Genomic DNA, 57,671 nt, shown 5'->3' with positions numbered 1-57,671 from the left:
CAGCCTGGATGCCGGCCCACACCAGAGCGCAGCCGGCCACCACGAAGAAGGCGCCGGAGGCTATGTCGATCCACGGGCCGGCGGCCAGGAGGCGGCGGCGAATCGCGCGGGTGGAAATAACCGTCGAGAGAAAGACGAAGAGCAGATAGCTCGACAGCGCTAGGCTCAGCACCAGTGCCACCGATACCCCCACCGGCGGGTGCGGCGGCAGCAGCGGGGCGACCATAGCGGCGAGGAAGAGCACGATCTTCGGGTTGGACAAGTTGGTAGCCAAACCCGTGCGGAAGACCTTGCCCACCGACCCCAAGCGTGCGGCCGCCTCCTCCTCATCGACGGGCGGCTGCTTGCGCAGCTCCAGCCCGGAGCGAATGGAGAGCACGCCCATAAACACCAGGAAACAGCCACCGATCACCTGAATCAACGAGAGGACACCGGGGAAGGCGGTGAGCAGGGCGGCCGCACCGAACACGGTCAGCGTGCACCAGAACAGCACGCCTACCTGGATGCCCGTCGCCGCCGCAATGGCGTGGCGGCGCGAGCGCGTGGCATAGCGCGTCACTAGGACGATGTCCGGGCCGGGTGCTGCCGCACCGACGAGATTCATCAGGAGGATGGCCGCAAACGCGGACCAGCTCATGACAGGCGCTCGAGAAGGTCCTCGCGGCCGAACATGCGGGCCGAGTCGAGGGCATTAGGCTGGCCGGCGGAGGGGTCGGCGCCGGCGTCGAGAAGCGCGTCGATCACCGCGTCTTCTTTCTTAAAAATCGCTCCGGCCAATGGCGACTGGCCACGGTCGTTGAGGAGGTTGACGTCGGCCCCCGCCGCGGCGAGCTGGCGTACCAGCTCCGCATGGCCGTGGTAGGCGGCAAGCATAATGAAGGACTGCCCGTCCTGGTTCACCGTGTCCACGTTGACGCCCTGCTTGATGTACTCGAGCAGCGTGGCATCGCCGTTGCGGGCAAAGTCAAAAAGCTTGGTGGCAAAGTTCTGGATGTCATCCATGGAGGGTTAGTCTAGCGCGCCAGCTCCGCCACCCGTTTAACGGCCGCCTCGATGGCGAAGTCCTCGTCCCCGCCCTGGCCCTTGACCGCAGCATCCAGCTCCGCCATGAGGATCACGGCCTTGGTGATATTCTCACCCGACCAGCGCCGCGCCACCGGTTGGGTGAGTTTTACCGCGTAGGGCGCCATGCCGGTCTGGGAAGCCAGCGAGTACTGATCCCCGCGCGCGGAGTAAAGCCGCGCGATATTGCCCACCTTATTCGCCAGCGCCGAGGCGATGGCCACGGGGCTCGCCCCTAACTGCAGCGCCCGACGGCACGTGGAGACCGCCGCCTCCACGCGGCCAGCCACAGCAGCATCCGCGATATCCCAATTGGCCACCTCAGCCACGCCCACGTAGTACGCGTGCACCGCCTCGCGGGTTACCTTGCCTCCTGTGTCGAAGACCAGCTGCGAGATGGCGGAGGCGAGTTCGCGGAGGTCGGAGCCGACGCCGTCGAGAAGCGCCTGCACCACATCCGGGGTCGGTCGCACCCCGTGCGAGGCGAACTCGCGGGTGGCCCACTGCGCGAGCTCGTTCGGGTAGAGGGAAAAGACCTCATGCACCTCGGCCGTCTTGCGCAGCGCCGCGATGAGCTCCGGCGGCTTCTTCTTTTTCTTCAGCGTCTTCGCCGTCACCGAGTAGATCAAAATGAGCGTGATGCCGGGCATCGGGTTGGCGCAGGCGTCGAGGAGGATCTTCGTGACCTCCTTGCCGGCCCGCTCCACATCACTGATGACGATGACGCGGTCCTCCCCAAACAGGGAGGGGCTGGTCGCTTCCAGGATTTCGCCTTCGCTCACCTCGGAGGCCTTGAGCTTGGTTACTTCGCCGTGTTGGATACTCAGGCGGGCGCGCTCGGCTAGGAATTCATCATCGCCGAGGATGAGGTGCACGGGGGCTGAAGACATGCCTGTCATCTTAGCAACGCCGCGATGATCCACCCGCCGAGCAGCAGCACCGCGATAGGGCCGGCGGCCACGGTGGTCACGGGCATCGAGGAGGCGACAAAGTGGATCCAATCCGCCAAGGGCTCAATGAGGATCACAAGCGGCCTGCCCAGCCCCACCTGCGCCAGGGCGGCGGCGATAAGCCCCACGACGGTGATGACCGGCACGACCGGAGCCACCAGCACGTTGGCGATGACAGAGACCACCGAGACCCGCCCGGACATCAGCGCGATGAGCGGCATGGTCACGATATCCGCGGCGATGGCCACGGCGAAGGCGCGGGCGACAATACCTGTGCCCAGCACGCGCAACAGCAGCGGGGTCAGCGCCACGATGCCGGCGGTCGCCGCCACGGAGAGCGCGAACCCAAAGCTGACCGCTAGGTCGCTGTCCGCCGCGAGCAGGAACAGCACGCCGAGGGAGAGCGCATGGAGCGGTTCCATCTTCGAGGAGTGGAGCACCGCCACCAAACCGGCCAGCCCAGCGACGGTGGCGCGCTGGACGGAGGGCTCCCACCCCACCAGCGCCACGAATAACGCCAACGCGCTTGCCGACGCCCCCACCCTCGCCCGCGGCCCCGGCACCACCAACGCGGCCGCGGTGCACACGATGGCGACGTTAGAGCCCGACACAGCACTCAAGTGCGACAGCCCGGTGTCGATGTAAAGCTGCTTGTCCTCGGGGCTTTGCAGGCTGGTATCGCCCAGCACCATGCCAGGGATAAGGCCGTTATCGCACACGGCGCGGAAGTTCTCCGCCACCGCGGCGGTCCAGCTATGGGCGTGCGCGGTGAGTTCGCCGCTGAAGACGGTCTGCCCTACCCCTACCCGGTCAGACGGACCGGGGTGACCGTGCACCGTGACAAGGGAGCCGCTGAAGGCCTCCGGTTTTTCCTTGAGGAAGACCGGCAGCTGCGCCGGGTAGCCGGGCACGCGCAAGCGCACCATCCACCCGGAGGCGGTCTGGGTGGGGTCGGCGGCAAGTTTTCCCGTCACCTCCGAACCAAAATGAAAGCCCGCCGCGCGCACCGAGCGCACATGCGCAAGGGTGGCAAAGATGGCCCCACTTGCCGCGCACAAGATGCCCTGGCCACGCCACTGCCCGCGCGCTAAAGCGAAGAGCACGAGCCCACCCAGCAGCCAGGGGTAGCCGAAAAGTACTGCGAGCGTGGCCAACCATGCGACCACCGCGGCGGGTACGAGCCGCAGTTCCCTCACGGCCGAACCTTGTCCTTGAGCTTCGCGAACTTCGCCGGTCCGATGCCGGAGACGTCCATGAGTTGCTCCACGGTGGTAAAGCTCCCGACTTCCTCGCGGTGCGCGATGATCGCCGCAGCCGTGGCCGGCCCGACCCCGGGAAGCTCAGTGAGCTCCTCCACGGTGGCGGAGTTGAGGGAGATAGTGTCTTCGGCCGCAGCGCCTAGGGCAGCGGGAGGAGCGCCGACGGTGATCTGTTCGCCGTCGTTAAGCTTCTGCGCCAGGTTGAGGTTGTCGGTGGGCACGCGCGGGCGTGCCACCTCAAGGGCGTCGTTGATGCGCGCGCCCGGTGCCAAGGTCACCAGGCCCGGCTGCTCGACGTCGCCCACGACGGAGACCACGATGTCGGCCGCCACCTCGCTGCTCGGCGCGGCCACCTCATAAGGGTTCTCCGCGCTGCGGCTCAGCCCCAGCCAGGCGAGGAGCGCGACGCCGGCTAAACCTGCTACGACAAGCGCCAGCCAGGGTGGCACGCGCACGCGCGGAAAGTCGACGTTGAGCAGTTCTTCTTCCCCGGTGGGGCGGGTGAGGTCGCGGAGACGATCAGCAATGGCGTTCATGCCCGCGACGCTACGCAGCGCCCACACCCCCGTCGAGGGCTTAAGCCGCAGCCTGTGGATAACTTGTTGAAGACATCAACAACGTCTTTAGCTCGGCTCCGCCGTCAGCTAAAGACCGCGGAGACGCCGATGGCTCCGGGGCCGACGTGGACCGCGAGGACGTCGGTAAGCGGCACCAGCATGAAGGATGAATCCGGCAACGCCAAGCGCAGCAGGTCCTCCAGCCGGCGGGCCGAGACCTTGTCTTCGTTGTACTGGACCACGATGAACGCCGGCTTGCCCTCCGCGCGGGAGGCCACCAGATCCACGAGCTTGGTAAAGGCCTTGGTTTGGGTGCGGGTCTTGCCCACCATCTCCAGCTTGCCGCCCTCAATCGCCATGATTGGCTTGGTGGCCAGCAGCGCGGTCGACAGCATCGCCGTGGCCGCGGACATGCGCCCAGAACGGCGCAGCTCCTCCGTCGAGCTGAGATAGACCAAGGTGTGCCCGCGCTCGAGGGTGTTGATGGCGGCGGCATAGCACTCGTCGAGTGAGGCGCCTTCCTGGGCAAGCTTCGCTGCGGCCATGGCAGCGGCACCCATGACCATGCCCGCGGTGCCGGAATCGATGACGCGCACGGTGTCGGGGAAAACGCCGGAGGCAGTCACCGCCGCCGACCACGTCGAGGACAGTTCCTTCGACAGGTGGATGGCTAGCACCCCGTCATCGCCGGAGCGCTCCATCTGACGGCCGTATAAAGCGGCCAATTCGAGGGCAGTCAGACCCGAGGTGGACAGCTCCGCGCCATCCTTGCCGTGGCTTTCCATGACGTGCAGGTCCACGACGCAGATGTCGAGCTCCTCGACGATATCCGCCGGCAACCCCGCGGCGGAATCGGTGACGACGCGAATCACTAGACGTCCGCCCCGGCGCCACCAACAACGGCGCCGCCCATGTTCCAGCCGTCGAAGTACCACTGGGCGCGGCTGACGTTCTCCGGGGTGAATTCCAGCGGGGAGAGCGGACGAGCGGCATCGAACTCGGGCCGCGCGGTCAGCTGCGACCAGTGAGTGTTCTTCAAACCAGAGAGAATCCCGTACTGGTGGTGCTCAAGGCCCAATAGGTGGCAGGTCAGCGCGGAAATGGCGCCGCCGTGCGCGACGACAAGCACCGCGCCTTCATCCCAGTCGGAGTGCTCCTGCATGAGCTCATCAATGACCGGGCGGGCTCGGTTGGCCACATCGACGCGGCTTTCGCCCTGCGGCGGCGCCCAGGTGGGGTCGTGGCGCCACAGCGCACGCGCCCCGGGGTACTGCTCATCCACCTCGGCGGAGGTCATCCCCTGCCACTCCCCCAGGTGGGTTTCACGCAGGCGCTTATCGACGGTTACCGCAAGCCCCAAGTGACGGGCGATGATTTCAGCGGTTTCGCGGGCACGGATGAGGTCCGAGGCGACAACCGCGGTGATGCCTTTATCCTCGAGCAGGTCAGCGGCAGCGCGCGCTTGGGAGTACCCTACGTCCGACAGCTCGGTGTCCAGGTGCCCCTGCATCCGTCCGGTGGCGTTGTAGGTGGTTTGCCCGTGGCGGATGAGGAGGAGACGGCGGGTCATAATTCGTCATCTTCCGGCTCTGGCTGGGCCAGGGGAATCTCATCGATCGAGTCCACGTCGCGCGGGTTGACTTCATCAGACCACTCGCCGGGGCGTTCCGGGGTGTCCAGACCGGGGATGTCGAGAAGCGGGCAGTCGTGGTAGAGGCGATCCAGGCCGTAAAACTCGCGCTGATCGTTGCGCTGGACGTGGACCACGATGGGGCCGTAATCGAGCAAGACCCAGCGGTTCTCGCGATTGCCTTCGCGGCGCTTGGGCTCAAAGCCCTGCTTGGTCAGCTCGTCCTCGACTTCCTCGACGATGGACGCCACTTGGCGCTCGGTATCGGCGGAAGCCAAGACGAAGACCTCGGTAATCGCCAGCACGTCGGAAACGTCAATAGCGGCAATGTTGGTGGCCAGCTTTTCATCCGCAGCCAAGGCGGCGGTTTCCGCCATCTGGCGTGCTTCATCAGTAATCGACATGACAATCCCTACACAAGTACTTTTCTCTTAAGAACTCTAGTCTTACACGACAAGGCGCATTTTCCTAGTCGAATTCCCCCCGCCTCTGCGCGGATACTACAGCGGTTTTTCCGGGTGCGGGCTGTAGAGGTGATTCTTGGCGATGTATTGCACCACCCCATCCGGCACCAGGTACCACACCGGCTGGCCCTGCTCGGCGCGGGCGCGGCAATCGGTGGAGGAAATGGCCATGGCGGGAATCTCGATCAGCTCGATGTCGTCTTGGGAGCCCTCCGGCAACATGTCCTTGCGTAGCTCGTAGCCGGGGCGGGTCACGCCGACGAAGTGCGCCATCTCCAGCATCTCTTCCCAGTTCCGCCAGCTCATGATGGAAGCGACAGAATCCGCACCGGTAATGAAGTAGAGCTCGGCATCGGGGAAAAGCTCGCGCAAGTCCCGCAGCGTATCGATGGTGTAGGTGGGGCCCTCGCGGTCAATGTCTACGCGGGAGACGGTAAAGCGCGGGTTTGAAGCGGTGGCCACCATGGTCATCAGGTAGCGATGCTCGGCGGCGGTGACCTGCTTATCTGCCTTCTGCCAGGGCTGGCCGGTGGGCACAAAGACCACCGTATCGAGGCGGAAACGGTGGGCTACCTCGCTAGCAGCGACGAGGTGGCCGTTGTGGATCGGATCGAAGGTGCCACCCATGATGCCGATGCGTTGTGGACTAGTCATGGCTGGTGAGTATACCGGCCACAGCATCAATGACCTGCACGTCCTGCTCGGTAGGCTCCCCCAGGAAGTAGGAGGCATGGCGCTTGGCCTTCGTGGCTAACGCTCGGTTGGCGGCTTCCGGGGAGAAGTCGCAGACGAAGTCACCGTCCAAGCAATAATCGACGGAGCGGTGCTCCGGTAGCCCGGCGCGGTTCTGAACCCACGGCACCTGGTGGAGCGGATTGCCGAACGTCAGCACTGCATGCAGGCGCCCGGTATCAGCGAGGTAGCTTTGGGCGCTTGTCGCGACGAGCGCGCCCTGCGAGTAGCCGGCGGCCACCCAGCGCGGGTGGCAGCCGGTGGTGGATTCATAGTCTTCGACCACCTTCGGGGCGTTGCGGACACCGGTGCGCAGACTATCGGCGGCTCCCAGTGTCACCGAGTATGCCAACTCCCCGATGGGGTGCTCCTGGAGGATCTCCACGGTTCGCTGCACGAGTTCACGCGGGCCGAGGTCCTCACCCTCCTGCGCCAAGGGTGGCAGGTTCATGGCGGCGGGATAGGATTCCGGGTCGAGCGCTAGCACATAGACGCCATCCATAGCGCCCGGGTGGCGCTGCTCAACCTGGTGGAACAGCGCAGCAAAGTTACGTCCCTCAAAGCCCGTGGACTCTGGCGCATGCACGGAGTAGCGCTGCGGGCCCACGTATTCGCCTTGCTCCTCGTTCTGGTCCGAGCCGCGCGCGACAAGCACCGCGGTGTCGGGGCAGGTGTCGATACCGCCCGCCGAGGCCGCAGGAACGTTCAGGAGAAACGCTGCTGCGCCAAGCGCGGCACACATGCTAAGAGAAAGAGGCTTCACCCTTTCCTGTTTAGCGGAAACGAACGCTGTCTACCATGCGGCCGATGGAATCGTAGACCTGGTTATCCCACTCGTGGTAGGTGAAGAAGTACTGGCCGTGGGAGCCGCCAGTGGGCTTAGCGGCGTAGAGGGTATGGGCGGAGAGATCGCACACGGCATCGAGGGGCAGGCAGTAGTCCACGCGGCTGACGTTGGCGCGCATCTGCGGGAAGTGGCCCATCGGGCCGCCTGCGCCCTGGGTCGCACCGACAACGGCCGGATCCCCGGCGCGGGTCAGCGGGTTGCCAAAGGTCACGACACCGGCGAGCTGGCCGCGGTGGGCTAGCTCCAGCTCGTGGTTGGACAGGACCATAGCACCTTGGGAGTAGCCGGACAGGATGTACTGCGGGTGGCAGCCGGTAGCGGCCTCGTAGTTGTTGATGGCGCTGGTCACGCCGCGCTTGCCGGTCTGTACGGAGTACATGAACTGGTTGATGGCGGAGACCGCGGTGTTGATGACCGGGTTGGCGTACTGTGCGGCTAGGCGCACCAAGTCGGCCGCGGTGGTGGGAAGCGACTCGTTCGGCACGGAATACTCCGGGTACGTCGCCGGATAGTATTGCGGCTCCAGCCCCAGCACGTAGACATCCTTCATCAGCGAGTTGCCACCGTGTGTTGCCTGATAGCGCGCTTCAGCGCCGTGCAACATAGCGCGAATGGATTCGCCTTCCCACCCATTGGAGGCTCGGCCACCCTGGTTGGAGTACTGCGTGGGATAGATCTGGCCGTTCTGGCCGGAGCCGCGCGCGGCGACGACGACCACGGCGGGGCACTGTTCGTCGGCATGCGCGGCGGGTGCAGATACGGTGTTCGGGACGATGAGGGCGGCCGCGGCCACGACGGCGGCGGCGACGGAGGAAGCAATGCGGGACAGCATGAGCGGAAGGCACCAATCAGTTCTTTGTTATTACCGCGCTTTAGAGTACCCAGTCCTGTCCCGCCGCGCAGCACGAACCCCACACAAGGCGAACAATCTACTCGAAAAGTTTTCGAGTAGGATGTTTTGCGCAGGTCAGGCTCGAAAAATTCCTTTCGAGTAGCTTTCGAGTAGCTTTCGAGCTCTACTCAGCTCACCCAAAAGGCCCCTCAACAAACCACACTGCCCGCGGATCGCGCGGACCATTACCCCTCCATTTCACAAGCCCCTTGTCACGCATGGCTTGCAATGCACGACGCACAGATGGAATTGACACGCCAAGAGCTTCGGCCACTTCTCCCGTAGACATTGGACGTGCGCTCGTTTCCAACGCTGCCAACGCCCCTTCAGCATGGCGGGGCAAATCCTGCAGCACTTGCTCGTTCAATCGTTGAATTGCCTTCAACGTCAGAACAACGCTGCCACTGGTCTGCACATAAGAGGGATCAGCAAAACCGACGCGGCGCATACCAGCGAACATACGCCGGATGCCCTCGCCCAGTTCTTGGCCTATGCGTAACTCAGCAGTAACGCGTGCAATGAGGGGGTTACGCGCGAAACGTGCTATCGATTCAGGCTTAGCGGGATCAACAAGACCCGGAAAACGTCCGGGGCTAGAAATCTCAATCCGACTGGGGTACACCTCAAATCGAATATGATCACCCGACATACTGTATGAACGGTGCACAACAGCGTTAACTAGGCCTTCCAGCCACACATCATGCGGAATGAGATTCTCGTCCTCAAATAACCCCGCCCCCGACAACCTACGAACCGTCGGCAGCATCCCACCGATTACCTCTTGTGCTGCACGGATCTGATCAGGCAACGGACCATCAAAGCGACGGTCTTCCATCAACTGCTGTTGCTGACCTGGCAGGCGCTCATCTTCTGCGAAGCGAAGTACTCGGATGTGAGCATTCGGGAAAAACTCTTGCGGATTCTTTCCAAACAGCAAGAGCGCGGCGGTCCGCGGACGCCCCTGGCGGTCAATCAGATTCCGCGCGTTGAGTGAATCTACGCCGGAAGACGAACCGATAATGTCAGCGTAATTTTCGACTAAGGACATATCGAGATCTTCTGAGCTAGCATGCGCCGGCACAGTAGCATCGTACTGCTGCTCGCCCTTGGTGTATCGAAGCTCGAGGATGTCATCGGCCTTGAGATGCCTAGACTCGTCTCCCACCCGCAGGTAGCACTCCCCCGACCTCAAATAGTGAACACGTTCGCTGGGCAGGATATGAAAGAGGAACACCTCTACGCCTTCGTCAATTTCGAGCGTTTCAATGCGAACTTTAACGGTCGGATCCGTATGGTCCAACGCGGTCTGCCGCAAATCGTTCCCCTGCCCCGCTGTGGGGCGGCCGTCAAACTCACGATCCGTAATCCCCACGGCAACAATGCCACCCTCAGCGTTAGCCATTCCGACGATTGTCTTTGCCAAATCCTTGGGCTTGATTCGGAACGATTTACGATCGAACCACTGATCTTCGGGCACGCTCAAGAGCAGCTGTGGCTCTTCGTGAAAGTTTCGAGTTACGCTCACAGAGCAACATCCTACTCGAAAAGTTTTCGAGTAGGATGTTTTGCGCAGGTCAGGCTCGAAAAATTCCTTTCGAGCAGCTTTCGAGTAGCTTTCGAGCTGCCTCTAGGGGCGCGTCTGGCCGGTGCCCTGCAGCACCCACTTGGTAGACGTCAGCTCCGGCAGAGCCATCGGGCCGCGCGCGTGCAACTTCTGAGTGGAGATGCCGATTTCCGCGCCCATGCCGTAGACCTCACCGTCAGTAAACGCGGTGGAGGCGTTGAGCATGACGGCCGCAGCATCCACCTCGTTGGCGAAGGTCAGCAGCACGTCAGCGTCCTGGGCGGCGATGGCCTCAGTGTGGCCGGTGGTGTACTCAGCAATGTGCGCGATGGCGCCGTTGACGCCATCGACCACCTTGGCGCAGATATCCATGGAGAGGAATTCTTCGCGCCACTCTTCGTCGGTGGCCTCCACGGCGTCCTTAACGCCGAAGGCTTCGAGCTCCTTCACATCGCCGTGGATGGTGACGCCTGCCTCCTGGAGGGAGGTGATGATGCGGAGCTTGGCAGCGGCGTCAAGCGCGGCGTCGATCAGCACGCCCTCCGTAGCATTGCACACCGAGGTGCGGCGGGTCTTGCCGTTGATCACCATATCGATGGCCTTGTCCAGGTCAGCGGAGGCATCGACGTAGAAGTGGCAATTGCCGGTACCGGTCTCGATGGCGGGGACGGTGGCGTTTTCCACCACAGCGTTGATGAGGCGCGCGCCGCCACGGGGGATGACCAGGTCCACCAAGCCGCGGGCGGTGATGAGATCCTGCACGGAATCGTGGGTCTCACAGGGCAGAAGCTGCACACCTTCGCGCGGCAGATCGAACTCCATAAGGGTGTCCTGGAGGAGCTCCACGAGCTTGGCGTTGGAATTCTTCGCGGACTTGGAACCGCGCAGCAGCGGCACGTTGCCGGACTTTAGGGCCAAGCCGAAGGCATCAACGGTGACGTTGGGGCGGGCCTCGTAGACCATGCCCATCACGCCGAGCGGCACACGGACCTGCTTCATCTGGATGCCGTTATCCATGGTGCGGCCCTGCAGAATCTCCCCTACCGGGTCCTGGAGGGAAGCTACCTGGCGCAGACCGCCGGCAATGCCCTCGATGCGGGCGGCGTCCAGCGACAGGCGGTCGACGAGGGACTCGGACATGCCATTAGCGCGGCCGGCCTCGATATCGAGCTGGTTAGCAGCGAGGATGTCCTCGGTGTGCGCGATGAGGTTCTCGGCGGCGCGGTTCAGGATTTCATTCTTGCGCGGGGTGGGCAGCTGCGCGAACTGCGGCGCCACCGCCTTGGCGGCGCGGGCTTTGGACAGAACTTCTTCACGTTCGGTGTTGCTCATGCCATACCAGCGTACGGAAGGTCTGCCCGCTTGTCAGGGATTCTGTGCCGCTATGGGCGCGGATCGGCCCTTAGTTAGGCCTCGAGCTCGCGGCGGCGCTCCGCCGCGGCACGCAGGCGCTCGGCGCGCTTTTTCTTTTCTCCTTCGGAAAGCTCATCAAAGAGCTCTTCATCCGACTCGCTGAACTTCAACACCCCGCGCGCAGCCCAGGAAGCGAAGAACGCGATGACTGGCGAGATCCAGAAATAGCTCCAGTCAAAGACGAAGAGGCCTAGGAAGAGCGCGATCATCGCCACCGACCAGATGACGGAATCCACTATCTGCACCTTGCGTCCGCGGGAGAGCATATCCTCCAGCTCCGCCTCGTGGCGGGTAGCGGGTGCTGTAACACGTGGGGTGGAAAGCTCCGGCAGGTCCGCAAAGAGCTTTTCGACGTCTCCGCGCGTGCGCGCCGCGGCAGCCTCGCCGGTGCGCTGCTCAAATTCATCGGGGCCTAACGTGCCGTTGACGAAATGCTGGCTCAACTGCTCCAGGGCCGCAGAACGCTCAGCATCACCAACGCGGATATCGGGATTCTCCATTAATAACCTGCCTTCGGGTCAACCAGGGTAGGCAGCTCCTCCCCCGCCGCGAAGGCCTTAGCCACCTTGATGGTGTGCGCGCCAATCTTCTCGCGCACGGAGCGCTGCGTATTAGCAATGTGCGGGGTGATAACCACGCGCTTATCCTGCCACAGCGGGTGATCCTCCGGCAACGGTTCAGGGTCGGTGACGTCGAGTGCCGCACCCGCGATCTCCCCTGCCTCCAGTGCCGCAACGAGGTCCTCGGTGTTGATGAGTGGGCCGCGGCCCACGTTGACCACCACGGCATGCTTCGGCATCTGCTGGAAAGCCTGCGCATCCACCATGTGACGGGTCTCCGGGGTCAGCGGGGCGATAAGGACGAAGTAGTCCGCCTTCGGCCAAACCTTGTCCACCTGGGAAATCGGGTAAGTCTCCTCCGCGCCCTCGACCGGGTTGCCGGAGCGGTTGACCGCGATGATGCGCGGCCCAAAGCCGGAGAGCATGCTGATCAGACGCTTGCCAATGCCACCGGCACCGATAATCGCCACCGTCTTGTCGTCGTAGAGGTAGGACGTGTGCGCCTCCATCTCTGCATAGGAATCGAACGTGCCGTTGACGCGGCGGTGCGCATGCAGCTGCGCCAGGAGCAGCGCGATGGTGGATTCAGCCACCGTGTTGTCATAGACTCCGGCGGCGTTCGACCACGGCACGGTGGTCGCCTTCATGGCATCCAAGACGTGATCCACGCCCGCCGAAGGAATCTGCACAAAACCAATGTTCTCCGGCAGCGGCTCCGGGAAGTCAGTGCCATCGCCGGTGTAGATGAGGAAGGAGGCCTCATCAAGCGGGGCGCGCTCAAACCCCGCGGCATCGAGCACCTCGATGGTTTCCTCCCAGGGGTGTGGTTCGATGGCGTACTTCATGAACATCCTCCTTTTAGTAGCCGGCGTCCGGATCGACGCGCGTGGGCATATCCTCGCCGCGCTCCCATGCGGCGGCGTTGGCATTGAAGATAGCACCCAAGTGGTACTGGGCCACGTGATCCGATGCCGCCATGTGCGGGGTCAGCGTGGCGTTGGGAAGCTCATAGAGCGGGTGGCCATCCGGAAGCGGCTCCGGATCCATGACCTCGAGGCCCGCTCCGGCGATCTCGCCCGTGCGCAGTGCATCCACGAGATCATCAGTCACCACGGTGCTGCCGCGGCCGACGTTGATAAACACCGCCGAGGGCTTCATGGCGCGGAACACAGCGGCGTCAAAGAGAGCTTTCGTGGCGGCCGTCGCCGGCAGGATGCTCACCACGAAATCCGCCTCGCCCCATGCTTCATCGACGCGCTCGATGGGCAGGGTCACGTCCGCGCCGTCCACTGGGCGGCCCGAGCGGTTCACCGCGGTGATGTGCACGCCAAAGGGCCGGAGATAGGCCATGAGCTGCGTGCCGATTCCTCCCGCGCCCACGATGAGCACGCGCGTAGGCCCCTGTTGGTCATAGAGCCAGGCCTGGGATTCATCGAGCTCACGCGCCACCGACCAGGACTTCGCCAGCGCGAAAGCCTTGTGGTGGTGCGCCTGGGAGAGCATGAGCCCCAGCGCGGATTCCGCCACGGGCTTGGCAAAAGCGCCGGCGGAGTTGCACCACGGCAGGCCATCCGGCCGGATGAGCCCGGCCTCGATATGGCGGTTCACCCCGGTGAAGCAGTATTGCACCCACTGGATATTCTCCGGAATCTCCGGGGTCTGCGCCGGGTCCGAGGCGGTGTTCACAAAGACCTCGGCTTCCGCCAAGCTCTCCACGCGCTCGTGCCCGGCTGCGTCGATATCTGCCACGGTCGCTGCCCACACATCGGGGCCCATGAAATAGCGCATTAAATTCGGGACGCGAAATTGGACAGGTAGTCGGCGTGAACAACCGGGCGGCGCATGTCCTCCGGCAGCTCCTCGGTGTGCTTGCCCAGCAGGTTGCGCAGCGTGGCGGAGTCATAGCCCACCTCACCGCGGCCAATGACCTGGCCCTTGGGGCCCATAATGTCCACGATCTCACCGGCGCTGAACTCACCCTTGATATCCGTGATGCCCACGGCCAACAGGGAGTTTCCGCCGCGGACCACGGCTTCCATGGCGCCCTCGTCGAGGCGCAGCGAGCCGCCGGTATCCGCGCAGTAGAGCGCCCAGAACTTCCACGCAGACAGGCGGCGCTCCTCACGGGTGTGGAAGACGGTGCCTACGGAGGCGTCGTCAAGCGCCTGTCCGATGTTATCCGCCGAGGTCAGCAGCACGGGAATGCCGCCGCGGGTGGCCAAGCGCGCAGCAGAGACCTTCGTGGCCATGCCACCGGTGCCGACCTTGCCGCCGTCACCAGCAACAACCGCCTTGAGGTCCTTGCCGGTGCGCACCTCCTCGACGAACTTGGCATCGGGCTCCGCCGGGTTCTTGTCATAAAGGCCGTCCACGTCGGAGAAGAGGAAGAGGGCATCCGCGCCAACCAAGTTGGCCACGAGCGCGGAGAGGCGGTCGTTATCACCGAAGTGCATCTCGGAGGTCGCGACGGTGTCATTCTCATTGACGATGGGTACCGTGCGCATCTGGCGCAGGCGGTCAATGGTGCGCTGGGCGTTGCGGGCGCGATCGCGCTTGCCGACGTCCGACGCGGTCAGCAGCACCTGCCCAATGGTCCGGTTGTAGCGGGCAAAGGATACACCCCACTCGTAGGCGAGGTGGACCTGGCCCACCGCGGCAGCTGCCTGCTTGGTGGCGAGATCGGTGGGGCGCGTGGTCAAGCCCAGCGGGCCCATGCCCGCGGCCACCGCACCGGAGGAGACGATGATGATGTCCGAGACATTCATGCGGGCGCACACGGCGTCAACGATCTTGTCGATCTTCTCGGTCGAGGTCACGAAGTCATCGCGCGTCAACGAGGAGGAGCCGATCTTGATGACGATGCGCTTGGCTTTGGAGATCTCCTCACGCAGGGGTGAGGAGAAACCACTGGATTTTTCCGACAGCGTGGTCGTCTCCGGATAATCCATATCCGGGGTTGGCCCCTCGAAGGGTTCGAGGGGAAGCGGGTAGTCGATCTGGTTGTCGTGTTCGGATGACATACCGGCTCAGTATACCGGGCTAGCCCTGCCAACGATCGCGGTTCGCGGACTCGCGCGTGACCTCTCCATCCGTGCCATAGTCAAACTCGTCGACGAGACCGCGGCGTGCCTGGGAGGCGCGCTTGCGCTCGGCGGCGGAGACACGCTCGGTGCTCATGAGGCGGCCATCCTGTCCGCGGCCAGCATCGGTCGCGCGGCCACCGGCCATGGGCTCGTACTCGAAGGTGATATCCCCGATGGTCACCGGGCAGCCTTCCTGCGCGCCTTGGCGGTGCAGTTCCTCTTCGACACCGGCCTTGGCAAGGCGGTCCGCAAGGTAGCCCACGGCCTCGTCGTTTTCGAAGTCCGTCTGGCGGATCCAGCGGTCGATCTTTTCGCCTTCGACGATGAAGCCGCCCTCCACCTCGGGGTCTGGGGTGACGGTGAAGTCGGCGAACCTGCCCTTCTTTTTCTTGCCCACGGACTTCGGCTGAATAATGGTGTGGTTCTTGTCCGCGGCGACCTTGGGCTGAGCCTTGCGGTGCTCGTTGACCATCTCCATGAGCTTGTACTTCAGCGGGTCGAGGCCCTTGCGCGCGACTGCGGAAATGATGAAGACGGGCCAGCCGTACTTCTCTTCGAGGTCACCCTTGACAAATTCTGCTAGCTCTTCGGCCTCGGGAATGTCCGCCTTGTTGAGGATGATGACGCGCGGGCGCTCGCGCAGATCCCCCAGGCCGGTGTCCTGCTCCAGCAGCTCTTGGTACTTGGCCAGCTCGGTCTCGAGCGCCTCGATATCAGAGAGCGGATCGCGGCCCGGCTCGATGGAGGCGGTATCCACCACGTGGGCCAGGACCGCGGTGCGCTCGATGTGGCGCAGGAAGTCAAGGCCCAAGCCCTTGCCCTCAGCGGCCCCAGGGATCAGGCCCGGAACATCCGCCATGGTGAAGGACTCATGGCCCATGTCCACCACGCCCAGGTTGGGCTGGAGGGTGGTGAAAGGATAATCACCAATCTTCGGCTTGGCCGCCGAGAGAACAGAAATAAGGGAGGACTTGCCCGCGGAGGGGAATCCGACGAGGCCGACGTCCGCCATGGACTTCAGCTCTAGGATGAGATCGCGCGCCTCACCCGGTTCTCCCTGCAGCGCAAAGCCCGGAGCCTTACGAGCAGCCGAGGCCAGTGCTGCGTTACCAAGTCCGCCGAAACCGCCCTCCGCAGCCACGAAGCGGGTTCCCGGGACCGTGAGGTCCGCGAGCATCTCCCCATCCTCGGTATAGACCACGGTGCCTGCCGGCACTTCGAGGATGAGGTCCTTGCCGCGCGCGCCGTTGCGCCAGTCGCCAGCACCGTTGCCGCCACGCTCGGACTTGATGTGCGGGCGGTAGTGAAAGTCCATGAGGGTGTGGATTTGGGTTGAGACCTCCAGCAGGATGTCTCCGCCGTGGCCGCCGTTGCCACCATCGGGCCCGCCGAGCGGCTTAAACTTTTCGCGGTGAACGGAGGCGCAGCCGTGTCCGCCATCGCCTGCCTGCAGGTGCAAAACCACTCGGTCAATGAATCGTGCCATGCCCGCTAGTCTAACGGTTCCTGGCATACCGTCCTAGTTGGGCACTACCGGGGATCTGAAGCCCACGGCCCCTTTAGTCTTCTCCACGCTCCCCCGCCAAGGCGTCCGCGTAAAACGACAAAATCCCGAGCGAAAAGCTCGGGATTAAGCCATGAGGCTCTTAGGCAGTTGCTTCTGCAGCAGCCTCTTCAGCCGGAACAATGTTGACCAGACGACGGCCGCGCTTGACGCCGAACTCAACAGAGCCTGCAGCGAGAGCGAACAGGGTATCGTCGCCGCCGCGACCAACGTTCTCACCCGGGTGGAACTTGGTGCCGCGCTGACGCACGATGATCTCGCCGGCCTTAACCTGCTGACCACCGAAGCGCTTGACGCCGAGACGCTTGGACTCGGAATCGCGACCGTTGCTGGAGCTGGAAGCACCCTTCTTGTGTGCCATGTGGTTTCCCCTCCTTCAGGGATGAATTAGTGCCGGTTAAGGCTTACTTGATACCGGTAATCTTCAGCGTGGTCACCGGCTGACGGTGACCGAGGCGACGCTTGTAACCAGTCTTGTTCTTGTACTTGAGGATGTCGATCTTCGGGCCCTTGCCCTGCTCGACAATTTCAGCGGAGACGGAGACCTTCTCGAGGTCTGCGGCCTTCGACTTGACGGTTGCGCCATCGACGAGCAGAACCGGGGTGAGAGCAACGGAGGAACCCGGCTCACCCTCGATCTTCTCGACCTTGACGAGGTCACCTTCAGCAACCTTGTACTGCTTTCCGCCGGTCTTGACGATCGCGTACATAGAGGGCTACCCCTTATCTAAACTCGGCTCGCTAGCAGCTGGGTGGTGCCGCTAACGAATGGACATTGGACATTGGCGTTTAGAACCACATCCGCGAGAGACGTGCGGAAACCGCAGCGCGTCCCATCGAGCGCATTCATGGTCTAAACAGCGACTGTCAAAGACTACCCCGTGAGGGGGCGAAAAGGCAAAACGCCTTTTCTAGCGCGACCTGCGCCGTGCTACTCGACGCCTCCCGCGCCCGCCCCTGCGCCTTGTCGACGCCGTAGTCTCCTCGCGCTCCTTCGCCTCAGTGCTGTGCTCCGCGCCCCTACCGCGTTCCTTCGGTGCCGGCGCGGATTGGCTCTGCGCCATCTTGCGCACCACTCGGCGGCGACCGCGGCTGCGGGTCGCGCGCACGTTCATGTTCTCGCCCGACTCCGCGGCCTTGCGCTCTGCCTTGGCCTCCTTTTTAGAGGTGGCCAGCGGAGCGTCCTTGGCTGGGGTCTCGTCCTGTGCAAAGTCTTCGCGCTTCGGGCGAATATCCGAACGGGAATTTCCGCGTGTGCGGCGCTTGCGGCGCGGCGAGTTCTCGAAAGCCTCGACGGCTTCCTCGTAGGTTGGCTCCGAGCGCTGTGCGGAGGACTTCTTCTCCGCTTCAGCGTTCTTAGCGTTCCTATCCTGCTTGCCTTGCTGCGCGCGCAAGCCCTCACTCGTCTCCTCGCGCTGTGGCTCCCGGAAGGTACGCGTTGCCCGGCGCGGCTTGCGCGAGCGCTTCTGCTTGGATTTCGGCTTCGATCGCTTCGCTTCCAGGCTTTCCGCTACCGCGTAGCCAATGGACGCGCTATCCGGCGTCTCCGCGTCATCGTCGTCCACGACGACCACGCTGGCCACGAGTTCCTCCAGCGAAGATTCTTCGTCGCGCGCTGCTTCTTCATTGTCAGCACGGGCAGCCTCATGCTCGGAAGCGGCATCGTCGTCCTCGCGATGCATACGGACGGCGGCCGGGTGCTTCTTCGGATCGCGCTGCGGTGCACGGCGTTCCTTACGGCCGCGGCGCTGCGGCTTCGAGTTATCCTCTTCCGTCTCCTCATCAACCGGGTACTCGTGAATGATGATTCCTCGGCCATGGCAGGCCTCGCACTCGGTGGAGAAAGTCTCGATGAGGCCGGTGCCCACGCGCTTGCGCGTCATCTGCACCAAGCCCAGTGAGGTGACCTCAGAAACCTGGTGACGAGTCCGGTCGCGCCCCAACGCTTCCTTGAGGCGGCGCAGCACCAGATCCTGGTTTTCCGGCAAGACCATATCGATGAAGTCCACGACGATCATGCCGCCGATATCGCGCAGGCGCATCTGGCGCACGATCTCCTCGGCCGCCTCGAGGTTATTTCGCGTCACCGTCTCTTCCAGGTTGCCGCCGGAGCCGGTGAACTTGCCCGTGTTGACGTCAATGACCGTCATGGCCTCAGTGCGGTCGATGACGAGGGTGCCGCCAGACGGCAGCCACACCTTGCGGCCCAGGGCCTTCTGCAGCTGCTCATCAATGCGGTAGGCGCTGAAGGCATCCTCGCCATCGTGCTCGCGGGCGTCGTATCGCACCACGCGGTCGGCCAAGTCATGCGCCATGGAATCAACGTAGGCGCTGACCGTGTTGTAGGAACGCTTGCCGTCCACCACCAAGGTGCTGAAGTCCTCGTTGAAAAGGTCACGCACCACCTTGATGAGCAGGTCCGGCTCTTCGTACAGGGTGACCGGCTTGGCGCCCTTCGTTGCCTTTTCGTGCGCGGCGCGGGCGCTAATGTCCTCCCACAATGAGTGGAGGCGGTTGACGTCGGACGCGATGTCCTCCTCCGACACGTTTTCCGCTGCGGTGCGGATGATGGCGCCGCCATCCCCCGGGATGACGCGCTCCAGAATCCCCTTGAGGCGCTTGCGCTCCGGCGCCGGCAGCTTGCGGGAAATGCCCGCGCTGCGCCCGCCCGGCACATACACCAGGAAACGACCGGCCAGGGAAATCTGAGTGGTCAAACGTGCGCCCTTGTGCCCGATGGGATCCTTGGCCACCTGGACCAGGACTTGGTCACCGGACTTCAGCGCGTTTTCCACCTTGCGGCTGCGCCCACCAATGCCCAGGGCGCGCCAGTCGATGTCTCCCGCGTACAGCACGCCGTTTCGGCCCTGTCCGATATCGACGAAGGCGGCCTCCATCGAAGGCAAGACATTTTGCACGCGGCCCAAGTAGATATTGCCAATCTGGGAAGGGTGCGTCTCGGTCGTGACAAAGTGCTCGACCAGGAGATCATCCTCCAGCACACCAACCTGGGTGATGATGCCAGCGCCGTCGGTACGCTGCTTATCGCGCACCACCATGGTGCGCTCTACAGATTCGCGGCGCGCCAAAAACTCCGCTTGGGAGACGATGTGCTGGCGCTCGCGGCCCTTCTCCCGCAGCTCCGCACGGCGGCGACGCTGCGCCTCGATGCGGGTTGAGCCCTTAATCGCCTTCGGCTCGTCGATGTGCTCGACTTCCTCGCGGACTACCCCGCGGCCTTCTGCTCCGCGGCCACGAGAGGTACCGCGGCTGCCGCGACGGCGACCGCGCGGCTGGCTTGCCGGTGCCGAATCTTCCTCGATTTCTTCCTCGCGTTTTTCTGACTTCTGACGCTTGGCCAGCGGAGTGATCTTCGGCGCCATGAAGACCGGCGCGAAGTCGTACACGTCCGGGTCTTCCTCAGCCATCGGGGTGATCAGCGGAGTGAGCTCGTCGTCCTCGTCGCTATCACCGGCCTCGGCGAGCGCCTCGTGCAGCATTTCGGCATCGACCTTGTCGACGATCTGCGAAATCTCGTTATCAACGTTCTTGCGCACGCGCTCGCGCAGCTTTTCTTCTTCCTCGCTCAGCTGCTCCGGCTGCCCGGCCTGTTCAGTATCCTGTGTCGAGTCCTGTGCCTGTGCAGCTTCCTGCGGCTCCCCCGCGCCATCCTGTTGCGCAGCAGACTCTTCCGGTGCGGGTTCCTCTGCCTGCTCCTTCGGCTCAGCCTTCTTGCCTGCCTTGCTCACGCGCTTCGCCGCGCGCTTGGTGCGCTTCTTCTTCACCGTCTTCTCCGGCTTTTCCTCAGCCGGGGCTTCAGTAGTTTCTTCGACAGGTTCTTCGGGGGTCTGCGCAGCATCGGCCGTGACTGCAGCCTGCTCGGCGTCCTCGGCGGCGGCCTGATTGGTGTCCTCAGTGGCTGGCACGAGGGCATCGATAAGCTGACCCACCTCCTCCGGCGTAAGTGTGGATTGTGCGGACTTCTTGATGCCCATCTCCGCGAACTGGGCCACCAATTCCTTGGAGGCCACGCCCACCTGCTTAGCCAAGGCATAAAGGCGAGTCTTAGGCGCGAGCGCCTCGCGGTCAATCCCCGCTACAGCCGCGGCCAACGTCGATTCAGTGCGTGCTTCTTCTGTTTCTGTTTTCTTCTTGGATGCCATCAGTGGCTAATCTCCTGACGTTGTGCTCACCCCGGGCGCAGGTTGCCGCCACACGGCGGTGAGACTTTGAAAAAATTCTCTTCATCTTTATTTAGTTGTCAGTGCCTTCCATTCTGGCACAGAGCTCGACCGAGGCTCACATGTTAGTATCGCCGCTATGTCCGACAGCGCGCCCACAAACACACCGGCAGAGCGGAAAATACCTGTCCACGCGCCACGCACAGTGGCGCAGGCGCGCGCTCGTAACGAGATTGCACTGCGGGATATTGTGACCGTGGCCGTGCCCGCGGGCATCGCCTCCGGCCTTCGCGCCGTTGACCTCCCTTACCCCTACGCGGTCCCGGTCTACGCGGTACTCATCATGGTGATGCTCTACGGAGTCTTCCGCATCATTCGCAGCGAGCCGAGGTTGGTGCAGGCCTCCCAAGAAGAGTACCGGGCGGGCGATTACCCTCTTCTCGCCTATTTTCTACCGGTGCTTGCTATCTTCTCCCCTCTCATCACTGAGGGAATTAAATCCACCGGGATTATCGGCGATGTCTCACCCAACCCTATCCTTATCGCCGCTGGACTTACTGCTTTCTCCATCCCTGCGTTCATCTTCGGTGGCCGCGCTTTCGGTACCACCTCCTACCGAGTGGGCAAGCGACGCATCAAGGCCATCACCGAACAAGGAAGCCTCGAAGGCGTCACTCAAGCGAGCATCGCCGCAGTAGAAACTCACCCGGAAGTCCTCAGCGGGCTAGTCGCCGCCGGTGCAGTCACTGGCAATACCACCTCCATCTCTGAGCTGGGGCGGCTGATCGGCTACGAGGAGGGGCTCGAAGAAGAACTCCGTGAACTCGAAGCGGCCGGCGTGGTGAAACTGCCTGGTCTCATCAAGTGGAGTGGTGAGCGGACCTTTAACATCACTCTGACCGAAGCTGGCGTGCGCAGCATGGACGCTGCACGCACGCGCTAGCGCGGAAGAGTGGCATCTCCCGGGAAGAGTTTCGGGCCAATCCAAAGTATGAAATAGACCAGACCAACGAGGACTGGAATCTCAACAAGAGGACCAATCGTTCCGGCAAGGGCTTGAGCAGACATCGCTCCGAAGGTGCCGATGGATACTGCAATAGCAAGCTCAAAGTTGTTTCCTGCTGCAGTGAACGCCACGCTGGCAGACTGCGCGTAATTCATGCCAACGGCCTTTGCTACGCCCAGCGACAGCACAAACATGCCCACGAAGTAGATAACCAGCGGCACGGCCACGCGCACTACCGTTGCTGGCTGCTCCACAATGTGCTCGCCCTGCAGGGAAAAGAGCAACACAATTGTGTACAGCAGACCAATCATGGCCAGGGGCGATACGGCTGGGAGGAAGCGGTTCTCAAACCATTCCCGTCCTTTTACCTTTTCGCCCCACACGCGAGACAGCGCACCCAACAGGAACGGTATGCCCAAGAAGACGAGTACGGCCTTGACGATGGCCCAGAAGGAAAAGTCAGCGCTCGTCGTGTCCAGGCCCAGCCATCCGGGGAGGACGCGCAGGTAGAACCAACCCAGAACACCAAACATAGCGACCTGGAAGATGGAGTTCAGGGCGACAAGCACAGCCGTTGCCTCGCGGTCAGCGCATGAGAGGTCCGACCACACAAGCACCATGGCGATACAGCGAGCAAGGCCCACGATGATGAGGCCGGTGCGCAGCTCCGGCTGGTCCGCCAAGAACAGCCACGCCAGGGTAAACATAAACGCCGGCCCCACCAGCCAGTTGAGGACGAGCGATACCGCCATGAGGCGGCCATCCGTGGCAATTTCCTTGGTCTTCTCGTAGCGAACCTTGGCCAAGGGTGGGTACATCATGACGAGGAGACCAATGGCGATCGGGATGGAAATCCCGCCGATTTCAACGGCGCCCAAGGCTTGGCCAATCCCGGGAATGAAGTGGCCAATGAGCAGTCCGGCAGCCATCGCCAGAATGATCCACATGGGTAAAAATCGGTCAAGAAAAGACAACTTCGGGCGCTGCGACACAGCCATGTCCCCCCTCCTTCGACGTTAAACAATGGACAATACAAACATGCAATATACAGCACGTATTGATACGCGTCAATATAACGTAGGGTGCAAGGATAACCCCTATACTGATCGCATGGCTTCCTCTTCCACGCCCGAAACCAGCGCGCCCAGCACTGAGTGTTGCTCCTTAAGCACAGGCCCGCTCAGCGACGCCGAGGCGAGGCATTTTTCGCAGCAATTCAAAGTGCTGGCAGACCCTGCCCGCCTGCGTCTTTTGTCCATCCTGTGTGATGAAGGCTGTGGGCCCATGAGCGTCACGGAACTCACCGAGCTCACTGCGCTGAGTCAGCCCACGGTCTCGCACCACCTAGCGCGCCTGCGGGAAGCCGGCTTGCTATCCAGACAGCAATGCGGCCGCACCGTCACCCATCAGGTGCACAAAGACGCTTTTGCGGCCTTGCGCACGCTGCTGTCGTTCGACTAACCGGTACCTGATCGGATCTGCGCTCGAGCACACAGGACGGGTTCGGGTTAAGGGTCAGAAATGACAAAAGCCCGAGCGCTATGCTCGGGCTTCGTTACGCGCTCAGCGCGGTAATCATAGTTAGAGGTTCGGGAACCAGATGGAGATCTCGCGCTCAGCGGACTCCGGGGAGTCGGAACCGTGGACGACGTTCTCGCCAACGGTCAGAGCGAAGTCACCGCGAATGGTACCCGGGGTAGCCTTCTCCACCGGGTGGGTGCCACCGGCCAGCTGACGCCATGCGGCGATGGCGGACTCGCCCTCGACGATGCCAGCAACCAGCGGTGCGGAGGTGATGAAGTCAACGAGCTCGCCGAAGAAAGGCTTGTCCTCGTGCTCGGCGTAGTGCTTCTTTGCGGTCTCCTCGTCGGCGACGCGCAGATCCATGGCGACGAGCTTCAGGCCCTTGCGCTCGATGCGGGAGATAATCTCGCCCACGTGGCCGTTCTTGACGCCGTCCGGCTTGATGAGAATCAGTGTACGTTCAGTCATAGGGCACATAGTACAGAATGGGTGCTCCCGCGTCCTGCCAGTGGGCCAATTATTAAGCGCTACGTAAGACGTTGCACGATTTCCTCCGCGCGCTCATGGCTCGTGCCACGAAACCACAGCTGCACTTGGCGCACGGCCGTGCCGTATTGACCGCTCTCCAGCAGGCCTTTCAGATCCTCGCGCTGCCACTCCTCCAGATCCGCAAACTCCACCGGCTTCTCATCGCGCTGCTGCTTGAGCATGCCGACGACGAGGAAGACGAAGGCCGGGATTAGCAATGCAAGCGGAAGCGCGAAGCCACCAAAGTACAGCTTGGTCACGAGAGCAGCGATGCACAACAGAGCGGACAGGCCGTAAAGAAGAAAGAGCATGCCGGCTAGTCTAGCGCGTTGAGCGTCGACTGCAGCCAGACGCGAGAGTTCATGAGCAGGCGTTTCGCCGCCGCGGTATGGGGAGCCCACAGCTCGAAGGCATGCACGCCGCCGTCTACGACCTCGCATTGCGTGGGCACGCCGGCAGACTTCAGACGCTCGGCGTAGTCCACAATTTCGTCGTAGAAAAGCTCACTGCTCCCCGCATACAGCCACGCCGGCGGTAGGCCGGTCAGATCCGCGCGGCGGCCGGGCACAGCATAGGGCGCGTTCGGGTTTCCGTTGACGTAGAAGCGCCACGCCTGCGCGTTGGAGTCCGCATCCCAGATAGGGTTGCGGTCGGTGGAGGCTGTGCGGTCATCGAGCATCGGGCAAAACAACCACTGGCCCACTGGCTGAACTCCGCCTTCGTCGTAAAGGCGCTGGCACAGTGCTGCGGCGAGCCCTCCCCCGGCGCTCTGCCCGCCGATAACAATCCGATCCGGGCTGATTCTCAGCTCTTCCGCATGCGTGAGGAGCCAGTGGTGGGCCGAGTGGACGTCGTCAAGCGCGGCCGGATAGGGGTTCTCCGGGGCTAAGCGGTAGCGCGGGGCGACGACGGTGACTCCAACCTCCGCGGCGGTCTCCTTGAGGTGTTTGACGTCTTGGCGCGGATGGCCCATGAGCAGCCCTCCGCCGTGGATCCACAGCACCGCGCCGCGCGGGTTCTCCGGGCTATAGATGGTCGCGTGGATTTCGGTGTTCTTCACCCGCCGCGTGCGCACGCCCTGGATATAGGGCGCGGGCCAGAGCGCTGGCACGATGCGCCCGGCGCGGCGGATCAGCGGATTGGTCGGATCCCACAGCGACATGAATGCCGCGCCCGCGCGCAGCTCGGGCCGGATATACACCGCAGCGACCTACTTCTCAGTCAGGTGCTGCGTGGTGAGGTAGCCGCGCTCCATGCGGGCGACGATCACCGAGCGCATATAGGCCGCGAGCGCCCAGAGCAGGGCGAAAATGATGAAGATGGTCGCCACGGACCAGTGGACCATAAAACCGAGCACAATGCCGATGACGTGGAGGACAATCTGCACCCCGACGATCCACGGCTTGTTCATGAAGGGGAAGGATGCCAAGAGCAGCACCATAAAACCGATCACCACGCCATAGTTGAACGGGGTCCACAGGGTGCCGTCATAAAGCTTGTACAGCATCGGCAATGCGAGGACCAGGGTGAGCAGCTCCAACGTCAGGGAGCTCGCCACGACCATGCCGCCGAACTGCTTGAGGGGATCCTTGGCCGGTGCCTGGCCCAAGCCCAGCGGGCCAATCTCGTCCTCGGGGACGGGTTTACGGGGGCTCATGCGGGTTCCTTTCCAAAGAGTGCGCGGGCGTCACCGGCAGTGACGACCGAGCCAGTAATCACGATGCCGGAACCTGATTGCACGTCGGCGTCCTCCGCCAATTCGACGGCCTGGGTGTAGGCGCTGGGCAGGTCAGGCTCAACATACACGCGCTCCTCGCCGAAGATATCGCGGGCCAGCTCCGCGAGTTCATAGGCATCGCGGGCGCGCGGGGAGGTGTTCTGCGTAATCACGACTTCCGTGAGAACCGCCTCTAGGGCGGTGAGGATGCCGGCAGCGTCCTTGTCCGTGAAGATGGACACCACGCCGATGAGGCGCGCGAAATCGAAGTCGCGGTCGAGGGCTGCAGCCAAAGCCTTGGCGCCGTGCGGGTTGTGGCAGGCGTCAAGGAAGGTCGTAGGGCTGGTGCGCACGCGCTCCAAGCGGCCGGGGGAAATGGCCTTGGCAAAGCCGGTGCGCACCGAAGCAAGGTCGAGCGGATGGCCTGCCGACGCCCCGAAGAAGGCCTCCACCGCAGCCAAAGCCACGGCCGCGTTCTTGGCTTGGTGCTCGCCGTGCAGTGGCAGGAAGATGTCTTCGTACATCCCACCCAGGCCCTGGATGGTGAGCTGCTGGCCGCCCACTGCAATGCGGGATTCCAGCGCGGCGAACTCGGAGCCCGCGCGCGCTACGCCGGCGCCGACGTCGACGGTGCGCTGCAGCAGCACGCGCATGGCTTCTGGGTCTTGCTCGGCAATGATGGCGATGTTCTCCCCCGGCGTGAGCACGTCGTCGGCATCGTGCTCACGGGCCTTGATGATGCCGGCCTTTTCACCGGCGATCTCCGTGATGGTGTCACCGAGGTAGTCCGTGTGGTCGAGGCCTACCGGCATGACCACGGCCACCTCAGCATTGACCACGTTGGTGGCATCCCACGTGCCGCCGAGGCCGACCTCGACAACGGCGACGTCGATGGGTGCATCGGCAAAGGCTGCGTAGGAGATGGCAACCAGCACCTCGAAGGTGGACATGGGAATGTCGGAGCGGGAATCTACCATCTCCACATAAGGCTTGATTTCACGCCAGATGCGCACGAAGTCGCGCGGGTGGATGGGGTGGCCGTCGATGCCGATGCGCTCGGTGACCAACTGCAGGTGCGGGCTGGTCACCAGGCCTACGCGGCGGTGGAAGGAGCGTAGCAGCGAATCGATCATGCGGGCGGTCGAGGACTTACCGTTGGTGCCAGCGACGTGAATCACGTGGAAGGAACGCTCCGGGTTGCCCAAGAGATCCATGAGCATCTCGATGCGCTCGAGGCTCGGCTCGATGATGGTCTCTGGGGCTCGGGCGTTGAGCTCCGCGGTGACCTCGGCCAGCTCCGCGAGTTCTTCCGGCGTGGCCTGCTCCGGGGCGGCCTCCTCGTAATCCTCCTCGCCGCCGATGTTGAGAGTCAGGCCGGAGTCGGTGATTTCCACCGGCCCGCCATCGGTGCCCTCCGCGAGGGCATCGACGACCTCAAATTCCTCGCGGTTCTTCTCCTCCGCCACTACTTGAGTCCCTCCAGACGTGCGGTGATGCGCTCGACCTCCTCCTGGGCCACCTGCTGACGCACGCGGATCTTCTCCACGACTGCCTCCGGCGCCTTCGACAGGAAGGCCTCGTTACCCAGCTTCTTGCCGGTCTGGTCCAGTTCCTTCTGGGCCTTGGCCAGATCCTTCTCCAGGCGCTTGCGCTCCGCTTCCACGTCGACGGCACCGGAGGTATCCAAAGTGACCTCAACAGTAGCTTGGGACAGGCGCACCTCGATGGAGGCGGACGCGGTGAAGTCCTCGCCCGGCGTGGTGGTATTAGCCAGGTTGCGGATGAGCCCCTCCTGCTCCTGCAGGTCAGCCGCGGCGAAGTCAAGGCGGCCTGGGACCTTCTGGGAAGGCTTGACGCCCTGGTCGGAGCGGAAGCGGCGCAGCTCGGTGATGAGCTTGTCGGCGTCCTGAATGCGGCGGGCGGCCACCTCGTCCTTTTCCGCGCCACCGTTGGTGTGCTCCTGGGTAGGCCACTGCGCGGTGACGATGGTCTCCCCACCGGTCAGTGCCTTCCACAGAACCTCGGTAACGAAAGGCATGGTCGGGTGCAGCAAGCGCAGAACCAGGTCGAGCACGCGGCCCAGAACGATCTGGGTGGTGCGTCCGGTGGCCTGCTCCTCGGCGCTCGCCGCATCAAAGTCGCGTGGGATCTGCGTCTTAGCAATCTCCAGGTACCAGTCACACAGCTCATCCCACACGAAGTGGTAGAGCAGCTCATTGGCCTTGGCGAACTGGTAGTCATCCAGGTAGGCGTCCACCTTGGCGCGAACCTCCTCGGAACGGTCGAGGATCCAGCGGTCGGCGTCGGTCAGCGCGTCGCGTGCCGGCAGCTCCGCCACACCCGCACCGTTCATGAGCGCGAACTTGGTGGCGTTAAACAGCTTGGTGGCGAAGTTGCGGCCGGCGGCAGCAGCGTCAACAGCCAGCGGCAGATCCACGCCCGGGTTGGCGCCACGGGCCAGGGTGAAACGCAGCGCGTCCGCACCATAGTCGCGCACCCAATCCATCGGGTCGATGCCGTTGCCCAGGGACTTCGACATCTTGCGGCCCTGCTCATCGCGCACGAGACCATGGAGGTAAATATCCGTGAACGGCACCTGCGGGCGGCCATCCTTGCCTTCGCCGAGCAGCTCCGGGGTGTGCGCGCCGGCGAAGGTGCCGAACATCATCATGCGTGCGACCCAGAAGAAGAGGATGTCATAGGCGGTAACGAGCACGTTCGTGGGGAAGAACTTCTCCAAATCGGCGGTCTTTTCCGGCCAGCCCATCGTGGAGAAAGGCCACAGCGCAGAGGAGAACCAGGTATCCAGAACGTCCGGGTCCTGGACGTAGCCTGCCGGCGGCTCCTCGTCGGGGCCGAGGCAGATGATGTCGCGCTGGCCGTCCTCGCCCTCTGGCCCGTACCAAATGGGGATGCGGTGGCCCCACCACAGCTGGCGGGAAATGCACCAGTCGTGCATGTCATCGACCCACTCGAAGTAGCGCGGCTCCAGGGACTTCGGGTGGATGGTGGTATCGCCTTCGCGGACGGCATCGCCGGACATCTTCGCCATCTTCTCCACGGCCACAAACCACTGCAGGCTCAGGCGTAGCTCAATCGGCTCGCCGGAGCGCTCCGAGTGGCCCACGGAGTGGACGTAGGGGCGGATCTCCTTGACGATGCGCCCCTGCTCGCGCAGCGCCTCGCGGATCTCCACGCGGGCCTCTTCGCGGGTCAGGCCGTCAAACTTCGTGCCGGTGTTCGCGATGTGTCCGGTGGTGTCCATGATGGTGGGCATGTCCAGGTCATGGCGCAGGCCCATGGCATAGTCATTCGGATCGTGTGCCGGCGTGATCTTCACTGCACCAGTACCGAATTCCATGTCCACGTAGTCATCGGCAATGATCTTCAGGCTCAGGTCATCGCGGAAGGGGTGCGGCAGCTCCTGGCCCACCAGGTGGGCGTAGCGCTCGTCCTCGGGGTGGACGGCAATGGCGACGTCGCCCAGCATCGTTTCCACACGGGTGGTGGCCACGATGAGGTGCGGTTCATCGTCGTTCAGCGAGCCATAGCGGATGGAGACAAGCTCGCCCTCGACGTCCTTGTAGACGACTTCGATGTCGGAGACGGCGGTCTCCAGCACCGGGGACCAGTTGACCAGGCGGTTGGCCTGATAGATCAGGTCCTCGTCGTAGAGGGTCTTGAAGATGGTCTGGACGGCGCGGGAGAGGCCATCATCTAGCGTGAAGCGCTCGCGGGACCAGTCCACCGAGTCACCGATGGCGCGCATCTGGTTTTGGATGGTGCCGCCGAACTCTTCCTTCCATTCCCAGACCTTGTTGATGAATTCTTCGCGCTCATAGTCCCAGCGCTTCTTTCCCTCCTGCTCACGCAGGCGGGCCTCCACCTTGGTCTGGGTAGCAATTCCGGCGTGGTCAGCGCCCGGCAACCACAAAGTTGCGTAGCCCTGCATGCGCTTGCGGCGGATGATGGAATCGATCAGAGTGTGGTCCAACGCGTGGCCCATGTGCAGCTGGCCGGTGACGTTCGGCGGCGGCAGCACGATGGAATAGGGCTCGGCTTGCGAGGACGCATCCGGGGTGAAGTAACCGGCGCTCACCCAGCCTTCGTAGAGGTCTTTCTCTACGGCCTGCGGCTCCCAGGACTTGGGAAGCTGGTCCGCGCGGTTGGTGCCAACGAGTTGCTCTTTATTCTGATCAGTCACCTGGCCAACTCTACCCTGTACGTCAACTAGCACTAGCGCCCTGTCTAGAGTAAGAGCATGTCTCACAATCCTGGCCACCGCGCCCGTCTCCGCACCCGCTTCTTTGCTCAAGCCAAAGAGAACTCTCAGGCCTTTGCGTGCCTGACGAGCTATGACTGCATGACCGCCGAAATCTTCGATGAAGCCGGGGTGGATCTCCTGCTCGTCGGCGATTCCTTGGCCAATGTGGTCCTGGGCCGCGAAACCACGCTCTCACTCACCCTCGATGAGATGATCCCGCTGGCCCGCGCGGTGGTTTCAGCTACCTCCCGCGCCTTCGTGGTGGTGGACTTGCCCTTCGGTTCCTATGAGGCCGGCCCCACCCAGGCACTGGAGTCTGCCGTGCGCGTCATGAAGGAAACCGGCGCGCAGGCCGTGAAGCTCGAGGGCGGTGCGGAGCGCGCACCGATTGTTGCCGCGCTTGTCGCCGCCGGCATCCCCGTCTGCGCCCACATCGGCTTCACGCCCCAACAGGTTCACGCCTTGGGCGGCTTCGTGGTCCAAGGCCGCGGTGCCGGTGCGGAGAAGCTGCACGAGGATGCCCGCGCGCTTGCCGACGCCGGCGCCTTCGCCGTGGTGCTGGAGATGGTCCCGGCTGCGTTGGCTGAGGAGGTAACGAAGGAACTGCCCATCCCCACCATCGGTATCGGTGCCGGCGCGCAGACCGACGGCCAGATCCTGGTGTGGACCGATGCCTTCGGGCTGGGCGGACCCAAGGCGCCGCGCTTCGTGCGCCGCTACGCGGACTTGCGCGGCGCGTTGCTGGAGGGCGCGAAGAATTACGTGGCCGATGTGGGCGAGCGCTCCTTTCCCAACGCCGAGGAATCCTTCGAGGACTAGAGTTTTACGCCATGCAGATCCTGAAAACTAAATCTGAACTCCGCGACTTCCGCACAGGGCTATCCGGTTCCGTGGGCTTGGTGCCCACGATGGGCGCGCTTCACGACGGCCACGCTTCCCTCGTGCGCCGCGCCCGCGAAGAGAACGACACCGTGGTGTGCTCGGTCTTTGTCAATCCTCTCCAGTTCACCGACCTGGGCGATTGCGAGGACTACCGCGCCTACCCGCGCGACCTCGACGCGGATGCAGCACTCCTCGATTCTCTAGGCGTGGATGCGGTTTTCGCTCCCACCGTGGAGGAGATGTACCCGGGTGGCACCCCGCGGGTGTGGGTGCGCACGGGTGAGATGGGCTCGGTCTTGGAAGGCGCTTCGCGCCCCGGCCACTTCGACGGCGTGGCCACTGTGGTGAGCAAGCTGTTTAGCCTAGTTAACCCGTACCGCGCCTACTTTGGGCAGAAGGATGCCCAGCAGGTGGCCATTATTCGGCGCTTGGTGGCGGACCTCGACCTGCCACTCGACATCATCAGCGCGCCCATCGTCCGCGCGGCGGACGGCGTGGCCGAGTCCAGCCGCAACGCTCGCCTGAGCGCTGCCGAGCGTGAGCAGGCCGTGGCGCTGTCCCAGGCTCTCTTCGCACTGCGGGATGGTGCATCCCTCGACGAGGCGAGCGCGCAGCTCGCCTCCTCCCCCGGCGTCACCGTGGACTACCTCACCGTGGTGGATCCAGCCACGCTCGAGCCCATTGATGCACAACACCGGCCCGCCCTGGCGCTGGTTGCGGCGCAGGTGGGGCCGGTGCGGCTCATCGATAACTTGGTGCTTGACGCTTAGCCCTTGAGCAGGTGGGCTACGGCCTCGCGCTCCTCACGCAGCTCCTGAACGGAGGCCTCGATGCGCTCCTTCTGGAAATCGTTGAGCTCGAGACCCTGAACGATTTCCCACTTGCCGTCGCGGGCGACGGTGGGGAAACCTGCGACGAGGCCCTCGTCCACGCCATAAGAGCCATCGGAGACAACAGCTGCGGTGCGCCAATCCTCAGTGCCGTGGATCCAATCGTGCATGTGATCCACCGCGGCAGAGGCTGCGGAAGCTGCCGAGGACTTACCGCGCACGGCGATGATCTCGGCACCGCGCTTAGCCACCTTCGGAATCATCTCTTCCTTGTACCAATCCTCATCCACCTCGGCGTTGGAGAAGGTCAGGTCAGGGAACTGGGATGCAGAGTGGTTACCCCACACGGCAACCTTGGTCAGCTCCGCGGTAGGCATGCCCGTCTTAAGGGAGACTTGGCTCTGGGTGCGGTTGTGGTCCAGGCGCATGAGCGCGGTGAACTGGCTCGGGTCCAGGTCCGGTGCGCTGTTGGCCGCGATATAAGCGTTAGTGTTGGCCGGGTTACCCACGACGAGGACGCGGACATCGCGCGCGGCGACGTCATTCAGCGCCTTGCCCTGCACGGTAAAGATGGCACCGTTGGCCTCCAGCAGGTCAGCGCGCTCCATGCCCTTGCTGCGCGGGCGGGAGCCCACGAGGAAAGCGGCCTTGGTGTCCTTGAAGGCCACGTTCGGATCATCGGTGACGGTAATGCCGCGCAGCAGCGGGAAGGCGGAGTCATTGAGCTCCATGGCCACGCCCTCAGCGGCACCCACGGCGTCCGGGATTTCCAGCAAAGCCAGCTCCACCGGGGTGTCCTTGCCATAGACATCGCCCGCAGCGATGCGCCACAGCAGGGAGTAAGCGATATTTCCGGCGGCGCCGGTCACGGTGATCTTGACGGGTTGGGAAGCAGTCATGTGTGAATCCTTTCGGCTCGGTACTCACCCTCCCAGCCTAGTCCCGTTTTTCGCCCCCATGGGGTGTGATTTTACCCCCGAATGATGCGAGTTCTTTGTACTTGAGCTCCACGGCCGTCTTTTTTCGGCATAGTGGACAACTGTACGCATATCCATCGACTAGACGGGACCTTCCATGAGCACTGAGACTTCATCGGTCGACTCCGGCTCTGTTGAGCACGTGATCGATGTTGCGATATCGGAGTTTTCGGAGCATGGTTATGCCGAAACCAAGCTCGAGACCGTATCGAAGCTGTCTGGGATGTCCAAGCGCATGATCCACTACTACTTCGGGGATAAGAAGGGGCTCTACCAGCAAGCCTTGGCAGCGGCAGCGCGGCGCCTCAACCCGCCAGAGGGCAGCCTCGAGATCAATTCTGCTGTCCCAGTCGAGGGCGTGCGCACCTTGGTGGATTGGTTGTTCCGCCAACATGTGAATAACCCCGAAGCCATCCGGATGCTAACGATGGAATCCTCCCACAGTGTGCTGGAGTCCTCGCAGGCGCTTGTCGACGTGTCCGAGATCTCCCTCCACCTCGACAGGCTGCTCATGCTGGGCCAAGATTCCGGCGCGTTCCGCCCGGGAATTTCCGCCAACGATATTTTCACGCTGATTTCTGCGCTCTCGATGTACCGGGTGACGAATCACGCGATGATGAGCAATCTGCTCGACATCGACATGCATACCCACAACAACACTGAAGGCCTACATCGCATGGCCGTCGATGCCGTGCTGGCCTTCCTCACGGCGAACATCCCCGACATTGGCTTTGAGTCTTACCTCACCCAGAACGAAACTGAGCTTGATGCCGAGTCTGCGCCCTTGGATGTCTACTCCACTGAGGACGACGGCGACGTGCCCACGGGTCTCTACGAATAGCTCATCACCCCCATATGGCGCCAGCGGCCCATAGTCCCCGCCCTACCCGCTCAGCATGCACGCAAAGACCCATCCCGGCGCCGTTTTGGTGTGGAGATGGGTCCTGGCCCCCGGAAAGTAGACACGTCGGGGGTCAGACCCGTGACCCGCTGAACTCGTCGTGGCCAACCTCACCTCACTACGCACTCTGAAGCCCGACGCCAGAGGGGACGGTCACCGGTGCCTTGCCAATACGAGACATGGTTAAACCTCCTCTTACCAGACGTAGGCGAGGACTTCTCCGCCCACGCCCTTGTTGTTGGCCTCACGGTCAGTCAGCAGACCCTGGGACGTGGAGATAATAGCCACGCCCAGGCCACCGAGAACCTTTGGCAGATTAGTGGACTTTGCGTAAACGCGCAGACCCGGCTTGGAAACACGACGCACGCCAGCGATGGAACGCTCGCGAGATGGGCCGTACTTCAGGTTAAGCTCCAGGGTCTTGCCGACGGTCTCGTCGTTAACGGAGTAGTCGGCGATGTAGCCTTCCTGCTTCAAGATTTCGGCGATGTTGGCCTTGATCTTGGAGGATGGCATAGACACGGTGTCGTGGAACGCATTGTTTGCGTTGCGCACTCGTGACAACATGTCCGCAATCGGATCAGTCATGGTCATGTGAAGTGACCTGTTGCCTTTTTCGTTACGGTTCCCGTGCTCACCCTTGATGAATCGCGTGTACCGCACGATCGCTGGCTACTCACGCTCCGCCTAACTCAGTAGTTAGGGGTGCTCGCTGCCTTTATCCGTGCGGCCGCTTCGGGCGAGGGGCCTGTAACAAAGTGGATGTACAGTTTTTCTCCCTTGTAGCGGGAGACTCTTTCCGCAGGTCATGTGGCATTCCCGGGATTTTGACGCGTTAGCGTCGAAAAAAAGAACATGGGGGTACCTACCTACGGCAAGACCTGACTAGCCTAGCAATGACTAGCCTAGCAATGACTAGCCTAGCAACCAGCTAAAACATGTCCAAATCCCTGCTCAGAAGCATAGAGCTGAGGTGTAGGGTCGGCGCCATTCAGGGCCGACCGACCTCACTAGCCGCACCTGCTGGCTCACACACTCACCTGCACAGCTCCACAATCCCTCCTTGTAGTACTTTGATTAGGCTTACCTTGTTCATATAAGCTTGCTCCCGTTAAGATCATGGACTTTCACGCGTCAAGGAGGGATGCATGGCTATCTCTACCCCGCATGCGCAATCCCCTTCTCAATCACACCTGGGGTCTCGCGCGGACGCTACTGCGGACGCTTCTGCCAGCGCTCCATCAGGTAAAATCCCGCGTCGCCTCGTCGGCCTCGGCGTCCTTTTCCTCCTATTGCTCGCCAGCATCGTTGCCAGCATCGTGTTTGGATCACGGCAGATCCCTTTTGGAGAAGTGTCCGCCGTGTTCCGCGATCTCGGCACGGCGTTCGGCCACGCGGAGGGGCTGAATGTGGATCAGCGCGTGATCGTCGAGCTCCGCATTCCCCGCACCCTGTTGGGCCTAGTCGCCGGTGCTGCCCTTGGCGCCTCCGGTGCATTGATCCAAGGGCACACGCGCAACCCTCTCGCGGACACGGGCATTCTCGGCATCAACTACGGTGCGTCCCTGGCCGTGGTTGCCAGCTTCTCCTTGCTGGGTGTGACGTCCGTGTGGGCTACCAGCATGTGGGCGTTCGGTGGGGCCATCGCTGCTACTGCGTTGGTGTTTAGTTTGGCGTCCATAGGAGGAGGACAGGCCAATCCAATGACGCTGGTCCTCGGCGGCGCGGCTTTGTCCGCGGTCCTCAGCGCCATCATCAGCGGTTTTATCCTCACTGACGATGCCAATCTGGATCGCATGCGCTTCTGGACCGTCGGCTCCATCGCGGGCCGGGATCTCACCGTGTTCTACGGCGTGCTGCCGTTTATCCTGGTGGGCCTCCTGCTGGCGTTCATCACGGCACCGCAGCTAAACCTCCTGAATCTGGGCGATGACATCGCCTCCGGACTGGGCATCAACACCCAGCGCGCCCGCCTGATTGGCATGGCTCTGATCGCACTGCTGGCCGGTGCCGCGACAGCTGCCGCCGGCCCCATCACCTTCATCGGCCTGGTGGTCCCGCACCTCGTGCGCGCCATCACGGGCCCTGATTACCGCTGGATCCTCCCTTACTCTGCCCTGACGGGTGCGGTGATGATGCTGTTCGCAGACGTGGTGGGCCGTCTGATCGCTCGTCCGGGCGAGTTGCAAGTAGGCATCATCCTCGCGTTCGTGGGCGCGCCGTTCTTCATCGCCCTTATTTATCGACGCCGGGTGGTGGCCATTTAATGAGTTCCCTCCTTGCCCGCCCTACCTCTTCCACTATCCCTGGGCGCCCGCCATTCCGCGTGGGCTCATTTTCTGTGGTCTGGCGCCCTCGCGCGTTGACGGTGTCTCTATTGCTGCTCGTGGCGATCGTCTTGCTAGCGGCGGTCTCCATCGGCCTGGGTGACTATCCTGTGTCCCCGGCTCGTGTGCTGGAGGTGCTGTTCACCGGCCAGGGCACCCGCATTGAGCGTCTGGTGGTTTTGGATTGGCGCATGCCTCGTGCGCTGACGGCCATTCTGGTGGGCTGTGCGCTGGGATTATCCGGAGCCCTCACTCAGTCCGTGACTCGCAATGCGCTGGCCAGCCCGGATATCTTGGGCTTCACTACGGGCGCGTCCGCGGCCGCGGTCACCGTCATCACTCTGGGTGGTGGCGCTGGTGGTTTCCTCGGCTGGCTCAGCAGCATCGGCATTCCCTTGGCCGCGGTGCTTGGTGCGGCTGTCACCGCAACGGTGATGTGGGCTCTGGCGTGGAGGAGATCGACTGATTCCTTCCGGCTAGTGCTGTTCGGCATCATCATCTCTGCTCTGTTGACCTCGTATATCAACTTCCTGATGATCCGCACGGAGTTGCGCGATGCCGCGGCCGCGCAGTTCTGGCTTACTGGCTCCCTGAGCACTGCGGACTGGTCCAAGATGTGGCCCATCGCCATTGTTGTGTTGGTGTTTACACCGCTGCTGGCCTGGATTGGTCACCAACTTTTAGCCACCTTGCTGGGCTCGGATACTGCACGGGCTTTGGGACAAAACGTCCAGGGTGTGCAGGTGCTTCTGCTCGCCGCTGCCGTGGCTTTGGCAGCAGTGGCGGTCTCGGCCGCTGGCCCCATCGGGTTCGTCGCCTTCGTGGCCCCACAGGTGGCGCTGCGCTTGTGCAACTGCTCTGCACCACCGCTTCTGGCCTCTGCGCTGACCGGCGCTGCGCTACTCCTGCTGGCAGATATCAGCACCCAAACTCTTCTGCCCGTAGAGCTGCCGGTGGGCATTCTCACCTCGGCAATCGGCGGTGCGTTCCTTATTTATTTGCTGGTCCAACGGAATAGGTCAACCACGGCATGAGAAAAGATCCCACCCTGGAAGTTAGCAGTGCCGCGAACAAAGAAGGACACATGACTCAGAAGCACAGCATGAGCGCACGCGGCCTCGCCGTGGGCTACGGCGACCGGACGGTCATCGAAGGCTTGGACGTGGACTTTCCTCGCGGGCAGATCACCACAATCATCGGCCCCAATGGCTGCGGCAAATCCACGTTGTTGCGAGCCATGTCTCGTCTCCTTCCGGCGAATGAGGGCGAAGTGCTGTTAGACGGCGCCGATATCTCATCCATCAGGCGCAAGGACCTCGCACGGACCATCAGCGTGCTGCCACAAACCCCTACCGCCCCGGAGGGACTCAACGTGGCTGATCTCGTCTCGCGCGGTCGGCACCCACACCAATCGTGGATCCGCCAGTGGTCGTCCACGGACGAAGCCGAGGTGCACAAGGCGCTGGAAATGACTGGCTCGATGGGGCTGGCGGAGCGCACCCTGGATTCTCTGTCCGGAGGGCAGCGGCAGCGTGTGTGGATCTCCATGGTTCTTGCGCAGAACACGGACATCCTGTTCCTGGACGAGCCCACCACCTACCTGGATCTGGCCACGTCGGTAGAGATTTTGGAGCTGGTGCAGCGTCTACGCCGAGAGCTGGATCGGACTGTGGTGATGGTGCTGCACGATCTCAACTTGGCTGTACGCTACAGCGATAATCTCGTGGTGATGAAGGATGGACAGGTCCTCGCCACCGGGCGTCCCAGCGAGGTCATTACCCCAGAGCTACTGCTCGAGGCGTTTGCCCTCAACGCGCTAGTCATCGAGGATCCTGTCACCGGCGGTCCGCTGATCGTCCCCAAGTGACGATCAGGGCTTAGTCCTCCATCAGCTCCTGGGCGGGAGTCTTCTTGGACTTCCGCCAGTTGATCATCGCGGAAATCACCACCGGAGTCACAGACACCAGCACGATGACGATGGCGATCATGTCGATGCGATCCGCAATGCCCGGGATATCCCCCAGCAGCACGCCAATGCCGACCATGCTGACAATCCACAGCACTGCACCCGTGACGTTCCATCCCACGAACTTCTTGTACGGCATCTCCGCGGTACCAGCGGCCACGGGAATGTAGGTACGCACGATCGGGATGAAGCGCCCCAGTACCAGAGCCAACGGCCCGTACTTCAGGAAGAAAGCCTCGGCTTGTTCGAGGTGCTCGGTTATGAGGATCTTGGCGTCGGGCTTAAACAACTTGCGGCCAAAGCGGTGGCCGAGCCAGAAACCTACCTGGTCGCCCAAGAACGCCGCGACGATGGCCACGCCCACCAGAATCGGAACGTTCAAGCCCAGCTGATCGCGCAAGATTGCCGCGGTGACCAGCATGGAATCGCCGGGGAGGAACGGGAAGAGCACGCCGGATTCAATAAAGATAATCAGCGCAATGCCGCCGAGCGCCCAGCCGCCAAAGTTCTGGAGCAGGGTGGTGGCGTCCATGAGGTCGCTTAAGTGCACAGGGAATCCCTTCTAGAAAACAACCGGTCTATTCTTACCCCGGTTTCTGACCGGAATACAGGCAGCTCGCCCCTAGCGTGCATCCGTTATCCCCATGAGTGCCCGTCCCCTAGCCAGCAACAGCAAAACCGCCCCAGCACGTTCATGCGGGGCGGTTCGGCAGTTGATTCAGACTACTTCGTGGCGTCTGCCAACGGCTGCTCGATCTTGTCCAGCAGGTAGTTCAGGCTCAGCACGGTCTGCCATCCGAAGGCCTTTTCCAGGTCGCCTTCCAGGTAGACACTGTGTCCGTCCTTCACGGCGGGCAGCTTGCCCACGATCGGATCCTCGGTCACAGAAGCCTTGCTCTGCTTCGGAGAGTAAGACAGTTGATCCCACACCAGCACGTCAGAGTTGATCTGGTCTGCGTTTTCCTTGGAGACCTCACCGTAGAACTTGTCCTTGGTGATGCCCGCGTAGGCCGGGTTGATCTTGAATCCCAGCTCGGTGAAGAAGCGGCTACGCGGATCGCCCTCGGCAAAGACAGCCAGGCTCTCGTCGGAGACAGTGGCCACGCCGAGTTCCTTTTCGGCCCATTCTGGGTGGCGGCCCTTGAGCTCTGCGAACTTCTCCTTGACCTGCTCCACCTGGCGCTTTGCCTCTTCAGGCTTGCCCACGGCCTGCCCGATCTCTTCCGTGGTCACGTCCCATGGTTGCTGTAGTTCTTCGTATTCGCCCTTTTGTACGACGACAGGGGCGATCTCAGACAGCTTCTTGTACGTGTCTTCATCGATGTCCGAGTACACGGCCACGATGAGGTCTGGATTGTCCTTGGCGATGGCTTCCGCGTTGACTTCTGTGTCCTTGTCGATCCGAGGAGTGTCGCCCTCGATCTTGTCATTGGACCAGTTACCCGCAGCCTGACCATCCGGGGTCATTCCGTCCCAGTACTTCACGGAGACAGGAGTAACTCCCAGCGCCAGCAGTGCGTCCTGATCCGTGTAGCCCAAGGAGACCACGCGCTGCGGGGCTTCCTTGATTTCGGTGGAGCCGTAGCGGTGCTCGATGGTGGTGGGGAATGCGCCCTGCTCGGCGTTGACTGCCTGGGAGTCCCCGGAATTTCCGGACTGGTCATCAGTCGAGCAAGCGGTCAGTGCCGCGCCCAAGGTCAGCACAGCAGCGGTGCTAACGAGAATCTTCTTGAGTGTCATTTTTCTCCGTTGTTACTGGTGACGGATTTCCGCGCGAGGCGTGGCCCGTACACAAAAGGGAAAGGTCAAACCTTTGGTTGGATATATCCAGCCCTATGTCCAAAGAATTCGGTGGCGGTCAGTTCCGAGTTGTCGTCGAGACGAACACGATCCAGAACAATCGCCGGCGCCGGCACGTTGGCACGGGGCGATCCACAGACCACCGCGATTCCTCCCTCGTGAGGGATGGTGACTCGGCCGGGGGTTCCGCCGAAGCGGCCCTGCGAGACGTGCGCGGAAAGCACGCGGACGCGCTGGCCTCGGAATTCAAAGTAAGCATTGGGGTACGGGTCGGACTGCGCCCTGACCAGCAAGGCGATATCTTCCGCAGGTTGGGTGAAATCTATGCGAGATTCCTGCTCGCCGCGCTTGTGGAAGTACGTAGCGCGGGTGGGATCTTGAGGTTGCGCAGTGGCGGTGCCTTGGGCGACGTCACTCAATGCGCGTTCCACGAGGGGCTCGATGAGGTCGATGGTCTTGGCCACGAGATCCGTGGTGGTGTCCTGCGGACCCACGGGGATCGCGCGCTGGGCAACGATGGGTCCGCCGTCCAGCACTTCATCCATCTCGTGCACAGTGACGCCCACGTGAGTTTCCCGGTTCAACAGCGCCCACAGGATGGGCGAAAATCCGGCGTACTCGGGCAGGAGACCATCGTGGACATTCAATGCGCCGTGCTTGGCCAGGCTGAAAACCTCGGGAGGAAGCCAGGTTCGCCAATTGTTGGCCACGATGATGTCTGGTGCAGCATCGCGCAACGCCTCAATGACGTCTTGACCCACGCGCTCAGTGACACACACCTGGAGCTCATGTTCGCTGGCGAGCTCCTCAACGGAGTCTGCCCACATTTGCTCATAAGGGTGATCGCTGGCAGGGTGCGTAACTACCAAAACTACTTCATGACCAGCATTGATGACCGCAGACAACGTCCGGTGTCCCCACGACTGATAGCCGAAAACAGCAACTCGCATGCAGGGGATGTTAGCTTAGGTTTACCTATGTAGTCAATGATGAAAGTGGCGCAATTTTCATGCCAGACTCCCCGGACGTGACCACCCTTCACCGAATCTCGGTGCCCGCGGATGCGGAAGCCCTCGTTTTCCCGGACCCCTACCGCTCGAACGTCGAGCTCACCGAATCGATGTCCACCGTCGATGTGCGCATCCCGGCGCACTCAGCAGTGACCTATAGCTTTCAATCCGGCGAGCTGAAATATCCCGATCCACATAACGCACACGGCGCAGGCCCACAGGCGAGCCTATTGAGCGGCGATTCTGTGGACCAGACACTCTGGCCGCCTCGCTCCCCAGAAGTCATCGCGGACTTGCCCGGCGCACGCCTGTCCATCGACCGGAAGGTATTCGGCAGGCGCTGCACCGCGCGCCTCGATGACCGCGGTGCGGATACCACCGTGGTGTTTTTGGATGGCGATGACTGGATCCATCTGCATGACCTCACGGGCGCACTGGACCGGGCAGTCACGGCAGGGCTTATCCCCCAGATCAACCGCGTCTTCCTGCCGGCAGCCAAAGACCGCAGCGAGGAGTACACCTCCCAAACATTCGCCAGCGCACTGGCCACCGAGCTTCCGCCGATCATCAACAGCAGCCACATAGTCCTGGTGGGGCAAAGCTTCGGCGGTCTCTCCGCCCTGCGCGCAGCTCTTACGGCTTCCACCGAAACCACGCCTGCAATCAAAGGAGCCATCGCCCAGTCCCCTGCCGTCTGGTGGTCCGCTGACCGTTCTGCAGAGCTCGCGGACACGCTCTCGGACGGGCCCGCAGGAGGCGACATTGCCGCACAGCTCACTGGCCCCTCACTCGAAAATCCTGCGGCTCACAGTGGCTCCGGTCTGGCACGCATCGTACTGACGTGCGGTGCAGAAGAGCCGCCCATGCAACGACACGTGGATGCAGTGGCCGATGCCCTGACACGCCGCGGCTTTCCCACCACCAATCACCGCACGCCCGGTGGCCACGACCCTGCGATGTGGCGCCACGGGATCATCCCGGCACTCGCCGAATTGCTGGGCTGAATCTACGAGCGCGCCTCCACAAACTCCGCCACGCGCTCGACTGTCCGCAGACCGTAGAATTCGCGCACGCCAACCTCCACTCCCAGCTCTCCACGCAGCAGTGCGCAGAGCTTGATGACCGCCATGGAGTGCCCACCCATGTCAAAGTAATCAGCATCCACCGGCACGTCCTCGGGCTCAATATCTAGCGATTCGGCAAACAGCTCCGCCGTGATCTCCTCGGTTTCGTTCGCCGGTTCGCGGCCCTTCTCCGTGATCCTTTCTCCCTCACCCAGTGCAGCAAGGTCGGTCTTTCCATTCGACGTCACCGGCAACTCATCCACGATCGACCATCGATCCGGGATCATGTAGCTGGGCAGTTCCTCGCGCAATGCATTACGCACGCCAGTCAGGAAACTCTGCCGCTCCCCCTGGTCCGCATCGCGCAGTTGTGGGGCCACGAGGTGACAGGCCAGGAGTGTGGCGTCGGATATACGAACAGGAACGGTCACGCAGTGGAGGATGCGGGGATCAACGCCGCGGGACACGGCGGCCGAGACGTCGCCGGGATCCACGCGGTGACCACGAATTTTCACCTGATCGTCGCTGCGTCCGAGGTACTCGAACATGCCATCCGCACGCACGCGGACGATGTCTCCCGTGCGATACATCCGCTCACCCGGGGCGCCCCACGGGCAGGCGACCATGGAGCTGGCGGTGCGCGCCGCGAGCCCATGATACTCCTGCGCTAAGCCGCTGCCCGCGAGGTAGAGCTCACCCGGCGCTCCTGTAGGAACGGGGCGCAACCACGGGTCCAAAACGAACGCCGCCGTGCGATCCACCGGCATTCCGATCACGGGCGTGGCGCTCTCATCCGTGCCAGCACCCAGGGCGTTGATGGTGTACTCGGTGGGTCCATAGAGGTTGTATCCGCGCACGTCATCGGCCTTTCGCAAGGTCTCCCACACGCCGTGCGAGACAGCCTCGCCGCCCAAGAGCACCAGCCGCGGGCGATGCGCGCCGGATTCCAGCATCCCCTCCGCGAGCAGCTGCTCGGCAACGGTCGGGGTGACGTTGATGACATCCACCTGATGCGCGCGAATGGCCTCAACCATGGCCGCAGCATCGCGTCGCAAATCCTCGGAGAAGATCCGCACCTCGTGGCCTTCCACCAGCCAAAACAGCTCTTCCCACGACATATCGAAGGCGAAGCTGATGGCATGCGCGATCCGCAACGTCCGCCCATCGGCAGCAGCTGGGGCGAAGATCTTGCGCCGGTGATTGTCCAGCATGTTGTGCAGCCCGCGATGCTTGATCACCACGCCCTTGGGCTTGCCGGTCGATCCGGAGGTGTACATCAGGTAGGCATCGTCCCCGGGCACCGCCGCAGGCGTGTGGGTGGTGGCGTGGGAATCGGCAGTGGTGACGTCGACGCAAGGAAGCGCACCGATCCGCTCCATGCGCTCCCGAGAACTCGAGTCCACCAGCGCGGCTGCGGGCTGGCTGTCCTCCACGAGGACCCGGAGCCGCCCATCGGGGTGCGTCAGATCAAGCGGCGCGTAGCGCACCCCTGCCCACAGGGCTCCCAGCAGAGCCACCACCGAATGCGCGGAGCGCTCCACCGCAATGGCGACAGTATCGCCGCTGGTCACGCCGCAATTCTTGATCTTTTCCGCAATGTCGGAACAGCGAGCAATCAGCTCACCGAACGTCCACTGCTGTGCGTCATCCGCTAGCGCGATGCGATCTGGGAAGCGCTGGGCGGTGTCCTTGAGCTCATCCGCAATGGTGCGGTCAATGCCTTCGGCCTTCTGCCAGGAAGCCATCTGCTCCGTCGTGCTTTGCGGGGAAGAATCCTCCGCTCGGGCTGGCGCCAACTGGGCCAGCTGAGCGAGCGGGACCTCTGGTGTGTCCACAAACGCGGTCAGGACTTCGGTCGCGGCCTTGAGCACGGAATGTGCGAGGGACTCGTCCACCACGTCGTGGCGGAATTCCAGCTTGATGCCCAGCTTCGGCCCCGGAGTGAATACCCAGGTCAGAGGGAAGTGCGTGGAATCTTCCGCGCGCTCCTCCACAACCCCGTGGCGTTCCCGAAGTTCCGCTGCTGCCTGCGGATCGAGGAAGTTCTGCACCACCACCATGGAATCGAACAGCGTGCCTACCCCCAGCTGCCGCTGGATGGCGCCGAGGTCCGCGGAATCGTGGTCCATATCCTCGATGCGCTGGCGATAAACATCCTGGACCAGTTCTTCTATGCTCTGGCCGGGCCGAGCTGTCACTCGCACTGGCACTGTGTTGAGCAGCACTCCCACCACATCAGACATGGCGGGGTCGCTCAAGGCATCGCGGCCACTGACAGACTGACCAAACACCACATCCGAATCCCCTGTGACAGCACCCAAGGCCACGGCCACGGCTGCGTTGACCACGGAGGTCAACGTCACGGCCTGCGCCCGGATCTTTTCCTGCAGTGCGCCGGTCAGCTGCTCGCTGACCTCGGCAAACACCTGGCGAGGCAACTCGCTACCAGCGTGCTCTGAAGAGATATCCGCGGCCTGCGGGGCAACGAGCGTGGGCTGAGACAACGTCTCTAGGCGATGTACCCAATAGTCGCTATCTGCCTGCTCTTTGCGAGTGTCAACGGACTCGAGCAGGGCGTCAGCAATAGAACAACCGCGAGGAACCAACTCTCCCGCACCCTGCGTGCGGGCCTGGCCGGACCTCAACGTCAGCCTCTCGAGGAAGGTTTGCAGCATCACTGCACGCGACCAACCATCGACCAGAACCAGGTGGTAGGTAAGAAGCAGCGTGTCGCCAGGCTGTCCGTCACTTCGGCCGGTGACGATGGTTGCCTTCGCCAGCGGCACGGATGCGAGATCGATGCCCGCGCTGCGATCAGCGTGCATGATCGCCTCGAGATCCCCTTCGGTGGTCTCGACGGGGAGGTCAATGCCCTGTCCACTCCACGGCAAGTTCTGCACGGGTTGGCCGGAAGCATCGGTGTGGAACTCCGCGCCCATGGCTGGATGCACGGTCACTGTGTCCCGGAAGGCTTCCACCACGGCCTCGGCATCCAGTCTCCGGTCAAACGTCAACGCAGTCTGTGCAACGTAGGCACCCGGTGCTGCCACCTGTGACTGGAACCAGATTCCGCGCTGCAGCACGCTCAGCGGAGCGCGGCGTCCTGAGGATTGCTCGCGGCTGACGTGCTCCTGCAACTCGCGAGCAACCTCGCCGATGGCGCTGCGCAAACGCTCGGCGGAAATCACCGCATTCACCACGGACAGCTCCATGCTTACGGCCCGCTCGCTAGACCACACATCGGCCTCCACCAGGTAATCCGTCCACTGGCAGGCGGCATCGCCCGGCGCGTGGAGGACAGCGCCAGTCTCTCCCCGTCCGAGGTAGTTGACCAGGATCTGTGCCCCATGGGCCAGGGTTCGCTGCCCTTGCGGGTGTGTGTATCGCAGTGCCTGATAAGTGCGGCGGTCCGGGGCTGTGCCGTCCTCGTGGAGCGCGCGCATTTCCGCTGCGGCACGTGCTGCATCCGCTGGATCAGCCAACGGGATTTCCACCGGCGCGATGGTGGTAAACCATCCGAGGGTTCGACCATAGGAATGATCAGCCGGACGTCCGTGGCCTTCTACGTCCACGGCCCAGCTCCGCGCGTCCGTGCCCATTGTTCGAGCCACCGCGACGGTCACCAGTCCTGCCACGAGGTCCTGAACGTCCACACCCATCACGTCGGGTGCAACGCTCTGCAGGACCTGCGCGGTCTGTCCGTCAATGTTCACTTCGAGCGTGCTCACATGATCCGTACTCCACTGGTTCGAGTCCTCGACGGGCCGTGGCAGCGTAGCCAGTTCACTCCAGTGCAGGGCATCCTGAGCTGCTGCGGTGTGAGCATCGTGCAGTTCTTGCAGGCAAAGATCCTTGTAGCTCGCCTGCCCGGAGAGAATCCTGCGCCCTGCGAGCGCATCGCGCAGATCGTCTTCCAGAATCATCCAACTGGCGCTATCGATCACCGCGTGATGAGCAACGGCCTTGACGTACCCATCCACACACCCGAGCACCACGCTACGACCAGCAGCAATATCGATGTGATCGATCAATGCATCCACGTCCAAAGCCCGCACAACCATAGGGCCGTCTCCCTCGGCACCAACAAAGTGCGCGAACGCAGAACTGGTGTCCACGCGCGTACGAAGCATCGGATGTGCCTGCGCTACCTGCTGCAGGGCCTGTTCCAAGTCCTCCACAGCGACTGGCCCCAGATCCAAGCGGCGCGCCTGCACAAAGCGGTCGCTCATGCCTCTTTCCATCTGCCTGCGCAGCATCGCCGGGATGGGGAAAGCCCCCGAGATCTCCTGGTGCCCGTCCTTGGGCAGGGCTTCTTCCTGGCTCTGCCTTGTTTCCTGGATTTTCTGCTGGGTGGCCTGCGGCGTGACCCGCTCGGCAATCTTGCGTGGCGTGCGGCCCAAGAAGAAGTCCCGCGGAGTCACGTTGAGATCAGCGCGCGCCAGCGCGTGAGTAACGCGGATGGCAAGAATACTGTCTCCACCTAAGCGGAAGAAGTCCGAGTCCGGCTCCACCTCGGCGCGGTCCAAGCGAAGTGCATCAGCAATTGCCTGCGAGATCGCCTCCACCAGATCCGAGGTGCCCGAAGCCTGCTGAGCAGCAGGAATCTCACCCAGAAGGTCCAGGATCGCGCGCTCATCCCGCTTGCCATTGATGGTCTGCGGCACCTGCGTACTCACCGCGAATAGCTGCGGAACCATGTAGGCAGGGAGCGCGTCTCGGGCCGCTGCGGCAGCTCGGGAGGTGATCGCCTTTGCGTCGGCACGAGAATCCGTAATCAACAACGCACCCGGCACCTGGCCTTCGGGCAGATCGACGACCACCACGGTGGCCTCCCGCACACCGCTGACCTTCTCCAGCGCGCTCTCGATCTCCCCCAGCTCCACGCGATAACCGCGCAGCTGCACCTGCCTATCGGCGCGGCCCACGTAATCCAGATGACCGTTGTTCAGCACCTTTGCCATGTCATTGCTGCAGTACATCCGCGCACCGCCGCCAACGAAAGGATCGGCCACGAAGCGGGAGGCCGTGGTAGAAGCAAGCCCCCAATAACCCGCGGTGACCTGCGGCCCGGCAACGTACATCATGCCGGTCTCTCCAGGCTGCACCGGCTGTAATTGCGCGTCCAGAACATAGGTACGCAACCCGTCCATCGGGCGGCCGATCGGGCTGCGGGCCTCCCCTGCATTCTCGGAGCATTCGTGTGCTGTGACGTGCACTGTCGTCTCCGTGATGCCATACATGTTGATAAACCGAACATTCGGATGAGCACTGCAGTAGGCAGCCTCCGCGCGGGCCTCCAAGGCCTCGCCGCCGAAGATCACCGTGCGCACCGCAGAGTCCTGCCCGAGGTGCGGCTCCAACGCGGCAAAGGCGGTTGGGGTCTGGCTCAGCACCGTGATGGCTTCGGCACGCAACACCTCTGCGGCATCCTCGGGCGAGCGCATCAGCGCATACGGCATCACCACGGCACGCCCGCCGGAGCTCAGCGCTGCCCACATCTCCCACACCGAAAAGTCAAAGGCGAAGCTGTGGCTGATCGACCACACGTCCTCCTGCGAAAACTCCACGTGGCTGCGAGCATTGCCCAGCATCGCGGTCACGTTGGCGTGTGTGACGGCCACGCCCTTCGGCCGCCCTGTGGAGCCGGAGGTGTAGATCACGTAGGCGATGTCATTGGCACGGGCCACGCTTGCCGACCGGCCCGCAGGCGGCTTCGCTTCCCCGCTCATCGTCTGTTCACTGACCACGAGGACGGGACAATCTACCAGCTCAGAGACCATTTTTCCGCGCTGGGAGACACCAGCACGGCATCGGGCTGGCAATCCTCCAGGATCAATTCCACCCGCGCTTGCGGGGACAACGGATCCACGGGAACGTAGGTGCCGGCGGACATCGTGGTCGCCAGAATGGCCGCAACCTGCCACGCATCGCGCTCCATGAGCAGGGCTACTCTCGGGGTGTGGATGGCAACCTTCCGGTCCAGCACAGCGCGTATACGCTGAGCGGCGTCGTCTAGTTCTTCGTAGGTCCAATGCTCCGCAGCACCGTCTTCTCCGATGCTGGTCAGGGCGGGCCGGTCGCGGGAGTGCTCGAAGCTGCGTCGCCACAAAGAAGGAAGCGTGTCCACACCAGATACCGCACCCAACGCCTCTGCAACCTCACCCACGGTCGCCACCGCACCGGATTCAGACAGCAAAGAATCCACACTCACCGCGAGCATCTGCGCGATCCTTTCGGCACGTACCTCGGTGATTCGCTGCGGATCGTAGATCAGGCGCAGTGGGTGCTCAGCGGAAGGGTTGACCACGACGGACAGGGGAAAGTGCGGCGCGCCATTGTTGCGCACGTCAGCAACCTGTAGTGGCGAGCCGGGGCAGCCCACGTCCTGTGGAGATAGCGGCACCTCCACCACCATCAACGTATCCAGCAGTTCGCTGGCGTTGGTTCCCAGGTCGCGGGCAATATCAGCCAGGCTGACGTGCTGCACATCGCGGACCTGATTGTTGTGATGGACCATGGCGTGCAGCATGCTGGTCACCGGCAGGGTGGGATCAGATTGCCCCGGCGCGACCACCGGGATGGTGTTGAGCTGCATGCCCACGGCATCGGCCACGCCAAGAACGGGAATGTCACGGCCGGAAACGGAAGTGGCAAACACCACGTCAGCCCCAGGTTCGCAGCCCACCAAGGTGCGAAGGACCAGCCCCCACGCCGCGTGCACCACATCCGGCAGGCCCACACCCGCTGCCCGAGCACGCTCAGACAAGCCAACAGTCCGCGGATCGTCTACCAGCAACTCCCGGCGCTCGAGCGAACTCGAAGGATTAGGGCACAGCACCGTGGGGCGTACCTCGCGCATTTCCTCGCGCCAGACGGACATATCGGCTTCCGCGTCTCTGCGCGCCACCCATCGCACGCTGCCGGCCATTCCGGCGTCCGGGTCGTAGCGCGGGATTCGGGCATCGTCATCCCGGTAGATCTCCAGGAGATCCCGCAGCATGATGGGCACGGACCATCCGTCGGCGATCAGGTGATGCACCGTCTGGATCACAGCGATGTCCTGGCCACACACCGCACCATCGACACTGGTCGGGAGCACAACGGTCCATCGCATGAGCGGCTCGGGCGCGGCATCACCGGGCGGCTGCAAGGAGATTCCCCGCGAGAGGTCATCAGCGGCAATCTCTTCCGTACGCTGCACGAGCCACCCGTCTAATCCAGGCCCAGCCAACTCGGCAGGCACCGTCACGTCCCGAAAGTCCACCCGCAAATGCTCGGCAATCCCCGGATCAATCACGGCAACCACATCGCCACCGTCAGTTTCCCAAGGGCGGGTGCTCAGTGCGGGGTGGCGTCGGATCAAATTACGCGCAGCGCGGGCGAATCGCTCCCGGTCAAACGGTTCGCTGCATTCCACCCGCAAGACCTGTTGCTCCACATACGAGCTGGCCGATTCCTCGAATAGCGAGTGGAAGTACATGCCGTGCTGCAGCGGGGTCAGCGGCAGCACGTCCTGCAGCTCCGCGGAGCTCTGCGCAGTGATTCGTGCCAGGTCCGCAGAGTTCACGGGTGCGGGGGCAACGTCGCCCACGGACAACACGCCGTGATCGGCAAGCGCTGCCACCTCGCGCAATGCCACATCCCAGTGCGCGACCAATTCGTCGATCCGTTCGGGGGAGATCCTGCCGCGCGCCCAGGAGATCGTGGTGCGCAGGACGTATCCCTCGCCGGTGTCTTCGGCGATCGCGTTGAACTCCAGCTCGCGGACCAACGGCTGGTCCGGGTCGCGTTGCTCGCCGAGTTGGCCGGTGGAACCCGCGGGAGCGAAATCTTGTGCTCCTGCGGATACGCGCCCCAAGTAGTTGAACAGCACCTGTGCCTGCGGAGGGGTCTTCGCGGACTGATGCAACCAGGTGTGGGCCTGGTAAGGAACGCCGTTGCCGGGGATGGCCGCGAGCTGGTCTTTCACTGCGTTGAGTGCCAGCGCTAGCGGGGCGATGCTGCCCTCGACCTCTGTGGAGGCCTCCTGCACTGCCGCCCGGGTGGGGTCGATCAGCATGGGATATAGGCAGGTGAACCAGCCCACCGTGCGTGAAAGGTCTGCTTCCCTGCCCTGTGGCCCGGGTACGAATCGGGTTTCGCGGCCGTGCCCCTCCATCTCCACCAGGGTCCATGTTTGTTTGTTTCGACGCCAACGCGCCAACGCCACGCTCAATGCCGTAAGCAATACGGAATTCGCCCCCGTGCGGAAAGCGTGGGGCACCGCACCCAGTAATTCGTCCGTGATCTGCACTGATGCCTCATGTACCACGCTGCGCTCCTCACGGACTGTGGGCGCTTTCTCGGGACTATCAGCAAGCGCTGGCACCTGCGGGTCCCGCAGAGGTTCATCTGCACTCGGCAATGGGGGCAGGGAACTATTGGCATCCTCCGCGAATTCGCCAGTATCAACGGCCTGTTGCAGCAGCTGCGTCCATCGGCGCAGGGACGTCCGCTCCGGCGCGAGCTGTTCCCCGCGATACGCCGCGGCGAGGTCCTCGCCGATAATGTTCCATGACACGCCATCGACCACCAGGTGATGCACCACAAGGCGCAATCTTCCGGGCACCAGCCCAGCCGCTACCACCACTCCGACTGCCGGATCCAGCAGTTCAGAAAGCGCAGCGATGTCCGTGGTGGGGTGGATCGCCACCGCTTCTTCGGCAGATTCCTCCGGGAGTTCCAGCCGCAAGGGATTCCGCTGCACACGGGCCCGCAGTGCAGGGTGCGCCTGCAGCACGTCAGCCACCATTCGCCCGGCCAGCTGCGCATCCACATCTTCTGGAACTGAAAACTCCACGGACTGAATGAAGCCGTCCACGTGATCAGTAATGGAATCGAACCAGCGCAGAATCGGCAGCGACTGCACCTCACCGGTTGGTTCATCGTCTGGATCCTGCACGAAGGTTCCGCGCTCTTCGGCGCACCGAGCCAGTTGCTGTGGAGTGCGCGCAGAGAAAATATCTCCCACACTCACCTCCACCCCGCGCCGTCCCAGAGCCGAGACCAGGGTGATGGCCCGCAGGCTATCGCCACCGATATCGAAGAAGTCCGTCTCCGCACCCACCGCGCTAACCCCCAATGCTTCAGCCATTGCCTCCGCGAGCAGAGCAACGGTTTCCCCGTCACGTTCAGCATCGGCCGGGGCATCAGTGAGCGAGCTCCAATCAGGTTCCGGCAGTGCCTTCCGATCCACTTTTCCGTTGGCCGTCCGCGGCAACTCATCCATGACGGTGATAATCGCGGGCACCATGTATTCGGGCAGTACCTCGGCACACCAACTACGGATCGCAGCACCCACGAGGCCCGCAGTCACCGTCACGTAGCCCAGCAGTCGCCCCTCCCGAGCAATCACGCTCGCCGCCTCCACATCTGGGTGTCCCACCAGCGCAGATTCCACGTCCTCCAACTCCAGACGCATGCCACGGATTTTCACCTGATTATCGGCCCGCCCCACGAATTCCAGCGAGCCGTCGTTGTGCCGGCGCACCAGGTCTCCCGTGCGGTACATCCGGGTTCCGTCCGACGCAAACACATCCGCAACAAAGCGGCTGGCCGTGAGTCCTGGGGCATTGATATACCCCTTGGCCAGCAGGAATCCGGCCACATAGAGTTCACCAATTTCTTGGTCTGGAACCACCCGCAGGTGCTCATCGAGCACATAGAGCCGACAGTTGGGATTGGCCACACCGATGCTCGTGTTGAGGCGATCCTCGTCGTCACGGTAGATGACGTGGGAGACACCGATGGTAGCTTCCGCTGGCCCGTACCCGTGGTACAGCGGGATGGCCAGCTGCTGGCGAAAGCGACGGAACAGCGCCTGGGTGAGCATCTCTCCGCCACACCAGACATGCCGCAAGCTGTCTAATAGATTCGTGCCTTCGGCCTGTTTGAGCATGACGTCGAGAACACTCGAAACCAGATACGCAAACGTCACGCCCTCGCGATGGATGAGGCGGGCCAAGCGTTGGGGGTCTTGCTCCACGCCCGGCGCGGCCACCACCACGCGGCCCCCCGCAAACCAGCGGCAGGAAGATCTCATTGATGGAGATATCAAAGGACAGCGGTGCCTTGAACAGGGAGGCATCATCGCGGCCGAAGAACAGGATCTGATCGCGCTGCCAGAGCAAGCGCTCCACGATCGCACCGTGGCGGATCATTGCGACCTTTGGGCGGCCGGTGCTGCCAGAGGTAAAGATGACGTACGCAACGCTGTCCGTGGACGGCGGGGTGAACAGCTCGCGGGTGGCATCGAGGTCGAATAGCGCGTCTTCGGTGAGCGCGCAGTTGTCCGGCGTGAGTACGAAGCTCAGGCTGGCATCGTGGGTGACGGATTCCCGGCGCGCCTGCGGCCACGAGGGGTCTAGCGGGACAAAACTGCCACCGGCGAGCAACGTGGCGACGATACCCACCACCATCTCCGCGCTGCGCGGCAGGGAGATTCCCACACTCTGACCAGCGTCAATACCGTGTTCCCGCAAATTTCGCGCTACAGCAGTTGCATGGGCGACGAGCTGCGCATAGGTCAGTCTGTGCCGGTCATCCACCACTGCGAGCGCATCCGGGGTCTCCTGCGCATGCTGCAGGAGCAGGCTAATCAGGTCCGGGCGATCGCGATCCTGATCCGTGTCATTCCATATGCGCTGCTGGGCGATCCGATCCTGTTCACTGCGGCCATGACCGATGACGGCGCCGCCATCTCGAGAAGCAAGCGTATCGCCAGAGGAAAACGGAGTGTGAGCAGACGATCGGGTGGGCACAAAGAGCCTTTCGGTTGATGGGGAAACAGGGAATCAGACGCGGATGGCGGACGTCGGGCTAGGTGTCAGCCAACCTCAAGCGGAGCACGGCTCGGGAAAATCAGCCTGCGATCAGGTGCGAAGAATCCCGATGTTGCTCGGAGCGGAGATCTTCATCCGCCGGCGCACGATGCGTGCGTTGCTGACCCGTGATGGCCTCCACCAGTTCCCCGGAGCGGGTCGCGATGTTGGAGAGCAACGTGGAACCGAGTCCATGCGTGGCCTCAGTTGCTCCCTGCACGAAGAGTCCTGGCACGCGCTCGCCATTGAGCACGGCGCCGTAATCCCTAGTGACGGTGAATTCTTCACTGCCGTGACTATCAGCGTGAATCCCCGCAAGACCGCGAGATCGGAAGCCCGTGGCGCACACCACCACGTCAAAGCTTTCTGTCACCACGTCTCCGGTTACTCGGTGGCGAATGTCCACGTCGACGCTGCCGTCGGAACAATTACGCGCACCGAGCACCTCCGTGGTCCGGCGAATATCGAGCCGCTGACGCCCGGTGACGCTTTCCCGATACTGACGGTCGTGGAGCTCATCGAGGAGCTCAGATTCCACGCAGGCGTAATTGGTGTACCGGTGGCGGATCAACAGCTCGTTGCGGATCGCATCGGGCGCATGGAAGAAGTCATCAACGGCCTCCGGGTCGAACACCCGATTGGCGAAGGGGCTGTCATCGGCGGGGATGAAGCCGTAGCTGTTCAAGCTGCCCGTGACGGTATCGATATGCGGGCAATCGTGGAAGTACCGGATGGCCTCGGCTGCGGACTGGCCCGCGCCGATCACCAAAGCTCGGCGGATATCCCACCCACTGTTCAGCAGCTTCTTGGTGCGCGGGAGCAAATCGATGTTGTGGAAGATGCGCGAGGTGTCCAAGGAGCTGTCCTCTGCCCACGCAGGCATCTTGGCTTCCAGCCCGCGGGCAACCACCACGTTGCGGCAGCGAATGGACTCCGACTGCTGAGCTCGCTGCCCTTCGGACTCACCGCTTCCTAACTTCCTGCGGACGTGCACCACAAAACGAGCTCCGTCTGCGGCCAGTTCCGGAAGCGTCTCGATGGACGTCACGGTGGTGTTGTACTGCGTGTCCACGGTGATGTGATCCGCGATCCATCGGAGGTAATCGGCGAATTCCACGCGTTCCGGGGTGAAGGTTTGGCGGTTAATGAAATCAATCAAGCGGTCGCTGTGATGCAAGTAGTTGATGAAGCTGAAGCGGCTCTGCGGATTGCGCACCGTAACCAGGTCTTTAAGGAAGCTGATCTGCATGTTGGATCCTTCGAGGAGCATGCCTGGGTGCCAGTTGAATTCCGGGCGGGCTTCCACAAAGAGTGCATCGAGTTCTGGAGCTTGCTCTTCGATAGCTACCGCGAGCCCGAGGTTTCCGGGGCCGATGCCGATCCCGACGATGTCGCGGACGGAATTTTCGTGGGTACTGCGCTCTGCGGATGTCTAAGCTTGACGATCGATGATGGTCACTATGGCCTCTCTGTAGGATGCGCCAACCAACTTCTTAGGGTAGGCAATGCAAAGGGTAGGCTAACCTATCTTCTATTGCTCAACAACCCCCTAGCGGGAATTGCTCACCCCGCGTCCGCAAACTCCCAGCTAGAGGCTTCACATCAACTACGTCCTCGGCTACCGACTGGAAGGCCCTCCCCACACACAGGACCACCGTGGTACGCCCGCGGCGAATATCTCTCACCGCACGCGCCACTTTCATGCCCGTCATTGAATCCACTGACGAGACCGGATCAACCATCACCAACATCTCCGGCTCAGCCAGTAGCGCTCGTGCCAATCCCAGCCGCTGCCGCTGACCACCGGAAAGATTGCGCGCACCTTCGGTCAGCTCGTGATCCAATACCCCGGCTGAATGAGCCGCCCCCGGCGCCAGTTCATCGAGCCCTAAGGCGTTAAGAATGTCTACTGCATCCTCCGCCCTGCCCTCTCCAGAGCTCCGCAGCACCGCCTGCCCCACTGTGTCCCCAAACAATGCCGGCTTCCGAGGCTCGGCAAGCACAGCGGAACGCACATCGTCTACCGAGATCTCGCAAATATCGCGCCCCCGGATCCACAGTTGTTGAGTTTGTGGCCTAGTCAGGGAGCCAAGCTCCATCGACTCCCCCGCGACCAACGCATCCACCAGAGCATCTGCCCATGCGGCTGAACAGTGCACCACCGTCAGTCGCCCCTCTGCGAACGCCACGGAAGCCTGCTCTGATCCCTCGACCTCGCCGTCTCCTTCGGCCTCACCGTCTCCACCGCGCATGGAAATGGCAGGCGTGCCAATCTGAGCAGATGGCACGCCCTGCCCCTCACGCAGCCGCTGAGCTTCCGCCACGCGCTGCAGCCTCCGAACGGAAGCCCTCGCCAATCCAATGAAGCGCGGCATTCTGCTGCACTGCCGCATCGGCTCCGCGATAAATTGTGACAGCGCCACCACGGTGACCAACTCCCCCAACGTCACATCGCCGGAAATGGTTCGATAGCCCGCGTACAGGCCCACCGCACTCAGCAACAGCACATTGCTGCCCATCGCCACGGCTTCATAACCTCCGCTGACCCACGCGAGCTTCCGAGCATCCGCACACGCCTCTTCAGATTTACGCGCATATCCACGGTAGGCCGGATGCGCGCCAGCCACTCCCGAGATCACCGGCAGCCCCTGCAGAATGTCGGTCATGCGCGCGGTCACTCGCGCGAGCAGAGTTTGTTGCCGCTCCGCGCGGCGTTCAATGATCTGAGACAGCCGGTGCAGGACTATCAACACCACCGCGCTGAGCACCAACACCACCACTCCCAGTGGCAGATCAATCAGCGCCAGAACAATCGTGCAGAAAATGGCTCCCACCAGCGCACTGATCCCCACCGGGACCACTTCGATGATGTCTACCGCCTGCACCACGTCTTCACCCACCACCGTGGGCAATTCCTGGCGAGGCAGACTGTCCGCATCGTCGGAATGCCCACCATGGCTCACCACCTGCGAGGTGATGCCTGCCCGCAATTCACATACGTTCCGAGCCGACGTAGCCTGCAGTATCCGGAACCCTGTCTGCCAGCTCACAGACACCGTCGCCAGCGTAGCGCCTAAGGCTGCGATTCCACCCACCAGGTGCCACACATTCTCGCTAGCGATAAGACTGTGCGCCAACCATCCCAGTAACACCGCAATCATGGCTTCTGCCACGTGGTAGATGCTCAGCAACAAGCCACTCAGAGCCATCGCGCGAGAATTTTTTCTGACCAGCCCGCGCAGCGTCACCACCTTGTTGTCAGACACGCGCCTGCCTCCCCTGCTCATTCCAGGCGGTCCACATATCGGCATATGTTCCGTTTCTTGCTGCCAGCTCCTCGTGCGTACCTGTTTCCACCACGCGCCCGCGCTCCATCACCACCACGCTATCGGCGGAGGTTGCTTGGCTGAGCCGGTGCGCAATCACCATCGCCGTCCGTCCGCGGATCGCCGCGCGGGCAGCGTCCTCCAAGGACATCGAAAAGGCCTCGTGTGATTGCTGTGTTTCCTCGAGGTCACCGTCATCTTCGGCCGTTGATTCGTCAAGAATGACGACGCCAGCCCGAGACAATGCCACCCTGGCCAGCGCCAGACGCTGTGCCGCCACCGCATCTACGTGCAGGCCCCCTTCGCCCAGCATTGTGTCTAAGCCCTGCTTGTCGCCATGGGACAAGGATGTGCACCAATCTTCCGCACCGGTTCGGCGCAGCGCATCCCATATTTCTGCGTCGCTGGCACCTTCGGCTGCCAGCAGGAGATTATCGCGCAAACTCATCGCGAAGACGTAGTTTTCCTGGGAGGCAACGCAAAAGATCGAGCTTCTTTCTTGCGCACTCATTCCCACCACGTCGCACCCCCCAACGGTGATCACACCCGGCTCTGCCATCTCGAGGGTTCCAGAGACAATTTCCGCAACCGTGGACTTGCCAGCTCCCGATCCGCCGACCACGCATACCGTGCACCCCGCAGGGATGTGGAACGCCAAGTCATGCAAGATCTCTGGGCCATCCTCGTACCGATAATTCAGGCCCTTGACCTCTACAGCTGGACTCTGCCGATGCGAGGAGTAGTCATCAATCGGCTGTGGCGTATCCGCACCCGCGGAGCGAATGAGTCCCACGATGCGCCCCAAGGCCGCCCCGCTGCGCTGCAGTTCATCAAAGGTGAACAGAATCGTGCCGATCGGCACGAACTGACGGTGGAACAGAATCAACGCTGCCGAGATCTCGCCCACCGTCACCGCATCTTCGCGGAAGAGCAACCAGCCTACGACAGACAGGGCTGACAACCCCATGAACTCCGCGAAGTTCTCCCGCGCCACCAGCCCGGAAAACACACGAAACGCAGCGATTGATTCGTCCCGCGAAGCCTGCGCGTAGCGCCTGGTGAGACCTTGGCGGCTATCCACCAGCCGATGCGAACGAACCGAACGAATGCCCTCCATAGAACCTTGCAAGGAACCGATGACACCGGCTTCTAATTCGCGTTGGCGTCGATACAAAGGGGCAGAACGAGGAAGATACCATCGCAACCCCAGCGCATAGAACGGAATCCCGCACAGCCCCGCCAACGCGAGGCGCCAATCCAACCCCGCTATTCCAGCGCTGGCCACCACGACCATCACCAGCGCGCTGAGGGTCGATGGAACCGACTTGCGGGCACTGCTCACCAGCGCGGCGACATCCGCACCAACTCGGCCCAGCACCTCTCCCCGGCCCAGGGACTCCACCGTGGTGGAAGGCAGATTCAGCACCGCGGCGACGGCGCGCTCACGCAACTTCGCAACTACCTGGGCAATCGTCACACCCGTCAGCGCCTCCGCAAGGCCAGCGACAACGGCAGTACCAACACACGCCACGGCAGCCCACACAATCACCTTCAGCACGCCAGACTTGCCGTCACCGGCGGCTACCGCATCGATGACGCTGGCCAGCAGATAAATGGGCACCAGAGAGAGCAAGGCACCGGCGAAAGTGAACAGCACCGCACTAATTGCTGGAGTTGCGGTGCGACGGAGCAGGCGGCCAATCTCCGCAGCGGACTCACCAGGCAAAGCAGTGGGAAGTACGGCACTCACTTAAGCGTGAGACTTTCCTGCCGGTTGCAAGGTGGTCCACTCGCGGTCGATGAACTCCATCGCCTCGTCCCGCGATACCCCGCCGTCTACGCCACGGGAAGGGTCTCCCAGAGCCACGGTCCATCCGTCTGGCACGGCGGCGAACGTAGGCCACAACGAGTACTGTCCCTCGTCGTTGATAA

Annotated in this window: 48 protein-coding genes and 1 pseudogene (1 of these 49 running past the window's edge); 9 read left to right on the top strand and 40 right to left on the bottom strand. The window is 62.7% G+C overall.

The annotated features are described in order from the left end of the window. From QKE52_RS11000 to QKE52_RS10900, 21 genes are all read right to left on the bottom strand, one after another. On the bottom strand, nt 1-637 hold the 5' portion of the coding sequence (locus QKE52_RS11000) for a LysE family translocator (protein ID WP_347948796.1). Its footprint begins 5 nt before the window's first position; the window shows 637 of its 642 coding nt (coding positions 1-637); its start codon is at nt 635-637; the stop codon falls past the left edge of the window. After that, entirely contained in the window at nt 634-1,002 is a 369-nt protein-coding gene (locus tag QKE52_RS10995; RefSeq protein ID WP_049156457.1) for an ankyrin repeat domain-containing protein, read from the bottom strand. The genes QKE52_RS11000 and QKE52_RS10995 overlap by 4 nt, the downstream gene beginning before the upstream one ends. Nucleotides 1,003-1,013: 11 nt before the next feature. After that, a complete protein-coding gene (gene holA / locus QKE52_RS10990; protein ID WP_046648994.1) occupies nt 1,014-1,961 on the bottom strand; it encodes a DNA polymerase III subunit delta in 948 nt (315 codons plus the stop codon). Beyond that, nucleotides 1,958-3,208 (bottom strand): ComEC/Rec2 family competence protein, encoded by a 1,251-nt coding sequence (locus QKE52_RS10985; RefSeq protein WP_070517902.1) that lies wholly within the window; start codon nt 3,206-3,208, stop codon nt 1,958-1,960. The genes holA and QKE52_RS10985 overlap by 4 nt, the downstream gene beginning before the upstream one ends. After that, nucleotides 3,205-3,807: a ComEA family DNA-binding protein gene (locus tag QKE52_RS10980; protein WP_070517932.1), complete on the bottom strand. Its 603-nt coding sequence runs from the start codon at nt 3,805-3,807 to the stop codon at nt 3,205-3,207. The genes QKE52_RS10985 and QKE52_RS10980 overlap by 4 nt, the downstream gene beginning before the upstream one ends. A gap of 104 nt (nt 3,808-3,911) precedes the next feature. Next, nucleotides 3,912-4,700 carry a DegV family protein gene (locus QKE52_RS10975; protein WP_046648993.1) on the bottom strand — a complete coding sequence of 263 codons (789 nt, stop codon included), beginning with the start codon at nt 4,698-4,700 and terminating at the stop codon, nt 3,912-3,914. After that, a complete protein-coding gene (locus QKE52_RS10970) occupies nt 4,700-5,398 on the bottom strand; it encodes a histidine phosphatase family protein (RefSeq protein WP_070517903.1) in 699 nt (232 codons plus the stop codon). Before QKE52_RS10970 ends, QKE52_RS10975 begins: the two co-directional genes overlap by 1 nt. Then, the gene (gene rsfS, locus QKE52_RS10965; protein WP_046648992.1) at nt 5,395-5,862 is read right to left on the bottom strand and encodes a ribosome silencing factor; all 468 of its coding nucleotides are present in this window, start codon (nt 5,860-5,862) and stop codon (nt 5,395-5,397) included. Before rsfS ends, QKE52_RS10970 begins: the two co-directional genes overlap by 4 nt. A 96-nt stretch (nt 5,863-5,958) precedes the next feature. Next, nucleotides 5,959-6,576 (bottom strand): nicotinate-nucleotide adenylyltransferase, encoded by a 618-nt coding sequence (gene nadD / locus QKE52_RS10960; protein WP_049156470.1) that lies wholly within the window; start codon nt 6,574-6,576, stop codon nt 5,959-5,961. After that, nucleotides 6,569-7,417 carry a cutinase family protein gene (locus QKE52_RS10955; protein ID WP_070701350.1) on the bottom strand — a complete coding sequence of 283 codons (849 nt, stop codon included), beginning with the start codon at nt 7,415-7,417 and terminating at the stop codon, nt 6,569-6,571. The genes nadD and QKE52_RS10955 overlap by 8 nt, the downstream gene beginning before the upstream one ends. 10 nt (nt 7,418-7,427) lie before the next feature. Beyond that, nucleotides 7,428-8,333: a cutinase family protein gene (locus QKE52_RS10950; protein ID WP_049156476.1), complete on the bottom strand. Its 906-nt coding sequence runs from the start codon at nt 8,331-8,333 to the stop codon at nt 7,428-7,430. Nucleotides 8,334-8,526: 193 nt separating this feature from the next. Continuing rightward, entirely contained in the window at nt 8,527-9,918 is a 1,392-nt protein-coding gene (locus QKE52_RS10945; RefSeq protein WP_070509975.1) for an ATP-binding protein, read from the bottom strand. A 102-nt stretch (nt 9,919-10,020) separates the two neighbouring features. Further along, the gene (locus tag QKE52_RS10940) at nt 10,021-11,289 is read right to left on the bottom strand and encodes a glutamate-5-semialdehyde dehydrogenase (protein ID WP_347948795.1); all 1,269 of its coding nucleotides are present in this window, start codon (nt 11,287-11,289) and stop codon (nt 10,021-10,023) included. A 74-nt stretch (nt 11,290-11,363) separates the two neighbouring features. Next, the gene (locus QKE52_RS10935; RefSeq protein ID WP_175973456.1) at nt 11,364-11,870 is read right to left on the bottom strand and encodes a DUF1707 domain-containing protein; all 507 of its coding nucleotides are present in this window, start codon (nt 11,868-11,870) and stop codon (nt 11,364-11,366) included. Further along, nucleotides 11,870-12,775 (bottom strand): D-isomer specific 2-hydroxyacid dehydrogenase family protein, encoded by a 906-nt coding sequence (locus tag QKE52_RS10930; protein WP_347948794.1) that lies wholly within the window; start codon nt 12,773-12,775, stop codon nt 11,870-11,872. The genes QKE52_RS10935 and QKE52_RS10930 overlap by 1 nt, the downstream gene beginning before the upstream one ends. A gap of 13 nt (nt 12,776-12,788) precedes the next feature. After that, nucleotides 12,789-13,718 carry a D-isomer specific 2-hydroxyacid dehydrogenase family protein gene (locus QKE52_RS10925; RefSeq protein ID WP_347948793.1) on the bottom strand — a complete coding sequence of 310 codons (930 nt, stop codon included), beginning with the start codon at nt 13,716-13,718 and terminating at the stop codon, nt 12,789-12,791. Further along, a complete protein-coding gene (proB, locus tag QKE52_RS10920) occupies nt 13,718-14,878 on the bottom strand; it encodes a glutamate 5-kinase (RefSeq protein ID WP_232751595.1) in 1,161 nt (386 codons plus the stop codon). The genes QKE52_RS10925 and proB overlap by 1 nt, the downstream gene beginning before the upstream one ends. Before the next feature lie 91 nt (nt 14,879-14,969). Further along, a complete protein-coding gene (gene obgE, locus QKE52_RS10915) occupies nt 14,970-16,499 on the bottom strand; it encodes a GTPase ObgE (RefSeq protein WP_070701338.1) in 1,530 nt (509 codons plus the stop codon). A gap of 160 nt (nt 16,500-16,659) precedes the next feature. Continuing rightward, entirely contained in the window at nt 16,660-16,938 is a 279-nt protein-coding gene (gene rpmA / locus QKE52_RS10910; protein WP_010190882.1) for a 50S ribosomal protein L27, read from the bottom strand. 43 nt (nt 16,939-16,981) lie between these two features. Then, nucleotides 16,982-17,287, bottom strand: coding sequence for a 50S ribosomal protein L21 (gene rplU / locus QKE52_RS10905; protein WP_010190885.1), 306 nt, complete (start codon nt 17,285-17,287; stop codon nt 16,982-16,984). A gap of 201 nt (nt 17,288-17,488) precedes the next feature. Then, nucleotides 17,489-20,740 carry a translation initiation factor IF-2 N-terminal domain-containing protein gene (locus tag QKE52_RS10900; RefSeq protein WP_046648983.1) on the bottom strand — a complete coding sequence of 1,084 codons (3,252 nt, stop codon included), beginning with the start codon at nt 20,738-20,740 and terminating at the stop codon, nt 17,489-17,491. Between the two features lie 157 nt (nt 20,741-20,897). Here QKE52_RS10900 and QKE52_RS10895 point away from each other — a divergent pair, with 157 nt between their 5' ends. Then, nucleotides 20,898-21,701 carry a hypothetical protein gene (locus QKE52_RS10895; RefSeq protein ID WP_049157132.1) on the top strand — a complete coding sequence of 268 codons (804 nt, stop codon included), beginning with the start codon at nt 20,898-20,900 and terminating at the stop codon, nt 21,699-21,701. Here QKE52_RS10895 and arsB read toward each other — a convergent pair. Then, a complete protein-coding gene (arsB, locus tag QKE52_RS10890) occupies nt 21,698-22,762 on the bottom strand; it encodes an ACR3 family arsenite efflux transporter (protein ID WP_049157134.1) in 1,065 nt (354 codons plus the stop codon). The two genes, QKE52_RS10895 and arsB, sit on opposite strands and share 4 nt — an antisense overlap. 112 nt (nt 22,763-22,874) lie before the next feature. Here arsB and QKE52_RS10885 point away from each other — a divergent pair, with 112 nt between their 5' ends. Continuing rightward, nucleotides 22,875-23,225 carry a metalloregulator ArsR/SmtB family transcription factor gene (locus QKE52_RS10885; RefSeq protein WP_046648980.1) on the top strand — a complete coding sequence of 117 codons (351 nt, stop codon included), beginning with the start codon at nt 22,875-22,877 and terminating at the stop codon, nt 23,223-23,225. Nucleotides 23,226-23,345: 120 nt separating this feature from the next. Here QKE52_RS10885 and ndk read toward each other — a convergent pair whose 3' ends face one another. Genes ndk through QKE52_RS10855 form a run of 6 tightly spaced genes read right to left on the bottom strand, consistent with a single transcriptional unit; the run spans nt 23,346 to nt 29,737 of the window. Beyond that, nucleotides 23,346-23,756: a nucleoside-diphosphate kinase gene (gene ndk, locus QKE52_RS10880; protein WP_039676402.1), complete on the bottom strand. Its 411-nt coding sequence runs from the start codon at nt 23,754-23,756 to the stop codon at nt 23,346-23,348. A gap of 59 nt (nt 23,757-23,815) precedes the next feature. After that, nucleotides 23,816-24,127, bottom strand: coding sequence for a hypothetical protein (locus tag QKE52_RS10875; RefSeq protein ID WP_347948792.1), 312 nt, complete (start codon nt 24,125-24,127; stop codon nt 23,816-23,818). A 5-nt stretch (nt 24,128-24,132) separates the two neighbouring features. Continuing rightward, on the bottom strand, nt 24,133-25,017 hold the full coding sequence (locus QKE52_RS10870) for an alpha/beta hydrolase (RefSeq protein WP_347948791.1): 885 nt from the start codon (nt 25,015-25,017) through the stop codon (nt 24,133-24,135). Between the two features lie 9 nt (nt 25,018-25,026). Continuing rightward, a complete protein-coding gene (locus tag QKE52_RS10865; protein WP_046648977.1) occupies nt 25,027-25,473 on the bottom strand; it encodes a DUF4233 domain-containing protein in 447 nt (148 codons plus the stop codon). Continuing rightward, the gene (locus tag QKE52_RS10860; protein ID WP_347948790.1) at nt 25,470-26,999 is read right to left on the bottom strand and encodes a folylpolyglutamate synthase/dihydrofolate synthase family protein; all 1,530 of its coding nucleotides are present in this window, start codon (nt 26,997-26,999) and stop codon (nt 25,470-25,472) included. The genes QKE52_RS10865 and QKE52_RS10860 overlap by 4 nt, the downstream gene beginning before the upstream one ends. Then, a complete protein-coding gene (locus QKE52_RS10855; protein WP_347948788.1) occupies nt 26,999-29,737 on the bottom strand; it encodes a valine--tRNA ligase in 2,739 nt (912 codons plus the stop codon). Before QKE52_RS10855 ends, QKE52_RS10860 begins: the two co-directional genes overlap by 1 nt. A 57-nt stretch (nt 29,738-29,794) precedes the next feature. Between QKE52_RS10855 and panB the strand changes: the two genes are divergently transcribed. Both panB and panC read left to right on the top strand, forming a co-directional pair. Further along, nucleotides 29,795-30,616, top strand: a complete 822-nt coding sequence (gene panB, locus QKE52_RS10850) for a 3-methyl-2-oxobutanoate hydroxymethyltransferase (RefSeq protein WP_347948786.1) — start codon at nt 29,795-29,797, stop codon at nt 30,614-30,616. Between the two features lie 11 nt (nt 30,617-30,627). Then, nucleotides 30,628-31,449 carry a pantoate--beta-alanine ligase gene (gene panC / locus QKE52_RS10845; RefSeq protein WP_347948784.1) on the top strand — a complete coding sequence of 274 codons (822 nt, stop codon included), beginning with the start codon at nt 30,628-30,630 and terminating at the stop codon, nt 31,447-31,449. Here the strand turns inward: panC and QKE52_RS10840 are convergent. Then, a complete protein-coding gene (locus tag QKE52_RS10840; protein WP_347948783.1) occupies nt 31,446-32,408 on the bottom strand; it encodes a malate dehydrogenase in 963 nt (320 codons plus the stop codon). The genes panC and QKE52_RS10840 overlap by 4 nt on opposite strands. 175 nt (nt 32,409-32,583) lie before the next feature. Between QKE52_RS10840 and QKE52_RS10835 the strand changes: the two genes are divergently transcribed. Continuing rightward, nucleotides 32,584-33,327, top strand: a complete 744-nt coding sequence (locus tag QKE52_RS10835; RefSeq protein WP_347948782.1) for a TetR/AcrR family transcriptional regulator — start codon at nt 32,584-32,586, stop codon at nt 33,325-33,327. Between the two features lie 255 nt (nt 33,328-33,582). Here the strand turns inward: QKE52_RS10835 and rpsH are convergent, their stop codons facing one another. Then, nucleotides 33,583-33,981, bottom strand: a complete 399-nt coding sequence (gene rpsH / locus QKE52_RS10830; RefSeq protein WP_034986964.1) for a 30S ribosomal protein S8 — start codon at nt 33,979-33,981, stop codon at nt 33,583-33,585. A gap of 554 nt (nt 33,982-34,535) precedes the next feature. Here rpsH and QKE52_RS10825 point away from each other — a divergent pair. Genes QKE52_RS10825 through QKE52_RS10815 form a run of 3 tightly spaced genes read left to right on the top strand, consistent with a single transcriptional unit; the run spans nt 34,536 to nt 37,581 of the window. Continuing rightward, nucleotides 34,536-35,654: an iron ABC transporter permease gene (locus tag QKE52_RS10825; RefSeq protein ID WP_005325331.1), complete on the top strand. Its 1,119-nt coding sequence runs from the start codon at nt 34,536-34,538 to the stop codon at nt 35,652-35,654. Further along, nucleotides 35,654-36,748, top strand: coding sequence for an iron chelate uptake ABC transporter family permease subunit (locus tag QKE52_RS10820; RefSeq protein ID WP_005325330.1), 1,095 nt, complete (start codon nt 35,654-35,656; stop codon nt 36,746-36,748). Before QKE52_RS10825 ends, QKE52_RS10820 begins: the two co-directional genes overlap by 1 nt. A 50-nt stretch (nt 36,749-36,798) precedes the next feature. Beyond that, the gene (locus QKE52_RS10815) at nt 36,799-37,581 is read left to right on the top strand and encodes an ABC transporter ATP-binding protein (protein ID WP_019176090.1); all 783 of its coding nucleotides are present in this window, start codon (nt 36,799-36,801) and stop codon (nt 37,579-37,581) included. Between the two features lie 10 nt (nt 37,582-37,591). Here the strand turns inward: QKE52_RS10815 and QKE52_RS10810 are convergent, their stop codons facing one another. From QKE52_RS10810 to QKE52_RS10800, 3 genes are all read right to left on the bottom strand, one after another. Further along, a complete protein-coding gene (locus tag QKE52_RS10810) occupies nt 37,592-38,230 on the bottom strand; it encodes a DedA family protein (protein ID WP_005325329.1) in 639 nt (212 codons plus the stop codon). Nucleotides 38,231-38,403: 173 nt separating this feature from the next. After that, nucleotides 38,404-39,420 (bottom strand): iron-siderophore ABC transporter substrate-binding protein, encoded by a 1,017-nt coding sequence (locus QKE52_RS10805; protein ID WP_005291893.1) that lies wholly within the window; start codon nt 39,418-39,420, stop codon nt 38,404-38,406. A gap of 65 nt (nt 39,421-39,485) precedes the next feature. Beyond that, complete coding sequence (locus tag QKE52_RS10800) at nt 39,486-40,430, bottom strand: methionyl-tRNA formyltransferase (RefSeq protein WP_005325328.1); 945 nt, start codon at nt 40,428-40,430, stop codon at nt 39,486-39,488. 77 nt (nt 40,431-40,507) lie between these two features. Here QKE52_RS10800 and QKE52_RS10795 point away from each other — a divergent pair, with 77 nt between their 5' ends. Continuing rightward, the gene (locus QKE52_RS10795) at nt 40,508-41,494 is read left to right on the top strand and encodes an alpha/beta hydrolase-fold protein (protein ID WP_224784305.1); all 987 of its coding nucleotides are present in this window, start codon (nt 40,508-40,510) and stop codon (nt 41,492-41,494) included. A gap of 2 nt (nt 41,495-41,496) precedes the next feature. Here the strand turns inward: QKE52_RS10795 and QKE52_RS10790 are convergent, their stop codons facing one another. From QKE52_RS10790 to QKE52_RS10760, 7 genes and pseudogenes are all read right to left on the bottom strand, one after another. Then, nucleotides 41,497-47,283 carry an amino acid adenylation domain-containing protein gene (locus QKE52_RS10790; protein WP_347948780.1) on the bottom strand — a complete coding sequence of 1,929 codons (5,787 nt, stop codon included), beginning with the start codon at nt 47,281-47,283 and terminating at the stop codon, nt 41,497-41,499. Nucleotides 47,284-47,315: 32 nt separating this feature from the next. After that, nucleotides 47,316-51,635, bottom strand: a complete 4,320-nt coding sequence (locus tag QKE52_RS10785) for a condensation domain-containing protein (protein ID WP_347948779.1) — start codon at nt 51,633-51,635, stop codon at nt 47,316-47,318. Continuing rightward, nucleotides 51,628-52,353 (bottom strand): annotated as a pseudogene (locus QKE52_RS10780) (AMP-binding protein); the annotation flags it as partial. The pseudogene QKE52_RS10780 and the gene QKE52_RS10785, both read right to left, overlap by 8 nt. Nucleotides 52,354-52,453: 100 nt before the next feature. Beyond that, nucleotides 52,454-53,803 carry a SidA/IucD/PvdA family monooxygenase gene (locus tag QKE52_RS10775; RefSeq protein WP_347948811.1) on the bottom strand — a complete coding sequence of 450 codons (1,350 nt, stop codon included), beginning with the start codon at nt 53,801-53,803 and terminating at the stop codon, nt 52,454-52,456. 148 nt (nt 53,804-53,951) lie between these two features. Continuing rightward, nucleotides 53,952-55,679, bottom strand: coding sequence for an ABC transporter ATP-binding protein (locus tag QKE52_RS10770; protein WP_011274125.1), 1,728 nt, complete (start codon nt 55,677-55,679; stop codon nt 53,952-53,954). After that, a complete protein-coding gene (locus tag QKE52_RS10765; RefSeq protein WP_011274126.1) occupies nt 55,672-57,489 on the bottom strand; it encodes an ABC transporter ATP-binding protein in 1,818 nt (605 codons plus the stop codon). The genes QKE52_RS10770 and QKE52_RS10765 overlap by 8 nt, the downstream gene beginning before the upstream one ends. Continuing rightward, entirely contained in the window at nt 57,490-57,669 is a 180-nt protein-coding gene (locus QKE52_RS10760) for an MbtH family NRPS accessory protein (RefSeq protein ID WP_347948777.1), read from the bottom strand. Nucleotides 57,670-57,671: the final 2 nt, after the last annotated feature.

The organism is Corynebacterium sp. c25Ua_47 (genome assembly GCF_039907205.1).
Classification (GTDB): Bacteria; Actinomycetota; Actinomycetes; order Mycobacteriales; family Mycobacteriaceae; genus Corynebacterium; species Corynebacterium hiratae.
The sequence above is the reverse complement of the archived record's forward strand: the minus strand, read 5'-3'. Positions and strand labels throughout refer to the sequence as shown.

Coding starts and splice junctions, on each gene's coding strand:
- QKE52_RS10995 (WP_049156457.1), bottom strand. CDS start 1,002: ATGGATGACATCCAGAACTTTGCCACCAAGCTTTTTGACTTTGCCCGC.
- holA (WP_046648994.1), bottom strand. CDS start 1,961: ATGACAGGCATGTCTTCAGCCCCCGTGCACCTCATCCTCGGCGATGAT.
- QKE52_RS10980 (WP_070517932.1), bottom strand. CDS start 3,807: ATGAACGCCATTGCTGATCGTCTCCGCGACCTCACCCGCCCCACCGGG.
- QKE52_RS10970 (WP_070517903.1), bottom strand. CDS start 5,398: ATGACCCGCCGTCTCCTCCTCATCCGCCACGGGCAAACCACCTACAAC.
- rsfS (WP_046648992.1), bottom strand. CDS start 5,862: ATGTCGATTACTGATGAAGCACGCCAGATGGCGGAAACCGCCGCCTTG.
- nadD (WP_049156470.1), bottom strand. CDS start 6,576: ATGACTAGTCCACAACGCATCGGCATCATGGGTGGCACCTTCGATCCG.
- QKE52_RS10950 (WP_049156476.1), bottom strand. CDS start 8,333: ATGCTGTCCCGCATTGCTTCCTCCGTCGCCGCCGCCGTCGTGGCCGCG.
- QKE52_RS10940 (WP_347948795.1), bottom strand. CDS start 11,289: ATGAGCAACACCGAACGTGAAGAAGTTCTGTCCAAAGCCCGCGCCGCC.
- QKE52_RS10935 (WP_175973456.1), bottom strand. CDS start 11,870: ATGGAGAATCCCGATATCCGCGTTGGTGATGCTGAGCGTTCTGCGGCC.
- QKE52_RS10930 (WP_347948794.1), bottom strand. CDS start 12,775: ATGAAGTACGCCATCGAACCACACCCCTGGGAGGAAACCATCGAGGTG.
- QKE52_RS10925 (WP_347948793.1), bottom strand. CDS start 13,718: ATGCGCTATTTCATGGGCCCCGATGTGTGGGCAGCGACCGTGGCAGAT.
- proB (WP_232751595.1), bottom strand. CDS start 14,878: ATGGATTATCCGGAGACGACCACGCTGTCGGAAAAATCCAGTGGTTTC.
- obgE (WP_070701338.1), bottom strand. CDS start 16,499: ATGGCACGATTCATTGACCGAGTGGTTTTGCACCTGCAGGCAGGCGAT.
- rpmA (WP_010190882.1), bottom strand. CDS start 16,938: ATGGCACACAAGAAGGGTGCTTCCAGCTCCAGCAACGGTCGCGATTCC.
- rplU (WP_010190885.1), bottom strand. CDS start 17,287: ATGTACGCGATCGTCAAGACCGGCGGAAAGCAGTACAAGGTTGCTGAA.
- QKE52_RS10900 (WP_046648983.1), bottom strand. CDS start 20,740: ATGGCATCCAAGAAGAAAACAGAAACAGAAGAAGCACGCACTGAATCG.
- QKE52_RS10895 (WP_049157132.1), top strand. CDS start 20,898: ATGTCCGACAGCGCGCCCACAAACACACCGGCAGAGCGGAAAATACCT.
- arsB (WP_049157134.1), bottom strand. CDS start 22,762: ATGGCTGTGTCGCAGCGCCCGAAGTTGTCTTTTCTTGACCGATTTTTA.
- QKE52_RS10885 (WP_046648980.1), top strand. CDS start 22,875: ATGGCTTCCTCTTCCACGCCCGAAACCAGCGCGCCCAGCACTGAGTGT.
- ndk (WP_039676402.1), bottom strand. CDS start 23,756: ATGACTGAACGTACACTGATTCTCATCAAGCCGGACGGCGTCAAGAAC.
- QKE52_RS10875 (WP_347948792.1), bottom strand. CDS start 24,127: ATGCTCTTTCTTCTTTACGGCCTGTCCGCTCTGTTGTGCATCGCTGCT.
- QKE52_RS10865 (WP_046648977.1), bottom strand. CDS start 25,473: ATGAGCCCCCGTAAACCCGTCCCCGAGGACGAGATTGGCCCGCTGGGC.
- panB (WP_347948786.1), top strand. CDS start 29,795: ATGTCTCACAATCCTGGCCACCGCGCCCGTCTCCGCACCCGCTTCTTT.
- panC (WP_347948784.1), top strand. CDS start 30,628: ATGCAGATCCTGAAAACTAAATCTGAACTCCGCGACTTCCGCACAGGG.
- QKE52_RS10840 (WP_347948783.1), bottom strand. CDS start 32,408: ATGACTGCTTCCCAACCCGTCAAGATCACCGTGACCGGCGCCGCCGGA.
- QKE52_RS10835 (WP_347948782.1), top strand. CDS start 32,584: ATGAGCACTGAGACTTCATCGGTCGACTCCGGCTCTGTTGAGCACGTG.
- rpsH (WP_034986964.1), bottom strand. CDS start 33,981: ATGACCATGACTGATCCGATTGCGGACATGTTGTCACGAGTGCGCAAC.
- QKE52_RS10825 (WP_005325331.1), top strand. CDS start 34,536: ATGGCTATCTCTACCCCGCATGCGCAATCCCCTTCTCAATCACACCTG.
- QKE52_RS10820 (WP_005325330.1), top strand. CDS start 35,654: ATGAGTTCCCTCCTTGCCCGCCCTACCTCTTCCACTATCCCTGGGCGC.
- QKE52_RS10815 (WP_019176090.1), top strand. CDS start 36,799: ATGACTCAGAAGCACAGCATGAGCGCACGCGGCCTCGCCGTGGGCTAC.
- QKE52_RS10805 (WP_005291893.1), bottom strand. CDS start 39,420: ATGACACTCAAGAAGATTCTCGTTAGCACCGCTGCTGTGCTGACCTTG.
- QKE52_RS10800 (WP_005325328.1), bottom strand. CDS start 40,430: ATGCGAGTTGCTGTTTTCGGCTATCAGTCGTGGGGACACCGGACGTTG.
- QKE52_RS10790 (WP_347948780.1), bottom strand. CDS start 47,283: ATGAGCGGGGAAGCGAAGCCGCCTGCGGGCCGGTCGGCAAGCGTGGCC.
- QKE52_RS10785 (WP_347948779.1), bottom strand. CDS start 51,635: ATGAGATCTTCCTGCCGCTGGTTTGCGGGGGGCCGCGTGGTGGTGGCC.